Source organism: Ideonella livida (assembly GCF_010499455.1).
GTDB classification, from domain to species: Bacteria; Pseudomonadota; Gammaproteobacteria; order Burkholderiales; family Burkholderiaceae_C; genus Ideonella; species Ideonella livida.
In genome coordinates this window covers 1-40,428 of record NZ_JAAGOH010000038.1, presented here as the reverse complement: position 1 = coordinate 40,428, position 40,428 = coordinate 1, and the positions used below count along the sequence as shown (strand labels likewise).

Genomic DNA, 40,428 nt, shown 5'->3' with positions numbered 1-40,428 from the left:
CGGCAAAGACCAAACCGGCAAAGGCCACCATGGAGCCCAGCGAGAGGTCGAACTCGCCGCCAATCATCAGCAGCGCCGCGCCGATGGCCAGGATGCCGAGCTGGGCGGCAGGGGCCATGAAGTTCATCACCCCGGCGGCAGAGAACATCGATGGATCGGCCACCGACAGGAAAAAAAGGGTCACCAGCGCCAGGCCGCCGATGGCGCCAAGTTCTGGGCGACGGATCAGGGCGGCCATCAGCGAGACGTGTTTCAGACGTTCGTCGACAGGCCGAGCCTGGCCGGTCTCAGGGGTGGACAGGGTTCCGGTCACGGCGTTCATTCCAGGTGCTCATGCGTGAGGTGGGATCGGAGGCGGCCGTGCACAGGGCGCGGCCGCCCAGGTCTCGATCGCCAGGGCGACGATCAGCGGATGCCCTTGGCAGACAGGCCAATGACCTGGGACGCATTGGCCTTGGTCACAAAGCTCGGGCCGGAAGGCACGTTGCCGGCAGGCAACGTGCCGTAGCGGGCCTTGAGGGCCAGCGAGGACACCGGCACATAGCCCTGCAGGTAGGGCTGCTGGTCGACCGCGAACTCGGCCTTGCCTTCGGCCACGGCCTTCAGGAAGTTGGCCGACAGGTCATAGCTGACCACCTTGACCTTGGCGCCCAGGCCCAGGGCCTGCACCGCCGCCACGGCGCGCTCGCCCACCAGCGGTGCGCTCAGGCCCAGCACCACGTCGATGGCCTTGTCGGCACTGAGGGCAGCGCGGATCTTGGACTCGATCTCGGCCGGGTCGGCGCTGGTGGGCATCACCGTCACCGGGCCCCCGAAACCCTCTGTGACACCCTTGCAGCGCTGGTCCAGCGCCGCATTTCCCACCTCCTGGTTCACACACAGCACCTTGGTGCCGCCACGCTTCTTCAGCTCCGCGCCCACGGTGCGGCCGGCCGACAGCTCTTCCTGCCCCACATGGAAGGCGATGCCCAGGCGCTCGGCCGCAGCGATGCCCGAGTTCATCGACACCACCGGAATGCCGGCGGCCACCGCACGCTTGATGGCCGGGCCCAGCGCATCCGGATCGGGGTTGGAGATGACCAGACCGGCAGGCCTCTGGTTGACGGCCGCGTCGATCAGCTTGGCCATGGCCACCATGTCAAACGTTTCCGGCGCGCGATAGTCGACCTTGACGCCGGTGTCCTTGGCGGCCTGCATGGCCCCGTTCTTCACGATGGACCAGAAAGGGTCGGAGGCCTGCCCGTGTGTCACCACCAGGATGACGGGCTGGGCGGCCGACTGCGCCATCACCGGCGCAGCCGCTGACAGCGCCACGGCGACGCCAAGGGCGAACTTCTGAAGGAATCTGAACATGTCTGTCTCCTGTGTGGCGGTCTCGGCCGGCATGCCAGCGGACCCTTCTTGCTGAATTCTGCACCCGGGTGCAGAAGCTGCACAAAAAACTGCACCCGGGTGCAGTGACGTGTTTATACGTGGGTGTCCGTCACCCCGCAGTGGGGGAAACGCGTGAAAACGAATTTCCGATCTTTGCGGCTACCCGCCCACCACCGCCGGCGGCGGCCAGAAAACGGCAGCGACCCAGACGCCCCGGGAGGAGCGGTGAGGCCAGGGGTGAAGGGGCCCAACCGGGGGCGTCAGTCGCCCTCGGAACGGGGCACCACCCCCAGCTTGAGCCCCAACATGCCGAACAGGCGGTTGAAGGTTTGCACCGTGCCCTCGCTGCGCCCGGCCTCGATGTCCTGCAAGGTCCTGAAGGACACGCCCGAGAGCTTGGCCATCTCGGCCGTGGTCAGGCGCATGGTGCGCTTGAGGTGGCGCACCGCCTGCGGCAGCGTCCACTCCGGATGCGCCAGCACATCGGCCACCGCCTGCTGTCGCAGGGCCAGTTGCTCCGCCAGGGGCATGGGGGTGAAGCGCTTGTCCATGGGAAGGGTGGGCGTGGGCCGGTGGAAGTGACAGGCGACCGGCCGCTCAGGCCAGTCGCTCCAGGGCCTCGGCCTGGGCCAGGCAGGCCGGGCGCACCAAGGCCAGCAGCTCCGGGGCCAGGCCCCAGGCCGGGCCGTCCTGCGCCAACTCGCGCAGACGGGGTGCCAGCGCCCGCAGGCCGACCACCAGCGGCTCCCGCGCCAGTACCGGGGGAGCCTGCCGGCCACGGCGGCGCTTGGCGGCGGCCGCCACGTCAGCCGCCAAAGCCATCAGGCGATCGATCACCCGGGACCAGTCGGTGCGGCCATGGTCATTGCCCTCCCACCGGATGCGGCGCGCGATGCCATCGGGATGCAGGACCATGGGCGCAAAGTCAAACAGCGGCGTGAGCGCCACCCGCCCCGCAAAATCCCGCTGCACCGCCGTGTTGCGCGCGTGGTTGTCCTTGTTGAGCAGGGCCAGGTTGGCCACGTCACGGCGCAGGTACTCCAGCATTTCGGTCTGGGGGTCGGTGCAGTGGCGCAGGAGCGCGGCACACACGGCATCGTGGCTGGGCACGGCGTCAAAGCCGGGCAGGCCGGTCAGGGTGGCCACGCTCTCCTGGGCCAGGCGAATGACTTGACCCGCCCGCACCACCCGATCAAAGCGCGGGATGAACAAGGCCCGCTGGCGCAGCACCAAAGGGGCATGCACCCGCAGCCCGAGGTGACGCGCGATGGCCATGTAGGGGGCCTCATGGTGCAGGATGCTGGCCAAGCGGGCATTGGCGCCCCGGCCGAACTTGACGATGTAATGCGCCACCGCCCGCTCATCAGGCAAGGCATGGTCCAGGTACAGCAAGCCATCCTCAGCGCGGGTGAGCAGGATCTTGGGCCACTCGCCCTGCACCCCGGAGGAGCCCGCCACGAACAGGCCATGCGCGGCCAGGTGCTCGGCAAAGTCGTCGCTGCGCTCAGCCACCTCGGCATCGGTGAAGCCGCGCAGTGGTCCCGGTTGCTCGGCGCACCAGGCGGCGGCCTCCTTGACCCGCAGGTGCCCGATGGGGTGGCCCGCCCCGGCCATCAGCAGCCGCCAGTCGGCCCCTTCGCCGGCGTTGGGGTTCAAGCCCAGGCGGCGCAGCATCTCCTGACGGCCAAAGCCCTGCGGCAGCATGTCGATGAGGAAGACCGGCCAATGGGGCACCTGCCAGGCCTCCAGGCCCACCGGCCAGGCCGCGCACAGGGCATGCGCGTCGCGCGCGCCGGTGTGCTCAAAGGCCCACTCCACGCCGTAGCCACCGTAGCAGCGGGCACGCCAGCCCTGCGCCTCGTCGCCCAGACGCTGGATTCGGGCCACGTCGTGCCACTGGCCCTGGTGGTGGAGTTCAAGGGTGCAGGCGGCGCTCATTTGCACGGAATTCTAGGCAAATCATCGCCTTTCAGGCTGGCAATAGATGTGCTTTTTCGTGCAATTGAACGTCTCGTGGCGGGTGGCACATCGGCGGGTCGGACGCCGCCACATACCCCCACCTGCACCGCCTGCCGCCAGAAGCTGACAGCCCTCCCCCAGCGCCCCCGCATGCTGCGGTGGCCGTGGCCTCGGCCGAGGCCTATGCGGCGCGGCCGGCGCAGACGCGCGAAGCGCTCATTGCACGGCCAGTCCGATGTGGCGCTCCAGCGCGGCACTGTCCTCACGCAGGGTGGCGGCGTGGTCCTCATGCACCACCCGGCCACGGTCCAGGAGGAGGGCGCGCAGCAAGTCCTGGCGGTTCAGCGGGGCCAGGCCTTCTTGCCTGTGCTGCGGCGCGGGCGCCTGGAGGTTGAGCACCCCGGGGCGTCCACGATGTCGGACGTGATGTCGGCCGGGATGTCAACGGCACTGCCCGGCGTGGTGCCACCCCGCAGGGTGGTGGACGAGCCCACGCCGCCGCTCTATGCGTGCGCGGCGCACCACGCCTTCTTCAAGCCGCCGCGTGAAGGTTCTGATTTCACCGGCAGCGCTGCGGCTCACGCCTGCTGACCGACCGGCTGTTTGAGGTTGAGGTGGCGCTGATCCAGCTGCGGCGCTGGCTCATCGATCACCCGGCTGCGCGCCGGTCAGCCGCAGACGCGGGTGACGGCGGACCTGGGCTGTTCCACGGCCTCGGCCTTGAGCCGGGCGTTCAAGCAGCGCCTTGGCGCCGCACCGCGTGAGTGGCGGGCGGCCGAGCCCTGAGCAGGGTGTGCCCGCTCAGGGCGCCTAGGCCTGCGGCGCGCCACCGGCGTAGCGGCGCTCCAGAGCGTCCCACTCGGGCTTGCCCACCAGGCGCTGGCGCTCGGCGAAGGGCGTCACCAGGCCGCTGGATTCCAGCACTTCCCCCTGGTCACGCAGGGCGGTGAGCGCCTTCTGCATGCCGGCCACCGCGCCCTGCAGGGCGGCATTGGCATACAGCACCAGGCCATAGCCCAGCGTGGCCAGCTCGGCGGCGTTGACGATGGGGGTGCGCCCACCGATCACCATGTTCATCAGCTGCGGGCGGTCCAGGCGCCGGGGCAGTGCGAGCACCTGCTCGGCGGTGGTGACGGCCTCCACAAAGAGCAGGTCGGCCCCGGCCTCGGCAAAGGCCTGGGCACGCGCCACCGCGGCCTCAAAGCCCTGGGTGGCGGCCGCGTCGGTGCGGGCCAGGATCAGCAGGTCGGGGTCACGGCGGGCATCCACCGCGGCCTTGATCTTGTCCACCGCCTCGTCCAGCGCAATCACCGCCTTGCCGCTGAAGTGGCCGCAGCGCTTGGGCGCCACCTGGTCCTCCAACTGGATGGCGTCGGCCCCGGCCCGCTCCAGCGTGCGCACCGCATGGCGCACGTTCAGCGCGTTGCCAAACCCGGTGTCGGCGTCCACCAGCAGGGGCAGGTCCACCGCCTCGCGGATGCGGGCGGTGTGGTCGGCCATCTCAGCCAAGCCCACGAAGCCCTGGTCGGGCAGGCCCAGCCACATGTTGCTGACGCCGGCGCCGGTGACGTAGACCGCCTCGTAGCCCAGGTCGGCGATGACCCTGGCCGACAGGGCGTTGAAAGCACCGGGGACGATGACGCCGCGGCGGGCTTGGGCCAGGGCCTTCAGGCGCTGGCGGGAGGACAGTGGGGTCATGAGCGCAAGAGCAGGTCAAGGAACAGTCGGAGGGATCAGCCACCCGGGGCAGGCACGTACACCCACCCCGCCATGAGCAGGCGAGCGCTGCGGCTCATCACCGCCTTGCGCACCTGCCAGCAGCCCGCCACCCGTGCGGCGCTGGCGCCCACGCACAAGGTACCGGCCGGATGGCCGAAACACACCCGCTCGCGCCCGGGGCCGCCGCCGGCGGCCTGATGCACCAGGGTGCGGGGCACGGCCGCCGCCACGGCGATGGCCACCGAGGCGGTGCCCATCATGGCGTGGTGCAGGCGGCCCATGGACAGGGCGCGCACCAGCAGGTCCACCTCGTGCGCGGCAATGGGCCGGCCGTTGGAGGCGGTGTAGGCCCGGGGCGGTGCCACCAGGGCGATTTTGGGCGTGTGCTGCCGGCCGGCGGCCTCCTCGGATCGCCGGATCAGGCCCATGCGCAGCGCACCGGCCACGCGGATGGCCTCCAGCCGGGCCAGCAAGGCGGCGTCGGCGTTGACGGTGTCACGGCCTTCGGTGCCGGTGCAGCCCACGTCCTCGGCGCGGATGAACACCGTGGGGATGCCCGCCTGGATGAGCGTGGCCTGCAGCCGGCCCCCCGGCACCACGGCCTCGGGCAACTCCAGCGTGTCCACCACCTGCCCGGTGGGAAACAGGCCTGCGCCGGCCGCACCGTCGCCCGTCCCCTCCCCTTCGGGCGCCGGGTCGAGGAACTCCAGCACGATCTCGGCCGCGGGAAAGGCCACGCCGTCGAGGGTGAAGTCCCCCGCCTCCAGCACCTGCCCGGCCTGTACCGGCACATGGGCCAGCAGGGTCTTGGCGGTGTTGACCTGCCACAGCCGCACAGGGCACACCCCTTCACGCGGCACACGGGCCGGGTCCACCAGGCCGGCCTGCAGCGCAAAGGCACCCGCCGCCGCGCTGAGGTTGCCGCAGTTGCCCGACCAGTCCACCACCGGCCGGTCCACCGCCACCTGGCCGAACAGGTAGTCCACGTCATGGCCCGGCCGGGTGGCGGGCGAGAGGATCACCACCTTGCTGGTGCTGGAGGTGGCGCCCCCCAGGCCATCGATCTGCGTGCCGTAGGGGTCAGGGCTGCCGATGACACGCAGCAGCAGCCGGTCGCGCGCAGGCCCGGGCACCTGGCAGTCGGCCGGCAGGTCCTGCAGGCGGAAGAACACGCCTTTGCTGGTGCCGCCGCGCCACCAGGCGGCGGGGATGCGCAAGGGGCCCGTGCGGGCCTGCGCTGGCAGGGCACCGCCTGCCTCCGGGCCCACCTGTCGGGCCGGGGTCGTCAGAACAGGAAAGACGCTGGACATGGGCGCGCAGTGTGCCTGCTCAGGGCGGGTTGGCGGTGTCGGCCCCGCCGCCGCTGGCCGGCCGGGGCAGGGGCAGCGGCTCAGGTAGGGGTTCAGGCAGGGCGGCAGCAGCGGCCGGCGCACCCGCCGACCGGCCTCCCCACTGGGCCAGCCCCTCGCGCAGGGCCTCGTCGACGGCCCGCAGGAGGGCCGGGACCCGGCTGACCTCCTGGACCTGGCCGTTGAGCCGGAGCACCCCTTCGGCGTACTCGAAGGCCAGGGTCAGGTCCTCCCCCTGGGGCACGGCCCAGCCCTGCTGCAAGGCCGCCTCGCGCTGCCCGGACGGCATCAGGCCGGCGCCCACCTGCAGGCGGCCTTCGGCGCGCAGCTGGGTGGCCAGTGCCGGCTGGCCCCCGGGGGCTTCGGCCAGCGTCACCATCAGGCGGCCAGCCAGCGCGCCTTGCGCGCTCTGCCCGCCCAGGTGTGGCACACCCAGCGACAGGCCACGGGCCAGCAGGCGGGTCAGGGCGGCGGCCGCCGCCCGACCCTCCTGAGGCGAAAGGGCCGGCGCGCCGCAGCCCTGCCCCAGCAAGGGCACCAGGGTGTGCACGCTGGCGGCGTCCAGACCCTGCAAGGCCCACTGCATCTCCAGCCCGCTGAGCTCGACACCGGCCAGCTGCAGCTGGCGCACCGCGGGGGTAATGCTCAGGTCCAGGCGGTCGCCCTGCGCGGTGCTCCGGGTCAGCAAGGACAGGCCCTGAAGTTGTGCCAGGCCGGTCTCCAGCCGGTCCGCGGTCAGCTGCAACTGGCCCAGCCCCCGGTGGCGGTCCGTCAGGTCCACGTCCAGGGCCAGGCCACCCGCAGCCCATGCCGGCCCCCGCCCCCCGGTGAGCAGTTGCGGCAGCGTCCAAGCCAGGCCCAGCGCCGGCCCATCCAGCCGAACCTGCAGCTCGGACGGTGCGGCCTCCAGGGTCAGGCCGGCACGGTTCAGCGTCCAGGCCGGCACGGGCACCCAGGCCTGCAGCGCACCGCCCAGGCCCAACCGGCCTTGGCCGGCCAGGCCATCGACCTCGCCAAACACGGCCCGAAAGGCGGCCACCGTGCGCTCCTGCTGCAAAGCCTTCCAATCCAGGCTGGCCAGACGATGGGGCAGCGGCAGGTGGGAGACGGTGTAGTCCACCCGCATCACCCACGCCGGCGCCGGCGAAGCGACGCAGCCCGGGGCCAGCGTCAGCTCCAACTGCCCCTGTGAGCGCCACAGCCCACGTTCATGGCGGAGCAGCCGCAGCGGCCCCGGCCCCTGGGCTGGCGCCAAAGCCTCCACCGCCGCCTGCACCCGCTGGCCCAGCAGCACTCCCGCCCCCAGCCAGCCGGCGACGGCCACGCCCAGCGTCGCAACCCCGGCCCACACCCCCACCTTGCGCATCTCACCTCCCTGAGCCTGCAATGGATGGGGTGCAGTGTGGCAGGGCGGAGCCGAGCGGCCGCGGGCGCCGGTTGACCGTCAGGCCGGTGGGCCCCTCAGCACCGCCGGCAACTGCTCAGCGACCGCGTCGGAGGACTGCGGGCTCTGCCCGGTGATGAGGCACCCGACGTCGTCCTGCACCACAAAGGGCTGCGAGGGCGCGGCACCCTCGTCGTGGGAGGTCAGGATCACCAGGACGTGCAGGGCCATGGCCCGGAAACGCCCCCCAAGGGCTGGCGGATGTGGTGGATGAAATCCGCACTCTATGCAGGCATACAGCATCGATAAACTGACACCAAATCATCTAATTTATTACTTGGTGGAATAAATTGAGTCGAAGCTTTGAACCTGTGCAGCTGGGCAGCATTGAGCTGTTCTGCAAGGCCGCGGCGTTGGGCAGTTTCACCGCGGCGGCTGAGGCCTTGGGTATCACGCCGGCCGCGGTGAGCCGCTCGGTGGCCCGGCTGGAGTCGCGGTTGGGTGCCCGCCTGTTCACCCGCAGCACCCGGCGAATCCGCCTCACGGCGGAGGGGCAGGCCTACCACCAGCACTGCCAGCAGGCGCTGGACCAGATTGCAGAGGCCGAGCGGGCCATCGCCGGCCGGCAACAGGTGCCGCAAGGCCGCCTGCGTGTCAGCGTGGGCACCGTGTACGCCCAGTACCGGCTCATGGCCCTGTTGCCCGGCTTTCAGGCCCGCTACCCGCAAGTGGCCCTGGAACTGCATGTGGCCAACCACAACGTGGACCTGGTGGCCGATGGCCATGACCTGGCCATCCGGCCGGGGGAACCCGGCGACTCCGCCCTGATCGCCCGAAAGCTGGAGGATGCGACCCTGGGCGTGTTTGGCGCGCCGTCCTATCTTTCCCGGTGTGGCCGGCCTCAGCGACTGGAGGATCTGGCCAGGCATGACCGACTGCTGTTCGTGCGGCCCAGCACCGGACGCCCCATGCCCTGGCTGCTGCGAGACGACCAAGGCCAGGATGTGGACCTGAACCTGGACAGCCCCTGGCAGGTGCATGACGATGTGCAGGCCAGCTTGCTGTGGGCAGCTCATGGCGGTGGCCTGGTGCAGACCTACCACTTTGCGGCCGCCACCTTCGGCGGGGCACTCGAGGAAGTGCTGCCCCAGACCGCGGGACGCAGTCGGCCCTTTTATGTGCTGTATCCGCACCAGCGCCTGCTTTCGGCCCGGGTCAGGGCCTTTGTGGACTACTTGTGTCGGTCAGTGCAAGAGCATCAGACCAGTTTCCAGGCCGGCGAGGGAAGGTCGGTGGGGAGAGAAGGGGAGGGTGTTCTACGGTAGAACACCCCGCCACCGGAGAAGGACTGCCACGGTTGACCCACCTCACACCCGCAGCCGACAACGGCACCTCGCAATCCCCCAGGGAGACCGGCGGCAGGCACGGGGAGCTGGTGTGGCGCTTGAGCTGCGGCGCGGCATGGCAGCCTGCTGCGCCGCCCGATGTCAGGCGGGTGAAGCCAACCGGTTGGCAATCGGGGAAGGGAGGGAAGGAGACCAGCGCGCGGCAATGGAAGCTGCAAAGGCCGGGGCATTCAGGCGGGGTGTTCTACGGTAGAACACCCCGACCGGGACAGCCTCAGCGGCGGGTGCGCAGTTGTCCGTCCACCAACTGCGCCACAAAGGCGCTCAACTGGGACTCTTCGGCCGCACCGAGGGTGCCGGGCTTGAGGCGCAGCAGCAGCCCCCCCCGGTCGTCCCGCTCCATGGACCCCACCACCTGGCCCGCACGCAAGATGTCCGAGCGACCACCAGCATCGGCCACTGGCGCCAGGCCCAGCAAGTTCTGCAACACCTCCTTGGCGACTGGCCGCGTCGTGCGCCGGGACAGGGCTTTGGCGCGTTGCAGCACACCAGCGGCATCGGTTTCCAGTGCGGTCTGCAATTTGGGCGCCCAGCGGTATTGCAATTCCAGAGGCGAGCCAAAGGCAGCCACCACCTCAGCCGGCAGGTTGGCCAGCTGGATGGCCGTGCTGGCATTGCCCACCTGCACGCCCAATGCGGCAGCCAGCTTGCGCAGCGAAGGGAACAACCCCGTGTCCAACGCCCGCTTGTACATCACGCCCTGTTCCCACGGGGACAGGTTGGCACGTTCGCGGTTCTCCCGGTCCATCTCCGCAAACAGCTCGGCGTCGGTCATCGACTGCACCACGGCCGCCACCGGAATGCCCAACTCCAGGCAAGCCCGGTGCCGCCGGTGGCCGAAGGCGATTTCGTACTGCGCCGCATCGCCGGGCGTGCTGCCAAGGATCCGGCGCACCTTGATCGGCTGCACATTGCGTCCGGCCGACGCAATCTCGGCCTTCAGGGAGTCGAACTCTGCCCCCTGAAACGAGGCCTCGTGACGGTTGGCATAACGGCTGGGCTGGATGCGTTTGGGGTCCAGAAACTCGACCACCGCGGCGTCCTCGAACGCTTTGAGCTTTTCCTTGAGCGCGCGGTTCTCGGCCTCCACCCCACGGCCCATGGCCAGCGAGGCGCTGATGGCCCCCACCGCCGTGCGCGGCGCCGCCACCACTGAGGCCCGAGGCGCCGCCGCACTGGGGGCGGCAGGCGCGGCCGCCGCCTCGTCGTCCTCGTCGAAGTTGATGCCCTTGGCTTTGTCGATCAGCTTGCTCATTCGCTTGTCTCCGTCGGCGTGGTTTGGCGCAGCCAGGCGCTGACCATCTGCGCCTCGACTGCATCCACGAACTGGTCATAGGCGTCCACCGCCCGCTTGATGGTGCGCGAAGAGGCAGAGCCAGGCTTCATGTCATAGATCGAGCCGAACTCGGCGCTGGCCGAAGCGGCGGTCGCCGTCTTGGGGATCTCGATGGACAGCACTTTGGCGCCATACGCTGCCGAGATCCACTCCCGCACCACATTCGAGGCGATGTCGCTGGAGTCCACCTTAGACAGCAGCACGTTCACGAAATCGAATTTCTTGTTCCGCCCCCGCGAGCCCAGCTCCTTGGTCAGGTCGTAGAACAGGTCCCAGAACTGCACGCTGGAGGCAAAGTCCAGCGCGTTGGGGGGCAGGGGAGTGATCAAGCCGTCGGCAGCCATCATGGCATTGATGGTCACGTAGCTCAGTGAGGGCGGGGTGTCGATGACGATGGCGTCATAGTGTTGGCGCGCCAAGTCGATGCCGTAATGCAGCACATTCCAGAACTGGAAGCTGCTGCCTTCGTCACGCTGGCGGCCCGGCAGGGCGAACTCAGCGCTGAACAGCAGGCTGGTGGCTGGCACCAGGTCGATGCCATCGAAGTAAGTGCCGCGGATGGCGTACTCGATGCTGTCCTGCTCTCCTAGGCACAGCGGCAGGATGGTGTCCTGCGCCTCCACCTCGGCATCGGGCAGGATCCCGAAGAGGGTGGTCAGGCTGCCCTGCGGGTCGCAGTCGATCACCAGGACCTTGTGGCCGCGGATGCTCAAGCCCTGCGCCAGCGTGAGGGCCGTGGTGGTCTTGGTCACACCGCCCTTGAAATTGGCCACCGCAATGGTGATGGCTTCGGCGCCATCCGGGCGCATGCGGTCGTGGCGCAGCTGGCGCGACCATTGCCGCACCTCAGGCAGCTGGAACTCCCGTCGGGTACCCGAGGCGTTCATCGAGCCCGAGGGCAGGCTGCCGCCCTTGCGGGCCCGGTAATCCACTTGCCGGGTGTCGAGGCCGCAGAGTTGGCCCAACTGCGCCGGCCCGAAACGGGGGGCCTCCTTGGACGAATTGGGAGCGAGCATCGCCCTGCGCACCTTGGCCAACACCTTCTTGGCCCTGTCGGCCTGTTGACCGATGTCCTCCAGGGCCAATTGTTCTCGCCCTTCCACCAGGATTTGTGACACGTAGGCTCCTTGTCAAAGATGGAATTGATTGTAGGTTTTCGCGCTCAATCAGTGTCGAACAACGAATGAAGATTTGCCAAACGATCAAAGCCACACTTGGCGGACGGTGGATGGTTGCAGCCAAGAGGGTTCTGTGGGCATTTCGTATTTCCGGAGGGGATCTCCAGATCGTCCTCAAATCGTTTAGAGACTTTTAGAGAATTCAAGAGATTTACGCCAGACTTTTTATATATATTTCAATGACTTGAATGACTACGGCGTCCGCCGACTGGGGCCTGTGCGTCCGGCAGGCGTGGCTTGGCGTCCGGCTGGTGCGGCTTGGCCGTCCGCCAACTGGGGTGCTGTCCGCCAAAAAGGGTGCGCCCAGGCCTCAAGACCGACGCGGGGGCCTTGGCGGGCCGCCTGGAGGGCCTGTCCGTCAGGTGTGGCCTGGGATGACGCACGGCTTCGCAAGGCGTCCAAACAAACATGGACATCATGGGAGTGCTCTTGGGTGGCCGTGCTGGCGCTCATCCCGCCCGTCCGCCCCTTGCGGTCGGCGCCTGGTGGTGGGTCTGAAGGTGTCCAAGAATCTCCGGACATAGAATGGGCTGTGGCCGATCCCAAACCCCTTCACCGCGCCGGGCCCGAGACGGGCGATCCCACGGCAGCGCCGCACCTGCCAGGTACCTTGCACAAGGCGGTGCAGGCCCTGGCCATTGAACCCTTGACCATGGCGCTTTCGGTCACCGGCCGCAAAGCCTATGACGTGATGATCTGGTTGGCGCAGCGGGGACGGCCGGGCCCGGATGGCGGCTACTCCAGCCCGGTCAGCGCCATCCTCAAGGGCTTTGGCTCCACCACCAAGGCCAGCGAGCGCGTGCAGCGCTACATCGAGCAGATGGTGCAGACCACCGTGGTCTGGCGGCCCCTGGCGCCCAGCGATGCCAACTCCCTGACCCTGGATGGTTTTGAGCTGCCGGGGGGAGACGCCCCGGAACCGGCGCTGCAACAGGAAGCCCGCACCTTCCCCTTGCTGGCAGAGGCCCGGCTTTACAAGCGGGCAGGGGAGTGGTGGGTCACCTGGTACTACCCGCCTTCGATCGCCGAGCAGATCATCGACCCCGATCGATGGGCCCAGATCGAACTCAATTCCATCGCGCGCTTGAGCACCTACACCGCCGTGGCCCTCTACGAGATCTGCGCCCGCTACAAGGACAGCCCAGGCGGCCTGACCTCACGCCATGAACCCGACCACTGGACCCAGGTGCTGCGCGAAGGGGGCGGCCTGAAGGCCCGGGAGTTCCGCAAGTTCAAGAGCGAGCTTCTGTTGCCGGCCCTGCGGGACATCAACGACAAGACCGAGTTGTTGGTGGAGTTGGTGGAGCACCGGCGCGGCGCCGTTCTGGAGACGGTGCAGTTCAAGGTGGCGCGCAAGCCGGCACCTCATACGGCACGGGCCATGCCGGTGGAGCCGGCCGACGTGTCACTGGCCTTGCGCGCGGCCCAGTGGGGCATCCGCGAGGTCGACCTCGACCCCCTGCTGGTGCGCCATGGCGAGGACCGCGTGGCCGAGGCCCTGGATGCCTTGGCGGCCCATGTGGAGAGCCAGCGCAGCGGCCCGGTGCGCAAGCCCGCGGCCTACCTCACCGCCATCCTGGCCAAGAAGCAGGCCCCCGCGGCGGCACCGGCCTCGGCACCCCCGCCTGCACCGGTGGCCACCCAGGTGCAGGCGGCCGCGCCAGCCCCTGAGGTCGAGAGCCTGAAGGAGCGTGAGCGCCAGGTGGAGGTGTGGCGTCAGCAGCGGCTGCGCGAGATCCGCGAGGAATTCGCCCATGAACCCGCGGAGCGTAAGGCGTCCATCCTCAACCAGGTCCGCCAGCAGCACCCCCTGCTGGCCGCCACCCCGGCCGTGCGCCGCCGCCTGGACGCAGGCGAATGGGAGTCGCCGCTGGTCTCACACGCGGTGCTGGATGTGTACGCCACGAGCAAGTACGGCCCGCGCTGGAAGGAACCCGCCGACCTGGACTTGGTGATGGCGAGTGTGCAGGCCCATCGCGGCCGCTGATAAACAAGATATACGCAAATCCGATAGGCATACCTCTATGGTGTTTGGCCTGCTCTTTGCTTAGAACGCTTTGCGTATATTTATAAGAAAGCAGGGGGCTAACGCCGGCTCCAAGGTGCCTGCACACTGCCAACTCGCTCCGCGAGGAACCCGGCCAGCAGCCGCAAGACCAAGGGCGGATGGAGGCGCGAATGCCCGTGCCTGCGCGATGAAACCCGGCCACACATGGCCGCTGGCAGCCCCACCGACCGCAGCGCCATCGCGTACACCCGCGACAACCTGGTGCGGATGGAAGCCGAGCGCCCCCGGTCAGCCCTCGCCGCCACGCCACGCCCGGCCCACCCCGGCGCAGGCCAGGGCATCGCGCTGGCCTGCTGCACCAAGGGCCTCAAAGGCGAGATGAAGTGGTGAGTCGGCGCCCTCGGCTCGAAGACGGATCGCGGCGTACGCCAAAGGGCGCCTTGCCCGGTCTGTCCCCAGATGCTGTGGGTAACTCTGTGGCCTGAGGGGTCTCGGTCTCTGCAAGTATTTGCTGTAAAAGGACTTTCAACAAAGTGCCACATAAAGATGCAAGCACCCTGGCATGCCACCTGAGCACCTGCGTCACCGTCTGCAAGTGCTTGGTGGGCTTGGATTTGTGGCCTGGGGCGTGAAGGAGGGAAGAAAAATTTGCTTAATTCTTATAGGTTGATTATTACGATAATCATGTTAATTTCGAGATAAGCGCCCTCTCACCTCAATCCAACGCCAACCCCGTGGCCCGCACCCACCGACCCCGGCGCTGCCAATGCGCTTCCAGCTTCTTGCGCAGGGTGGAGCCGTCGACCAGGCACGGGGTCAGTTCCAGCTTGCCGGCGGCGGTGGCCAGTTCGGGCCCTGGCGGCCTGGATCAAGGAGGCCCTGCCGCGGATGGACGAGGGACTCACCCGCCCCCACCCGCCTATCCCGCCGCCCGCGCCGGTATGGCCTCACTGAGGTCAGCCCCCAGGCCATCGGCGCCACGCCCTGCGCCAGCCCGGCGGTGCGCAAGCTCAGCTTCACCGGGTCCACCGCGGTGGGCCAGCGCCTGTACGCGCAGTGCGCGGGCAGCGTCAAGAAGCTGTCGCTGGAGCTGGGCGGCAACGCGCCCTTCATCGTCTTTGACGACGCCGACCTGGAGGCCGCGGTGCAGGGCCTGATGCCGTCGAAGTTCCGCAACAGCGGCCAGACCTGCCTGTGCGCCAACCGCATCTATGTGCAGGACGCCCTGCAAAGGGGCGCCACGCTGCGCCTGGGGGGCGCTCCCCTGCGGCAGGGGGACCTGGCGGGGGGACACTTCTTTGCCCCCACGGTGCTGACCAAGGTGCCGGCCGATGTGCGGGTGGCCCGCGAGGAAACCTTCGGGCCGCTGGCCGCGATCGTGCGCTTCCACACCGAGGACGAGGTCATCGCCCTGGCCAACGACTCCCCCTATGGCCTGGCGGCCTACTTCTACAGCCGCGACATCGGCCGGGTGCACCGGGTGAACGAGGCGCTGGAGAGCGGCATGGTGGGCGTCAACACCGGCCTGATCTCCACCGAGGTGGCCAAGTACACCGCCAAGGCGTGTTGAGCAGCGGTGCCGCCCGGGGTCGCGGGGTTGATCCCGCCCGCCCCGGGGCAAGGAGCAAGACTAGGCCGATGCCGGCGCGACTGGCTGTGGGACCGGCGCGGTACGCAGGCCCGCAGCCACCACCAGCACGCCCAGCACGATGGCGCCCAGCGCGATCAGCGGCACGACGTGGATACCGAGGTGCTGGGCCAGCCCGCCGGTCAGGGCTGGCGCCAGCGCCCCCCCGACCACCTCACCCAGCCCCACCACGATGCCGGTGGCCGTGGTCACCAGACGCGTCGGCACGGCGCGATGCGTGATCGGCCCGACGATGATGGCCACCACTCCCGCGTTCATGAACGTGGCCACGAACAGCGTGGCGAACAGGGCCAGCGGCTGCGTCCCCAGGCCCGGCAGGATCCACAGCGCCACCAGCTCCACGGTCATCGCGGCCAGCATGAGCAGCTTGAGATTGCAACGGTCGGACAGGGCGGGCAGGAGCACCATGCCCAGGCAGCTGCCCACGCCGATGCCGGCCAGCACCCCACCCATCTGGGTGAGGTCCAGGCGCAGGTGGTCGGTCAGGTAGTTGGGCATGAAGGCGGACAGCACGATGAGGCCGCTGAGCAGGCAGCACATCGCCAAGGTGCCGGCCACCACATCGCGGTAGCGCAGCACCTCCCACCAGCGGGTCTTGAACACGGCCGAGGCCTCAGGGTCGGGCTGGTGCTCGCGCAGGGTGCGGGCCAGCAGCCAGGCCACGACCAGGCCCGGCAGCGCCAGGACGCCGAACACCCAGTGCCAGCTGGGCATGACCTGCAGCAGGCCCACCGCGACCACCGGCCCCAGCCCCAGGCCCACCAGCGGTGCGGCGGTCTGCTGCAGGCCGATGTTCAGGCCGATGCGGCTGGGTTTGGACGCCTCGATGGTGGCCACGATGGAGGCCGGCACATAGGCCCCTTCGGCCAGGCCCATCAACGCCCGGATGGCCAGCAGGCTGCCCAGCCCCGTGGCCAGGCCGCTGGTGGCCACCAGCAGCGAGAAGACCACCACCGCCGGCACCAGAACGCGCTTGCGACCCACCCGGTCGGAGAGCCGGCCGGTGAAGATGGAGGACAGGCCCCAGGCCAGGGCCAGCACCGCCGAGATCAGGCCCATGTCCTGGTAGTTCAGGCCCAGGTCCCGGGCCATGACGGGGAACAGTGGGTTGATGATGAAGCGGTCCAGCCCCACCAGGCCAAAGCCCAGGGAGAGCAGGCCCACGGCCTTGAGTTCGTAGGCGCGGGACCAGCTGGCCCCCGCGGCGGGTGCGGCTTGTGCGCAAGAGTGATCGGACATGAGCGGGCTCCGGGGGCCAGGCGTTGGAAAAAGAAGCCCGCGCCGGCCCAGGAGACGCCGGCCGGCGCAGGCAAGGCTCCGCCCGCCGACGACCCCTGTCGGCCTGGAGGAAGCAAGGCTCCGCCCGGGAGGCCGGCGCAGGCCCCCAGGACGGGAAGAGGACAGCGGCGCCCGGGCCGGCCGGCTCAGGCCGGGCCGTCGGGCGCCCGGATCGTCAGGCGGAAGCCGACGCGGGACGGCGGCCGCGGCCAGGCCCGCGCGGGGCGGGCGGCTGCAGCGCCGGGCTGGTGGCCAGGACGATCTCGGTCGTCTCCCAGTAGTGACCGTGCAGCAGCTGCTGCACCTTGGCGATGTCACGGGCCATGGCGGCCTCCATCAGCTGGCGGTGCTCGTTGAAGGTGTCGCGCCCCTTGGGCCGGGTGTAGATCTCGGCCAGGTTGCGGTAGCGCTCGCTCTTGTCATAGAGCAGCCCGCAGACACGCAGCATCCAAGGGGAGCCGCAGCCGTCGACCAGGGCCTCATGGAAGGCCCGGTGCGCCACTGCCCAAGGGCCGTGGTGGGCCTCGTTCGTCGGCGCAGGTGTGCGTGACAGCAGGTGGTAGGCACTGAGCAAGCGGGACTCCCACGCCACCCCCCCCTTCTCCAGGGCCTGGCTGAGGGCCAGGCCCTCAATGGCCACCCGGGTGGTGGTCAGGTCCATCAGCTCCTCGCGCGAGACCGCCGCCACGCAGAAGCCGCGCTGCTCCTCCGACTCCACCAGGCCCTCGGGCACCAGACGCGAGAGGGCCTCGCGGATGGCCGTGGGGCCCACCTGGTAGCGCTCGCTCAGGCTCTGGATGCGCAGCCGCTCGCTGGGGCGCAGCGCACCGCCCAGGATGTCGGCGCGCAGCTGCTCGAAGGCCTGGGAGGTCAGGCTCTTGGCGGAGGAGGGGGTGGCCACAGGGTCCATGGGGGCGGCGAAGGAGTGAGGGGATCGGCGCCGTGTCCGGGGAGCCCGGTCGACGGCAGCTGGGGCGAATGATGCCCTGATCCGGGGCTTCAAGTCCATAAGACCAAGCATCATGGATTTCCCTACGTTTTATCGATAAAAACGCCTTTAATCTGAAAAAAGCGATCGGATCGACAGATCGCCCCATCCACCGGCGCCTCACGGCCCCAGCAGGAGACTCCATGCCCACCCCTTTGTCTGCGCCCCCCTCGGCGCCGCCCGACGCCGGGATGCCCCGGTCCGCACCGCCGCGCAGCGGTGCCCCCGCTCACCGGCCGGCCCTGCCGCCGCTGCTGCTTGCCCTGTTGGCGGCCCCCTGGGCCGGCGGGGCCATGGCGACCGAGATCACCACCGGCGAGCCCCGGCTCCAGCTGCGCTGGGACAACACCGTCAAGGCCAGCCTCGCCAGCCGGCTGAAGGCCGCCGACCCGGCCCTGCTGGCCAGCGCCAACCACGACGACGGCAACCGCAACTTCGGCAAGGGCCTGATCTCGCAACGCGTGGACTGGCTCAGCGAGGCCGACCTCACCTGGGACAAGCGCCTGGGGGCCCGCCTGAGTGCCGCGGCCTGGCATGACCGCGCTTACCTGAGCCGCAACGACAACCCGGGCTTTGCGGGCGGGGCCTTCCCGAACCAGACCTCGGCCAGTGCGAACCAGTTCACCGAGGCGACCCGTACGGTGCATGGCCGGCATGCCGAGGTGCTGGACGCCTTCGCCTTTGCCCGCTTCGAGTTGGGCGAGGCCAATGGCAGCGTGCGCGCCGGGCACCATGCGCTGGTCTGGGGCGAGAGCCTGTTCTTTGGCACCAACGCCGTGGCCGGTGGCCAGATGCCGGTGGACGTGGTCAAGCTGGTGTCGGTGCCCGGCACCCCCTTCAAGGAGGCCATCCGCCCGGTGCCCATGCTCTCGGGCCAGGTGCAGCTGGATGCCCACCTGACCCTGGGCGCCTATGTGCAGACGGGCTGGCAGGCCAGCCGCACCGCCGCGGTGGGCAGCTATTTCTCCAATGCCGACCCGGCGGTGGACGGGGGTGAACGCCTCCTGACCGGGCCGTCCTCGGCGGCGGTGCGCGATGCGGACCAACGCCCCCGCGACGGCGGGCAGTGGGGTCTGCAGATGCGCCTGCGCGGCGACGAGACCGACTACGGCGTGTACCTGCTCAACTTCCACGCCAAGACGCCGCAGCTGGTGCCGCGCCTGAGCCTGCTCACCCCGCCGGCCGTGCCTGAACCCACTGCCGTGCCCACCGGCTATGCCATGGCCTACCAGCAGGACATCAAGGTGCTGGGCCTGAGCGCCAGCCGCACCTTTGGCGACTTCAACGTGGCGCTGGAGGCCTCGGTCCGCCACAACCAGGACCTGGCCAGCACACAGGGGGCCGACGCCTCGGCCTTTGCGCCGGTGGCGCCCACCGACAACCAAGACCACCCCGGCTATGCCGTGGGCCGCACCGCCCACCTGAACGTTTCCACCCTGGCCACCCTGCCCGAGACCGCCCTGTGGCGCGAGGCCAGCCTGGTGGCCGAGCTGGCCTGGAACCGCCTGCTCAGCGTCAGCCGCAACGCTGCAGCCTTGGACCCCAACGGCACCCGCGACGGCGTCGCCCTGCGCCTGCAGCTGGAACCCACCTACCGCGGCGTGCTGCCCGGCATGGACCTGGGCGTGCCGCTGGGCCTGGGCTGGGCGCCCAAGGGCTCGCGCCCCTTGGCCATGAGCAGCCCCAATGCCTGGATTCCCGAGGGCGGCGGTGATGTGTCCATCGGCCTGAACGGCAGCTACCACGACAGCCTGCGCTTCTCGCTCTCACTCACCCACTACCTGGGCACGGCCGCTCCCTTCAATGACGCCGCCAACGCCTACAGCTGGCAGCAGACGCTCAAGGACCGGGACTTCGTGTCCGCCTCGGTGCGCTACGCCTTCTGAACCCTGGAGAACCCATGACCCCCCGACGCCCCCTGGCCCCCTGGGCCACCACTGCTCTGGCCGCTGCTTTGTGCGCCACCCTGGCCGGCCCCTGGACCCCTGCGCACGCCGCTGTCAGCGCGGATGAAGCCGCGCAACTGCGCACCCAGCTCACCCCCATGGGGGCCGAGCGCGCGGCCAATGCCGACGGCAGCATTCCGGCCTGGACCGGCCAGCCCACGGCCGGCGCCGGCCTGGGCGCCGACGGCCGCCGTGCCGACCCCTTTGCCGCCGAGAAACCGCTGCTCAGCATCACCGCCAAGAACCAGGCCGCCCACGCCGCCCGCCTGAGCGAAGGTGTCAAGGCCCTGCTGCAGAAGTACCCCAACACCTTCCGCCTGGACGTCTACCGCACCCACCGTACCGCCATCGCCCCGCAGTGGGTGTACGACAACACCTTGCGCAACGCCACCGGCGCCAGCCTGGTGGAAGGCGGCGCCGGCCTGCAACCCAAGGGCGCCTACGGCGGCGTGCCCTTCCCCATCCCCAAGACTGGGGAGGAGGTGATGTGGAACCACAAGCTGGCCTGGCGTGGCGCGTCCTGGTACTGGGAGTTCTTTGGCTACCAGCTTTCGGCCGATGGCCGCTGGGTGCTGGCCGGTGACACCGCCAATGACACCCAGATGCCCTACTACAACCAGAACGGCGCCGACAAGTTCAATGGGGAGTACTGGCTGGTGCGCTCGCTGACCCGGGGCCCCTCGCTCCGCGCGGGCGAGGCCATCGTGGGGCGCTTGCACCTGGAAGAGTCCAAAAGCGCCTCATGGGTGTACCTCACCGGCCAACGGCGTGTGCGCAAGCTGCCCAACAACTGCTGCGACACGCCCACCCCCTTCTCCGCCGGCATCACCACCTTTGACGAAGTGGAGGTCTACCAGGGTCGCAGCGACCGCTTTGACTGGAAGCTGGTGGGCAAGAAGGAGCTGTACGTGCCCTACAACGGCAACCGGCTGATGACGCCCGCCAAGGCCGAAGAGGTGCTGGGCGCCCGCCACCTCAACCCCGACCATGTGCGCTGGGAGCTGCACCGCGTCTGGGTGGTGGAGGCCACGCTCAAGCCCGGCCAGCGCCACACCACCCCCAAGAGCCGCTATTACGTGGATGAGGACAGCTGGCAAGCCCTGCTGGCCGAGCGCTACGACGCCAACGGCCAACTGGCCCGTGTGCCCTTTGGCATACCGGCGGTGATGGGTGACGTGCCGGCCACCGCGGTCGTGACCTGGGGCGTGTATGACCTGACCTCCGGGGCCTCGTACATCAACGGCCTGGTCAACGAACGCCGCGCCGCCTACCGGCCCATGCCCGCCTACAAGGACGTGACCTTCACGCCCGACGCCATGGCCGGCGAAGGCGTGCGCTGATGCCGCGCCGCCCGCCACGCCCCGCCAGGTTGCCCCCGATGACCACGCCCCCCTTCCACGCCCCTGGCCGCCGCGCCTGGCTGCGTGCCCTGCCCGCCTGGGCCCTGGCGCCCGCCCTGGGCGCGGGTGCCCTGTGCACGGAGGCCCGCGCCACCACGGCCGCGGCGGCGCCCGACCGCTTTGCAGCCCTCGATCGTCCCGCCCTGCGCTTGCGCCAGCCGACACGTGCCGGCCTGCTGGCCGCCGCCCTGGCCGGCCCGCGCTGGGTGGCCGTGGGCGAGCGCGGGCTGGTGCTGCTCAGCGATGACCAGGGCGCACAGTGGCGCCAGGCCGTGGTGCCCGTGAGCGTTGGCCTTACCGCCGTGGCCTTTGCCGATGGCCAACGCGGCTGGGCCGTGGGGCATGGCGGCGCGGTGCTGGCCACCCAAGACGGCGGTGAGCGCTGGCACCGCGTGGCCGAGGGCCGCCGCCTGGCTACAGCGCTGCTGGAGGGTGCCCAGGCCATGGCCGGCAGCGCCACGGCGTCAGCCACCCAGCGCCACGCCCAGTTGCTGGTGGACGATGGCCCAGACAAGCCGCTGCTGGAGGTGCAGTGGCTGCCCGACCCACCGGGCGGGTCCGGCACCCTGCTGGTGCTGGGCGCCTATGGCCTGGCGCTGGCCTCCCGCGACGGGGGCGCCCAGTGGCAGCCCCTGGGCCAGGCCGGGGGCGGCCTGGACAACCCCAAGGGCCTGCACCTCTACAGCGCCGCCGTGCGCGGCCGCGAATGGCTGCTGGTCGGTGAGCAGGGCCTGCTGCTGCATTCGGCCGATGGAGGTGCGGGCTTTGCCCGCGTGGCCTCGCCCTACGCCGGCTCGTGGTTCAGCGCCTTGGCCTTGCGCGATGGCCGCTGGCTGCTGGCCGGCCTGCGGGGCCAGGTGTGGCTGGGCGCGCCCGCCCAAGGCTGGCAGCCCGTGGCCGGCCTGCCGCCGGCCAGCGTGCTGCAGGCCGTGGCCCGCCCGGGGGGTGGCGTGTGGCTGCTCAATCAGGCCGGCCAGCTCTGGCAACTGCACGCCGGGGCGGCGCCCAGCGCCGTGCCGCTGCCCGCGCTGCCGCCCCTGGCCAGCCTGCTGCCGCTGACTGAGACGCGTGTGCTCGCCCTGAGCGCCGTCGGCCCCCATGTGATCGAACTGCCCGACACGCCATGAGCCCTGACCTGATCTCCCCCACGCCGCCCCGGGACCCGGACGCCGGCTTTGACCCCCGCTCGGGCTCGCTGGTCGAGCGCGCGCTGTTCAACCACCGCGCCGCGGTGCTGCTGCTGTGCCTGCTGGCCACGCTGCTGCTGGGCTGGCAGGCCACGCGGCTGCAGCTCTCGGCCAGCTTTGAGAAAACCATCCCGGCCAGCCATCCCTTCATCCAGAACTTTCTGGCGCACCAGGCCGAGTTGCACGGCCTGGGCAATGCGGTGCGCATCGCCGTGGCCAATCCCCAGGGCAACATTTACGACGCCGCTTACCTGGAGACGCTGCGCCAGCTCAACGACGCGGTCTTCCTGCTGCCGGGCGTGGACCGCATGCAGATGAAAAGCCTGTGGACCCCCAGCACCCGCTGGACCGGCGTGACCGAAGACGGGCTGGAAGGCGGCCCGGTCATCCCCGAAGGCTATGCCGGCCGGCCCGAAGACCTGCAGCAGCTGGCCGCCAACGTGGCGCGCTCGGGTGAGGTGGGTCAGCTGGTGGCGCTGGACGGCCGCTCCAGCGTCATCTATGTGCCCTTGCTGGCGCATGACGCCCAGGGCCAGCCGCTGGACTACGGCCGCCTGGCCGCCCAGCTGGAGGCGCTGCGCACCCAGTTCGAGGCGCGTGGCGTGACGGTGCACATCACCGGCTTCGCCAAGATCGTGGGCGAGCTGATGGACGGCGTGCGCGCCGTGGCCGGTTTCTTTGGCCTGGCGGTGCTGATTGCGGCGGCCATGGTGTACGGCTACACCCGCTGCGTCCGCTCCACCGCCCTGGTGGTGCTGTGCTCGCTGGTGGCGGTGGTGTGGCAGCTGGGGCTGCTGCCGGCGCTGGGCATGGCGCTGGACCCGTACTCGCTGCTGGTGCCGTTTCTGATCTTCGCCATCGGCATGAGCCACGGGGCGCAGAAGATGAACGGCATCATGCAAGACATCGGCCGGGGCACCGACCGGCTGGTGGCTGCGCGCCTGACCTTTCGCCGCCTGTTCTTGGCCGGGCTGACCGCGCTGCTGGCCGATGCGGTGGGCTTTGCCGTGCTGCTGGTGATCGACATCCAGGTCATCCGCGAGCTGGCCCTGGCCGCCAGCCTGGGCGTGGGCGTGCTGATCTTCACCAACCTGATCCTGCTGCCTGTTCTGCTGAGCTACACCGGTGTCAACGCCCAGGCGGCCCAGCGCAGCTTGCAAGCTGAGCGCGCCGACCAGCGGGGTGACGCCCGCCACCCGCTGTGGGCCGCGCTGGACCGCTTCACCCAGCCGCGTGCCGCCACGGCGGCCTTGGTCCTGGCCGGCCTGGCCTTGGCCGGCGGCGTGGGCTTGAGCCAGCGCCTGGCCATTGGCGACCTGGACCCCGGTGCCGCCGAGCTGCGCCCGGGCAGCCGCTACAACCGCGACGTGGCTTTCCTCAACGGGGCCTACGGCGCCTCCAGCGACGTGCTGGCGGTGATGGTGCAGACCCCCGACGGCCAGTGCACCCAGCTGGCCACCGTCCAGCGGGTGGACCAACTGGAGTGGCAGCTGCGCCAGGTGGAGGGCGTGGAAAGCACCCAGACCCTGGCCCTGCTCAACCGCCGCGTGGCCGTGGGCCTGAACGAGGGCCACCCCAAGTGGGGCGAGCTGCTGCCCAGCCAGGACATGGTCAACACCATCACCGCCGGGGCGCCACGCGGCCTCTACAACGACGCCTGCAGCCTGCTCACCGTCTACGTGTACCTGAGCGACCACAAGGCCCAGACGCTGCAACGGGTGGTGGCCCATGTGCAGGCCTTTGCGGCCGAGCACGACACTGCCGAGGTGAAGTTCTTGCTGGCCGCTGGCTCGGCCGGCATTGAGGCCGCCACCAACATCGTGGTGCAGCAGGCCTGGCGCACCATGCTCTGGCTGGTGTACGGCGCGGTGGCGCTGCTGTGCTTCATCACCTTCCGCTCGTGGCGGGCGGTGCTGGTGGCGCTGCTGCCGCTGGTGCTCACCAGCTTTCTGGCCGAGGCGCTGATGGTGGCGCTGGGCCTGGGCGTGAAGGTGGCCACGCTGCCCGTCATCGCCCTGGGCGTGGGCATTGGCGTGGACTATGCGCTCTACATCCTGTCCATCCTGCTGGCGCGGCTCAAAGAGGGGGCCAGCCTGTCCGAGGCCTACTACCGCGCCCTGCTGTTCACCGGCAAGGTGGTGATGCTCACCGGCGTCACCCTGGCGCTGGGGGTCGTCACCTGGGTGGCCAGCCCCATCAAGTTCCAGGCCGACATGGGCCTGCTGCTGGCCTTCATGTTCCTGCTCAACATGGTGGGCGCGCTGGTGCTCATCCCGGCGGGGGCCCATCTGCTGCTGCGGCCCAAACCGCGCCAGGCCGAGCGGTCCATGCGCTTTCAGAGGTGGCTGTGATGGCCCGCACCGCACGCCTGGGGCCGCTCAGCCTGGTGCTGGCCCTGCTCTGCGCCCCCGTCGCGGCGGCCGAACGGGTGCTGGTGGGCGCTTCCCTGCCCCTGTCGGGCCCGCTGGCCGGCCACGGCCAGGCCTGGCTGCGCGGCCTGCAACTGGGTTTGGGCTTGGGCCCAGGGTCGGAAGGCACTGAGCGCACCCTGACCCTGCAGGCCCTGGACGACCGGGCCGACCCCGCCCAGATGGCGCGCAACGCCCAGAGCTTGGCCGAGGCCGGCGCCGTGGCGCTCACCGGCTTTGGCACCGGGGCTGAGACTGTGCTGCCCGTGCTCACCGCCCAGGGCCTGCCCCTGGTGGGCGTGGCCAGTGGGTCTGAAGCCCTGCGCGAGCCGGTGCACCCCTGGGTATTCCACCTGCGAGCCGGCGTGCAGGACGAGGCCGGTGCCATGGTCATCCACCTGGACCTGGTGGGCCTGACCGACGTGGCCACCGTCAGCCAGGCCGACGTCCTGGGCCAGGCGGGCCGCCACGGCATGCGCAGTGAACTGGCACGCTACGCCATTCGCCCGGTGGCGCAGGTGGAGCTGCCTGTGCAAGCCGATGCGGCCGCGGTGCAGGCCGCCGTGGCCCAGGCCTGCACCCCCCAGCCCCAGGCCCTGGTGCTGATGCTGGAGCCGGTGCGGGCGCTGGCCGCCCTGCAGCAGGCCCGCCAGCTGGGTTGCGGTCGCCTGCGGTATGTGTTCAACGAGGTGGGCATGCGCCTGCTGGCCCAGCCGGAGGGCGCCCAGGCGCTCAAAGGCGTGGTGGTGCCGCAGTTGCTGCCGCACCCGTCGCAATTGGGTTCACCGCTGGTGGCGGCGTTCCAGCGCGCGGCGGGCCCGGCCGGCGTGGCGCCCAGCTATGCGGCGCTGGAGGGCTACCTGCACGGCCGCGTGCTGGTCGAGGCGCTGGCCCGCTGCGGCCGAGAGGTCAGCCGCCGCTGCGTGGCCCACACGTTGGAAAGCCGGCCCCTGGAGGTGGGCGGCTATCGCCTGAGCTTCAGCCCCCACGACCACCGGGGCAGTCACTGGGTGGACATGACCATCGTCACGGCCGATGGCCGCCTGCGTCGTTGATCCCCGCCTGCGCTTCACCCTGGATCCCCCCGTCCGAAAGGAAACCCATGAGCCCCATTCTTGACATCGCCTTCGTGCGTTACCAAGTCACCGACCTGGACCTGCAGGAGGCCTTTCTGCTGGACTTTGGCCTGCACCGCAGTGCGCGCAGCGCCGATGCGCTGTACATGCGTGCCGCCGGCCCGGCGCACCATGCCCACATCTCGCACCTGGGGCCGCACAACGCCACCCTGGGCCTGGGCTTTGTGGCGCGCAGCGCCCAGGCCCTGGCCGCGCTGGCCGCCCGCGTGGGCCGCCCGGTGGAAGACAACCCCGAGCCCGGCGGCGGCCAGCGTGTGCGCTTCGCCGACCCGGCGGGCTTTCAGATCGACGTGATCCACGGCCAGGCCCAGCTGCCGGTGCTGCCCACACGGGCGCCACTGGCCTTCAACCCGGCCAGCGGCCGCCAGCGCTTTGGCACCCCGGTGCGCCTGAAGCCCGCGCCGGCCGCCGTGACCCGCCTGGGCCACGCCGCGCTGCTGGTGGCCAACTTCCCGGCCATGCTGAAGTTCTACACCGAGGTGCTGGGCTTCAAGCCCTCAGACACCTACCACGCCGGCCCGACCGAGAACGTGATCGCCGCCTTCATGCACTGCGGCCTGGGCGACACCTGGACCGACCACCACACCGTGGCGCTGATCGCCGCGCAAGACGGCATCAACCGCTTTGACCACACCGCCTTTGAGGTGCTGGACCTGGACGACCTGGTGCAAGGCGGCGAGCACCTCAAGGCCCGGGGCCACCGCCACAGCTGGGGCATTGGCCGCCACATCCAGGGCAGCCAGTTGTTTGACTACTGGCGCGACCCCTTCGGCCACAAGATCGAGCACTGGACCGATGGCGACCTGGTCAACGACAGCACCCCCGTGGGCCACGCCCCGGTCAGCGCCGAGGAACTGCGCCAGTGGGCGCCCGAGCTGACGCCTGAATTCTTCGCCTGACCGCTGACCGACCGGCCGGCGAACTTCCTGTCCCCCTTCCTCATCTTCGGAACACACCATGAAACTGGCCCGCTACACCTTGAACGCCCGCACCGGCGTGGGCATCGTCTCCGGTGACCGCATCATCGATCTGGCCACCGCCCTGCCCGAGGCCCCCACGTCCATCCGCGCCATCCTGGCCGCCGGCCCGCAGTGGCTGGACCGCATCCAGGCCGCCCTGCCCACCGCCCCGGTGTCGCATGCGCTGGCCGATGTGAAGCTGGAAGCCCCCCTGCCCGAGGCGCAAAAGTTCATGGCCATTGGCATGAACTACCACGACCACGCCGAAGAGGCCGCCCGTGCCGGCGTGCCCGTGCCCAAGCACCAGCTGTGGTTCAACAAGCAGGTGAGCTGCATCACCGGCCCCTTCGACCCGATTTACCAGCCGCGCGTGTCCGACAAGATGGACTACGAGGCCGAGATGGGCGTGGTCATTGGCCAGCGCTGCCGCTACGTCAGCGAGGCCGATGCGCACCAGGTGGTGGCCGGCTACTTCGTCTGCAACGACGTGACCGCGCGCGACTGGCAGTTCAAGAGCCCCACCTTCACCTTGGGCAAGAGTTTTGACAGCCACGGCCCCATCGGCCCGTGGATCACCACCGCCGACGAGGTGGCCGACCCACACAACCTGCAGATGCAGCTGTGGGTCAACGGCGAGCTGCGCCAGCAGGCCAACACCGGCGGCATGATCTACAGCATCTGGCAGCAGATCCACGAATTGAGCCAGGTGATGACGCTGGAGCCGGGCGACCTGATCGCCACCGGCACCTGCGCCAACGTGGGCATCGCGCTGGGCAAGTTCTTGCAGCCGGGCGACGTGGTCAAGGTGGCCATTGAGGGCCTGGGCCACATCGAGAACCGGGTGGAGGCCGAGCCGGCCATCGCCTGATCCGTGCGGTTGGAGACCCCCATGAAACGCGCACTGCTTCGCACCATCCTCTTTGCACTGGGGCCCATGCTCCAGCGTTCGGCCCGGCGCCACCCGGGCCTGGGCGCCTTTCTGCGCCGCCACGACGCGGTGGTGCAGATCCAGCTCAAGGACGGCACGCTGGGCCGGCATTTCCACCTCCAGGGGGGCCAGGTGCGGGCCCATGCCGGCCTGCATCCGGCGCCCGATGTGCGCATGGTGTTCAAGGACGTGGACACCGCCCTGGCCATGATGAACCCCAAGGCCGACATGGGCGAGGTGGTGCACGCCGCCAAAGCCTTCAAGGTGATGGTGCTGGGGCCCGATGTGCTGTGCGTGTGGTTCATGCAGGCGCTCAACCGCATGCAGAGCAGCGGCCTGCAGATGGGCACGCCCCAGCCCGATGGCTGCACCCGCTACACCATGCTCACCAACGGCGGGCCGCTGTTTGTGCATGTGCGCCAGGGGCGCATCGTGCGGCTCACGCCCATCGAGCTGGGCGCCGACGATGCCGCCAGCTGGCAGATCACGGCCCGGGGACGGGTGTTTCGCCCGCGCCGCCTGGCCACGGTGGCCTCACACGCGCTGGCGATGAAGTCGGCGGTGTATTCGGACCAGCGCATCCTCTACCCGATGAAGCGCGTGGACTTTGACCCGGCCGGCGAGCGCCACCCCGCCAACCGGGGCAAGAGCGGCTACGTGCGCATCAGCTGGGACGAGGCGCTGGACATGGTGAGCCAGGAAATCCTGCGCCAGCGCCGTGTGCACGGCCCGGGTGCGATGACCATCACCCACGGCTCGCACCACCAATGGGGCAATGTGGGCTACTACCTCTCCAGCCTGCTGCGCTTTGGCAACTTGGTGGGCTTCACCCGCGTGGCGGCCAACCCCGACAGCTGGGAAGGCTGGTACTGGGGCGCCATGCACCACTGGGGCCAGTCGCAGCGCGTGGGCATTGCCGGCAACTACGGCACGGTGGAAGACTGCCTGCAAAACGCCGAGCTGATGGTGTTTTGGAGCAGCGACCCCGAAAGCACCCGTGGCGCCTACAGCGCCCACGAGGGCACGCAGCGCCGCCAGTGGGCGCGGGAGCTGGGCATCGAGTTTGTGCACATCGACCCGCACTTCAACCCCACCGCGCAGTGGCTGGGGGGGCGCTGGGTGCCCATCCGCCCTGGCACCGATGCGGCGCTGGCCCAGGCCATCATGCAGGTGTGGGTGGCCGAAGACCTGTACGACAAAGCCTATGTGGCCGCGCACACCACCGGCTTTGAGGCCTGGCGCGCCCACCTGATGGGCGAAGACGACGGCTGCCCCAAAACCCCCGAATGGCAAGAAGCCGAAACCGGCGTGCCCGCCAAAGACGTGCGTGCCCTGGCGCGGCTGATGGCGCGCAAAAAGCTGTACCTGGCCGCCGGCGCCAACGGCGGTGGCTTTGGCGGTGCCGGGCGCGGCGCCACCGGCGCGCAATGGGCGCGCTGCATGGTGATGCTGATGGCCATGCGCGGCCTGGGCCAGCCGGGCGTGAACATGGGCAACCTCGACTCCGGCACGCCGCTGGACCACGAGTTCTACTTCCCCGGCTATGCCGACGGCGGCATCTCCGGCGAGCTGAACTGGAACGGCAACGCGGTGCACAACTACCAGAAGATGCCGCACGTCATCACCGTCAACCCGGTGCGGCAGCTGGTGCCCAAGCAGCACTTCCCCGAGGCCATCACCCAGGGCCACGCCAGCGGCTACCTGTGGGACGGCCTGGCCACCGAGCTGCAGTTCGCCCCCTTCCAGTACCCCATGCCGGGCTACTCGCCGATCCACATGATCTACAAGTACGGCGGCTCGTGGTTCTCCACGCTCACCGAGTCGGCGCGCATGGAGGCGGCCTACCGGCACGAGAGCATCGAGTTCGTGGTCAACCAGTCGATCTGGATGGAGGGTGAGACCCAGTTCGCCGACCTGATCCTGCCGGCCTGCACCCAGTTCGAGCGCTTTGACATTGGCGAGTGGTGCTCGGGCGGTGGCTACCTGCCGCACGGCTTCAACAACGTCAACCACCGCGTCATCGCCTTGCAGCACCAGTGCATCGAGCCGCTGGGCGAGTCCAAGTCCGACTACGAGATCTTCAGCCTGATCTTGCAGCGCCTGGGCCTGGGCGCCATGTTCACCGAAGGCTGCAGCGAGCTGGACTGGTGCAAGCGGGTGTTCGACTCGTCGGACGTGGCCAAGCGCATCAGCTGGGCCGAGTTCTGCAAAAAGGGCTACTACGTGGTGCCGGCCGAGGCCGAGGGCCTGCGCCCGGCGGTGCAGTGGCGCTGGTTTGCCGAGGGCCGCCCCAAGGACATTGCCGAGGCCATGCCGCTGCCGTCGCAGTGGTCGGGCCCCATGGGCCAGGGCCTGCAAACCCCGTCGGGCCAGCTCGAATTCATGCCCGAAACCCTGCAACGCCACGACCCGCACAACCCCGAGCGCCCGGTGCTCAACCGCTACATCCCCTCGTGGGAAGGGCGGCGCAGCGCGGTGGCCGAGCGCTTCCCGCTGCAGCTGGTGGCCACGCACTCGCGCTACAGCTTCCACACCAATGTGGACGGCAAGGGCGGCTTTCTGGAAGACATCGAGGACCACCGCGTGCGCATCGAAGGCCACCCGTACTGGGTGCTGCGCCTGCACCCCGAGGACGCGGCCGCGCGGGGCATCCGCCACCACAGCCTGGTCAAGGTGTTCAACGACCGGGGCGCGGTGATCTGCGCCGCCGACGTGAGCCCGCTGATGGCCCCGGGGGTGGTGAAGTCCTGGGAGTCCAGCGCCCAGTACCAGCCGGTCGAGGTCAACGGTGAACGTCTGGACGTGGGCGGCAGCCTGAACGTGCTGACCTCCTCACGCCCGGCCATCTCCGGCACCCACAGCATGGCGCCCAACGCCTGCATGGTGCAGGTGGCGGCTTGGGTGGGCGAGGCACCCCACCACTGCCTGCACCACCTGAACCACTTGCACCACCCGGCCACGGGCGCCACCCCCGCCCCCCTTCAGGAGGTTTGACCCATGACTGCCAATCCGACATGGCACCTCATCATCGACGTGGCCGAGTGCAACCACTGCCACAACTGCGTGCTGGCCGCCAAAGATGAACTGGTGGGCAACGACTTTCCCGGCTACTCCGCGCCGCATGCGGCCCATGGGCCGGGCGTGATCCGCATCGAGCGCACGGTGCGTGGCCACGGCCACTGGGTGGACGCCGCCCACCTGCCGCGCCTGTGTCAGCACTGCGCCAATGCACCCTGCGTGGCGGCGGGCCAAGGCGCGGTGCGCCAGCGGCCTGACGGCATCGTGATCTTCGACCCCGTGGCCGCCAAAGGTCGGCGTGACCTGGTGGACGCCTGCCCGCATGGCGCCGTGGTGTGGAACGAAGCCGCGCAGCTGCCGCAGACCTGGTTCTTCGACGCCCACCTGCTGGACCAGGGCCAGGCCGCGCCGCGCTGCGTGGCCGTGTGCCCCACCCAGGCCATCCAGGCGCTGAAGGTCAGCGATGCGGACATGGCCCAGCGCGCCCAGGCCGAGGGCCTGCGCCGCCTGCAGCCCGAGCACGGCACCCAGGGCCGGGTGTTCTACCGCCACCTGCACCGGGTGGACCGCCTGCGCCTCGCCGGCAGCGCCATCGCCAACGTGCAGGGACGCCCCGAATGCCTGGAAGGCGCCGAGGTGCGGCTGGTGCGCGATGGCCAGGTGCTGGCCCAGACCCGCAGCAACGCCTTTGGCGACTTCGCGTTTGACGACCTGCCCCCCGGCGCCGGCCGCCTGAGCGTGCACCTGAGCCACCCCCAGGCCGGCCAGGCCGTGGTGGCCACCGCGCTGGCCCAGACCCCCGTGGTGCTGGGCGATGTGCTGCTGAGCTAGCACGCCCCTGCCGGGGTGCCGGCCAACGTGCCCCCGTGCCGGCCCCTGCTTTCACACCACCGCCGCATGGCGCCCTGTTGGGGCTGGCCAGGGGCGGTGCCACGTCCCCCTGTCTTTTTGCCTCTTCCCTTTGCCTCTTCCCACCGGAGCCTCACCATGCAAGAGCACGTCATCATCACCTGCGCCCTCACGGGGGCCGGCCCCCGCTCGGCCAACCCGGCCCAGCCCATCACCCCGCGCCAGATCGCCGATTCCGGCCTGGCCGCCGCCGACGCCGGCGCCGCCATCTTGCATGTGCATGTGCGCGACCCGCAGACCGGCGAGTTCTCGGGCGAGCTGGGCCTGTACGAAGAAGCCGTGGGCCTGATCCGCGAGCGCAACCCCGAGGTCATCCTCAACCTCACCACCGGCCTGGGCTCGGGCTTTTACCCCCAAGACCCGATGCTGCCGGTGGAAGCAGGGCCGGGCACCCACATCTGGACGCCCGAGAAGCGCGTCGAGCATGTGCTCAAGCTCAAGCCCGAGATCTGCACCCTGGACCTGGTGACCGCCCAGGTGTTTGGCGGCATCGTCATCAGCACCGAGGCCGTGCTCACCCGCATGGCCACGCTGGTGCGTGCAGCCGGCGTCAAGCCCGAGATCGAGCTGTTTGACAGCGGCGACGCCGTGCTGGCCAAGCACCTGATCCAGAAAGGCGTGCTGGACGGCCCGGGCCTCTACTCCTTTGTCATGGGCCTGAACTTCACCATGCCGGCCGACACCGAGACCATGACCTACCTCCGCAACCTGCTGCCCGCTGGTGCGCAGTTCCAGGGCTTTGGCATCGGCCGCAACCAGTTCCCGATGGCCATGCAGTCGCTGCTGCTGGGCGGGCATGTGCGCGTGGGCATGGAAGACAACGTCTACGAGCGCAAAGGCGTGTTCTTCAAGAGCAATGCCGAGCAGGTGGAGAAGGCGCGGCGCCTGATCGATGCGCTGGGCGCCGGTGTGGCATCGCCGGCACAGGCGCGGCGGCTGCTGGGCTTGGCCTGAGCGGCGTTGCAGGGGCTGTGCAGCGCCCGCCTCAGCCGCCAGCCGGGGCGGGTGCCCCGTCGCCCACCACGCAGTTGCGCTGGCGCTTGGCCCGGTAAAGGCGCTCGTCCGCCTGGGCAATGAGGGACTCCAGAGCGGTTTCGCTGGGCAGTTCGGGCAGGGTGGCAACGCCGATGCTGATGGTCACGCGCGGCAGGCCCTCGGGCACCGGCTCCTCGGCCAGGCGCTGGCGCACGCGCTGCGCGGCCTCGGCGGCGCGGGCGGCCGGGCAGGCCGGCAGCAAGGCCACAAACTCCTCGCCGCCCCATCGGCCCAGCACATCGGTCTGGCGCAGGCTTTCACGCAGGCGCTGCGCGGTGGTGCGCAACACCTCGTCGCCCACCTTGTGGCCCAGGGTGTCGTTGACCTGCTTGAAGTGGTCCAGGTCCATCAGCAGCACGGCTGCGCCGCGCTGGTGGGGCTCGGCCCGCCCCTGCAGCTGGATCAGGCCCTGCGCCGCCTGCAGAAAGCCGCGCCGGTTGCGCAGCTCGGTCAGGGGATCGGTCACACTGAGCTGCTCCAGCCGGCGGGTGAGCTGCTCAATGACGAGCATCAAGAAGGCCAGATTGACGGTCACGGCCAGCACCATCTCCACCGCCAGCACGGGCAGCGGGCGCACCGGCAGCTCCAAGGTGAGCAGGCGCTCGGGCTGCGACAGGTGCTGCAGCAGGCCAGGAATCAGCAGCACCACCAGCAGGCCCATGCCGGCCGTCATCACCGCCGCGCCACGGAACACGCGCAGCCAAGGCCAGCACATGACGATGCGGTGAACGGTCCAACCCAGGGTGAAGACCATGACGGCCACCGTGGCCAGGGTTGGTTTGCCCCACACACCGGCCACCAGCAGATGCGCCGTGGCCACCAGCAGGGCATGGCGCACGGTGGCCACCCGGGTGTCCACACCCAGCAGCCGGGCTACCGCCGCGCTGTGCAGCCCTGCGCCCAGCACGATGAGGGACAGGCTGGGGCTGATCACCCATGGCACCGTGGCCGCCGGGACCATGTCCCTGCCCAGTGACACGGTAAGGGCCACGCCTTGGGCCAGGGCCAGGCAGACATTGCCCGCGGACCAGGTGTAGAGGGCGCCGCGGTCTCGCGCCAGCGAGGTGGGCAGCAGCAGCAGGCCCAGGGTGGTCAGCAGCGTGACCACCAGCGCGGCAAACAGCGTGGCGTTCTCGTCGATGAGTTGCATGGGGCTGGGCACCTGGACAGGCCGATTCTCCGCTTATCGGCACCGGGCGCCAGGAGCTTAGCGCCCACTTTCGCCCGATCCGACGATCCCCCGGCGGACGGACCGGTCCCAGACTGGCTCCAGGGGCTGGCGCGGCGCGGGAGCGCCTGCATATTCCGAGGACAGCGCCTGCGCATCGCGCCGTCGGACGACGAAGGAGTGGTGGAGATCGTGTCGACCGCGTGGGCGGATCGCTCAACACGTTTGACGACCGCACGGTGGCCGAGCTGGCCGAGGCCGTGGCGATGATCCGGCGCCACTACACTGGCGTATGCATACGCTGGCCGAGTCCCTGCAGGACACGGCCGCCTCACCGACTGAACACGCCTTCAAGCGCCTCTTCTTCCCGTGCTCCACAGCCACCAACTCATCGCCGCCCTGCAGCAACTGGGCGTGCCTGAATGCCCCACGCGCAACGCCCGGCCCGGACACCGCAGCAAGGCCCGCGGCTTCCAGTCGCCCACCATGGCGTATCCCGTCTACGTCAAGGTGGCCGACAAACCCCAGCCCGTGCACAAGCAGCCGCTGGTGATGCACACCGGCCTGGCCACCACCCTGCGCCCGATACTGCAGCGCATGGACGGCCTGCACCTGGCCGAACCCGGACACACCGTGGCCAGCTCCGGCTACTGCGCCTTTGCCAGCCGCGCCGACGCCGGCCGCTCCCCCCGCGGCACCCCCCTGGACGTGGAAAGCACCGCCGCCCTGGCCCAGCTGCTGCGCCTGCTGGGCCATGTCGACCCCAGCCCGGCACCGGCCACCGCACCCGCCCCACCGGCTGCAGCGCCCCGCCGGGCGCCGGATCCCGAGGTGGTGGCCTGAGCAGGCCGGCACCACGCAAGACGGGCAGGGTGTAGAGAATGGACCACTGGTCGGGGTGGAGGGTGCCGCTCAACCGGGGGCATCGGCTCTCGGCAGGGTGCGGCTCTCGGTCTCCAGTTGAAAGGCCAGGGCCACGAACAGGGCCTGCGCCAGGGTCATGGCATTGGTCAGCGCCCGAAAGCCGTGGGTGGAGGCCTCAGGCACGCACAGGCTGATGGTGGCCTCCCGGGCCAGCGGACCGTCGGCTGCGTCGGTGAGGGCCACCACCGGCACGCCCAGGGTGCGGGCCACGCGGGCGGCATGCAGGGTCTCGGGCGCGTAGGGCGCAAAGCTGATGGCCAGCAGCGCGTCGCCGCCGCGCAGGCCGCGCAGCTGGCCTTCGTGCATGCCGCCGCCAAAGTCCACCCACTGCACCGGCTTGCTCAGGCTCTGCAGGCCATAGGCCAGAAACCCGGCCACCGGATAGGCACGCCGGGCCCCCACCACCCACAGGCAGTGGGCCCCGCCGAGGCAGGTGATGGCGGCCTCCAGGTCCTCGGCGCGGATCTCGCGCTGCAGCAGCTTGACGCCGGCGCAGGCACCGTCGATCACCTCAAAGGCCAGCTCCGTGCCCTGGCGCACCCGGCTGGGCTGCTGCTGGAGCAGCGGCCGCATACGCTCGCGGTAGTCGGTACGCTGGCCCAGGTGGTGGCGCTGGAAATCCTCGCCAAAGGCCTGCTTGAGCTCCTGGAAACCGTGGAAGCCGAAGTGCTTGGCAAATCGCACCACGGCCGAGGGCTGGGTGCCGCAGCGCTCGGCAACGTCCTGGATGCGCTCCAACACCAGGTAGTCGGCATGCTGCAGCACATAGTGGCCAATGGTCTTGAGCTGGCGGCTAAGCCGGGGAAGTTCCTCGCGGATGCGCTGCAGCAGCGGCATGGCGTCGCGCGCGTCCTTGCCCAGGGACATGTCCTCCAGGCGAGGACGGCCGGCGGCGGCACGCGACTGGGCGCGGACGGGCACGGTCGGCCGGGTGAGCGGTGCGCAAGCTTGCATCGGGTCGGTTTCGCAACAGGTAGACGTGCCAGCAGGCACGGACGGCACGGGCCGGCCCCACGGCGCGCTCAGGTCGAGCCGCGCACGACCAGCCGGCCAGTCAGGGTCAGGGAGGCCGGCTCGCGCCGGCCCAGCAGCATGTCCACCAGGGCGGCCACCATGGCGGACATGGGCTGCTCGTACGTGGTGAGGTCGAACATGGACATGCCGGCCAGGCCCACGCCGTCATAGCCGGCAATCGCCAGGTCCTGGGGCACCCGCAGGCCAAACTCGCGTTGCGCCACGTCGAGCGCCCCCAGGGCCAGTACGTCGTTCTCGCACATCAGCACGTCGATGCGCTCATGGGCCGGCGTGCGGGCCATGTACTGGCGCAAGCACGCCTCGGCGGAGGGAAAGTCATAAGCCCCGGCGGCCAGCTCCGGCACCTGCGCCACCCCCCGCGCACGCCAGTTCTCGGCAAAGCAGCGCTGGCGGCCCAGGCCGGTGGACAAGGCCTTAGCGCCAGACATGAAGCCCGGGCGCCGGTAGCCCCGCGCGGCCAGGTGATCGACGATCTCGCGCATGGAGACCTCAGGGTCGCAGGCCACGGACGGGATCTCGGCGATGGTGCTTTAACGGGCCAGCACGAACAGCGGCGGGCTGCCGGGCTGGATGGCGGTGGCCAGCGTCTCGTCGCGAAAGCCCGTGCCCAGCAGCACCACCGCATCCACCTGGCGCTGGTCCGCGTTGAGGAAGGCGTGCGCATGATCGAAGTGCTGGCCGATGTGCACCAGCATCGCCACCAGATCCTCGGCCTGGAGTGCCGCGGTCAGCGCCTCCAGCGCCGCCAGCTTGTGCGGGTTGCCAAAGTCGTCGACCAGCACTGCGATCTGGTGCGTGGTCTTGGTGCTCAGGCTGCGCGCCAACAGATTGGGCCGGTAGCCCAGCCGCTCGGCCACCGCCATCACATGCTCGCGGCTCTTGTCCGAGATGTAGGAGCCGGGCGCGAAGGCGCGGGTGACGGTCCAACGGGAGACCCCGGCTTCGAGGGCAACATCGGCGGCGGTGGCTTTGCGGGACATGGATCGGCAGTGGAGCGGTGGGACGGGCCCGGACGCGGCGGGACTCAGCCCTGGGTGACGTCGGACAGGCGGACCGCCCGATTCTGCTGGATCGAGGCGATGCAGCCCAAGGCCACGGCCAGCGCGGCGCGGGCGTCGGCACCGCCGGGGCCAGCATGCGGGCGGCCCTGCAACACGCTGTCGGTGAAGTGCTGGATCTGCGCGGTGTAGGCGTCGGGAAAGTGCAGCGTGTCCATGCGGAAGGTCGACGCGGACACGCCCTGGGCATCGAAGACCCGCAGGCTGGAGGTGCGCACATCGCCCATCGTCACCATACCGGCCGAGCCGAAGACCTCGCCACGGATGTCGTAGCCGTAGAGGGCGCTGAAGTTGGCTTCGGCCACGGCGATGGCGCCGTTGTCGAAGCGGATCGTCACCACCGCGGTGTCGATGTGGCCGGCGGCCTTGGCGTCGGGGCGCACCAGGGCGTCGGCGATGGCCGTCACCTCGACCGGGCGGGCGCCGGGGTTCAGCCACAGCAGGGTGTCGAAGTCGTGGATCAGGGTCTCGTAGAAGATGGTCCACAGCGGCACCTTGGCCGGGTCGCCGCCCCAGGGGCCGGGGTCACGCGTCAGCGAGCGCAGTAGCTGCGGCGTGCCGATGCGCCCGGCGTCGATGGCGGCGCGACCGTCGGCGAAGGCGCGGTCCCAGCGGCGATTGAAGCCGACCTGCAGTTGCACGCCGTTGGCGCGGGCCGCGGCGATCACGCGGTCGGCCTCGGCCAGCGTCAGCGCCATCGGCTTCTCGCAGAACACGTGCTTGCCGGCCTCGGCCGCCGCCTCGGCCAGCGGCGTGTGGAAGCGCGCGGGCGTGGCGATCAGCACGGCGTGGACGTCCGGGTCGCGCCAGAGCGCGGCCGGGTCGGTGTGGGCGGTCTCGCAGCCCAGGCGGTCGGCCAGGCGGCGCGCGGCGCCGGGGGCCGGATCAGCGACGGCGATCAGCTTGGCGTTGGGGATGCGGCGGGCAATGCTCTCAGCATGGAAGGAGCCGATGCGACCGGCGCCGATCAGCGCGATGTTGAGGGTCTTGTGGGTGGACATGGTGGTCAAGGTGAAGTGAAGAGGGGGTGGGCACGGGCGGCGTGACCCGGCCGGGCCTTGGGTAGGAGGCCGGTTCTGGGGGGTCAGACGGTGAAGGCGTCGCGGAAGCGGCGCAGGGCCAGCTCGCTGTCACTGGAGGCGAAGGCCTCCAGCCCCACCGTGCCGTACCAGCCCATGGCGGTGAGGGCGCGGGCGATGGCCGGGTAGTGGATCTCGCCGGTGCCGGGCTCGCAGCGGCCGGGCACGTCGGCCACCTGGATCTCGGCGATCCAGGGCAGGCAGCGCTTGCACAGCTCGATCAGGTTGCCCTCGCCGATCTGCGCGTGGTAGAGGTCGAGGTTCAGGCCCAGGTGGCGCGGGCGGTCGATCGAGGAGACGAGTGCCAGCGTGTCCTCGGCGCGGCCGAAGGGCGTGCCCGGATGGTCCAGCGGCAGGTTCAGGTTCTCTAGCATGAAGGTCACGCCGTGGCGCTCGCCCAGGTCGGCGATGCGCTGCAGCGTGTCGCGGGCCTTCAGCCACATGGCGCCGGTGACGGTCTCGCTCGGGTGCACCGGCAGGCCGCGGCCGTCGAGTCCGGTGCCGTGCAGGTTCAGGCGCGGCACGCCCAGGTCCTTGGCCACGGGGATGGACTGCGCGGCGGTCTTCAGCAGCTCGTCGGCGCCGGCGGCGTCGGCCAGCGTGCCGCTCACGTAGCCCGTCATCGACGAGAAGATGGCGCCGGTGGCGGCCAGGGCGCCAATGTCGTGCTTCGTCCAGTCCCAGATCTCGACCTGGTAGCCGAGGGCGTGGATGCGCCGGACGCGCTCGACCGGCGGCAGGTCGCGAAAGACCATCTCGGAGGACACGGCCAGGGTGAAGTGGCCCACGGAGGAAGAGGTGGCGGTCATGACGGTGGAGGGGACAGGGGGTGGGAAGGGGCAGGCCAGCCGGCACTGCCCGGGCAGGAAGGGGCGCTCAGATGGTTCCGCCAAGCTCCGTCCCGACGTCGGCCAGCTCTTTGCCGCCCGCCATCAGGTTTTGCAGCGCGTCCATCGAGATCTCGCCCTTGGCATGGGTGCCGAGCGTGCGGCCGCGGTTGAGCACGGTGAAGCGCTGGCCCACCGCATACGCGTGGCGCACGTTGTGGGTGATGAAGATGACGCCCAGGCCGCGCTCGCGCACCTGGCGGATGTACTTCAGCACCATCGAGGTCTGGGCTACGCCCAGCGCCGAGGTGGGCTCGTCCAGAATCAGCACCTTGGCGCCGAAGTGCACCGCCCGGGCGATGGCCACGCACTGGCGCTCGCCGCCCGAGAGCGTGCCCACGGCCTGCTGCGGATCGCGCACGTCGATGCCGATGCGGAGCATCTCCTCGTGGGTGATGCGGTCGGCCAGCGCCATGTCAAAGCGCTTGAACAGGCCCCAGCCGGTCTCGGGCTCGCGCCCCATGAAGAAGTTGCGCGTGACCGACATCAGCGGAATCATGGCCAGGTCCTGGTAGACCGTGGCGATGCCGGCGTCCAGCGCATCGCGCGGGCTGGCAAAGCGCACCGGCCGGCCCTCGACCAGCAGCTGGCCTCCGGTGGGCTGGTGCACGCCGGCCAGCGTGCCGATCAGCGTGGACTTGCCGGCGCCGTTGTCGCCCAGCAGGCACAGCACCTCACCGGCATGCACCTTCATCGAGACGCCGCCCAGGGCGATCACCGAGCCGAAATGCTTGGTGACGTCGCGGACTTCGATCAGCGGGGTGGAGGCAGAAACGGTCATGTCAGCGCTCCCCGGTCACGCGCTTGCGCACGATGTTGTTGAAGATGACCGCCACCAGCAGCATGCCGCCGAGGAAGACGAGGTAGAAGTCCTGGTCGATGCCGGTGTAGGTCAGGCCGATCAGCACCATGCCGAAGAGGATCGAACCAAAGAAGGCGCCGATGGCCGAGCCGTAGCCGCCAGTCAGCAGGCAGCCGCCGATGACCGCGGCGATGATGGCCTCGAACTCTTTCTGGAAGCCGCGGCGGGCGTCGGTGGAGCCGGCGTCGAGCACCGTCAGCACCGCCACCAGCGCCGCACAGGCCGCGGTGGTGATGAACAGCGCGATCTTCACGCGCGCCACCGGCACGCCGGACTTGCGGGCCCCGCGCGGGTCGCCGCCCGCGGCGAAGATCCAGTTGCCATGCTTGGTGCGCAGCAGCACCCAGGTGGCCAGCGCCGTCAGCGCGATGAACCACAGGATCTCGACGGGAATGCCGATCACCGAGGGCTGGCCGTTGTCGAAGCGGGCGATCCAGCCGCGCTCGGCCAGCCAGCTGAACAGGCCAGTGAAGGTGTGGCCCATGAACAGCGGCGCCAGCACGCTGCCCTCGACCGCCTCCTTGACGCCGCGTAGCTGCGTTGCACCGCCGCTGGCCCACTTCAGGCCCACCAGGGTCAGCCCGCGCAGGATGAACAGGAAGGCCAGCGTGACGATGAACGAAGGCAGTCCGGTGCGCAGGGTGATCTGCGCGTTGAGCAGGCCGATCAGGCCGGCCACCGCAAAGGTGATCAGCAAGGCCACCGGCAGCGGCACCTGCCACACCACCAGACAGCCGGCAAAGACCAAACCGGCAAAGGCCACCATGGAGCCCAGCGAGAGGTCGAACTCGCCGCCAATCATCAGCAGCGCCGCGCCGATGGCCAGGATGCCGAGCTGGGCGGCAGGGGCCATGAAGTTCAT

Annotated in this window: 34 protein-coding genes and 2 pseudogenes; 15 read left to right on the top strand and 21 right to left on the bottom strand. The window is 69.9% G+C overall.

The genetic code is table 11. The features are described from left to right. The 9 genes and pseudogenes from G3A44_RS20295 to G3A44_RS20255 form a co-directional block, all read right to left on the bottom strand. Positions 1 to 322, bottom strand: a pseudogene (locus G3A44_RS20295) (ABC transporter permease); the annotation flags it as partial. A gap of 83 nt (positions 323 to 405) precedes the next feature. After that, positions 406 to 1,353: a sugar ABC transporter substrate-binding protein gene (locus G3A44_RS20290; RefSeq protein WP_163459576.1), complete on the bottom strand. Its 948-nt coding sequence runs from the start codon at positions 1,351 to 1,353 to the stop codon at positions 406 to 408. A 281-nt stretch (positions 1,354 to 1,634) separates the two neighbouring features. Continuing rightward, positions 1,635 to 1,925, bottom strand: a complete 291-nt coding sequence (locus tag G3A44_RS20285; RefSeq protein ID WP_163459575.1) for a helix-turn-helix domain-containing protein — start codon at positions 1,923 to 1,925, stop codon at positions 1,635 to 1,637. A gap of 46 nt (positions 1,926 to 1,971) precedes the next feature. Continuing rightward, positions 1,972 to 3,312 (bottom strand): type II toxin-antitoxin system HipA family toxin, encoded by a 1,341-nt coding sequence (locus G3A44_RS20280; RefSeq protein ID WP_163459574.1) that lies wholly within the window; start codon positions 3,310 to 3,312, stop codon positions 1,972 to 1,974. A 237-nt stretch (positions 3,313 to 3,549) separates the two neighbouring features. Then, positions 3,550 to 3,732 carry a hypothetical protein gene (locus tag G3A44_RS20275; protein ID WP_163459573.1) on the bottom strand — a complete coding sequence of 61 codons (183 nt, stop codon included), beginning with the start codon at positions 3,730 to 3,732 and terminating at the stop codon, positions 3,550 to 3,552. A 411-nt stretch (positions 3,733 to 4,143) separates the two neighbouring features. Then, on the bottom strand, positions 4,144 to 5,022 hold the full coding sequence (locus G3A44_RS20270; RefSeq protein ID WP_163459580.1) for an isocitrate lyase/PEP mutase family protein: 879 nt from the start codon (positions 5,020 to 5,022) through the stop codon (positions 4,144 to 4,146). A gap of 44 nt (positions 5,023 to 5,066) precedes the next feature. Further along, positions 5,067 to 6,362, bottom strand: coding sequence for a 2-methylaconitate cis-trans isomerase PrpF (prpF, locus tag G3A44_RS20265; RefSeq protein ID WP_163459572.1), 1,296 nt, complete (start codon positions 6,360 to 6,362; stop codon positions 5,067 to 5,069). A gap of 19 nt (positions 6,363 to 6,381) precedes the next feature. After that, positions 6,382 to 7,767, bottom strand: coding sequence for a DUF945 family protein (locus tag G3A44_RS20260; protein WP_163459571.1), 1,386 nt, complete (start codon positions 7,765 to 7,767; stop codon positions 6,382 to 6,384). Between the two features lie 78 nt (positions 7,768 to 7,845). Then, positions 7,846 to 8,016: a hypothetical protein gene (locus G3A44_RS20255; protein WP_163459570.1), complete on the bottom strand. Its 171-nt coding sequence runs from the start codon at positions 8,014 to 8,016 to the stop codon at positions 7,846 to 7,848. 119 nt (positions 8,017 to 8,135) lie between these two features. On the opposite strand from G3A44_RS20255, the gene G3A44_RS20250 reads away from it, so the two are divergent. After that, positions 8,136 to 9,110 (top strand): LysR family transcriptional regulator, encoded by a 975-nt coding sequence (locus G3A44_RS20250; protein ID WP_203561502.1) that lies wholly within the window; start codon positions 8,136 to 8,138, stop codon positions 9,108 to 9,110. 295 nt (positions 9,111 to 9,405) lie between these two features. Here G3A44_RS20250 and G3A44_RS20245 read toward each other — a convergent pair whose 3' ends face one another. Continuing rightward, complete coding sequence (locus tag G3A44_RS20245; protein WP_163459569.1) at positions 9,406 to 10,446, bottom strand: ParB/RepB/Spo0J family partition protein; 1,041 nt, start codon at positions 10,444 to 10,446, stop codon at positions 9,406 to 9,408. After that, positions 10,443 to 11,645, bottom strand: a complete 1,203-nt coding sequence (locus tag G3A44_RS20240) for a ParA family protein (protein WP_310734424.1) — start codon at positions 11,643 to 11,645, stop codon at positions 10,443 to 10,445. The genes G3A44_RS20245 and G3A44_RS20240 overlap by 4 nt, the downstream gene beginning before the upstream one ends. Positions 11,646 to 12,237: 592 nt before the next feature. Between G3A44_RS20240 and G3A44_RS20235 the strand changes: the two genes are divergently transcribed. The 3 genes and pseudogenes from G3A44_RS20235 to G3A44_RS20225 form a co-directional block, all read left to right on the top strand. Continuing rightward, positions 12,238 to 13,692: a replication initiation protein gene (locus G3A44_RS20235; protein WP_163459568.1), complete on the top strand. Its 1,455-nt coding sequence runs from the start codon at positions 12,238 to 12,240 to the stop codon at positions 13,690 to 13,692. 225 nt (positions 13,693 to 13,917) lie between these two features. Next, positions 13,918 to 14,103 carry a hypothetical protein gene (locus G3A44_RS20230; protein ID WP_163459567.1) on the top strand — a complete coding sequence of 62 codons (186 nt, stop codon included), beginning with the start codon at positions 13,918 to 13,920 and terminating at the stop codon, positions 14,101 to 14,103. A gap of 571 nt (positions 14,104 to 14,674) precedes the next feature. After that, positions 14,675 to 15,265, top strand: a pseudogene (locus G3A44_RS20225) (aldehyde dehydrogenase family protein); the annotation flags it as partial. Positions 15,266 to 15,343: 78 nt separating this feature from the next. Here G3A44_RS20225 and G3A44_RS20220 read toward each other — a convergent pair. Both G3A44_RS20220 and G3A44_RS20215 read right to left on the bottom strand, forming a co-directional pair. Further along, positions 15,344 to 16,600, bottom strand: a complete 1,257-nt coding sequence (locus G3A44_RS20220; protein WP_163459565.1) for an MFS transporter — start codon at positions 16,598 to 16,600, stop codon at positions 15,344 to 15,346. Positions 16,601 to 16,814: 214 nt separating this feature from the next. Then, positions 16,815 to 17,549: a GntR family transcriptional regulator gene (locus tag G3A44_RS20215; protein ID WP_163459564.1), complete on the bottom strand. Its 735-nt coding sequence runs from the start codon at positions 17,547 to 17,549 to the stop codon at positions 16,815 to 16,817. Between the two features lie 221 nt (positions 17,550 to 17,770). Here G3A44_RS20215 and G3A44_RS20210 point away from each other — a divergent pair, with 221 nt between their 5' ends. The 10 genes from G3A44_RS20210 to G3A44_RS20165 all read left to right on the top strand — a co-directional run bounded on the left by G3A44_RS20210 (position 17,771) and on the right by G3A44_RS20165 (position 32,472). Continuing rightward, on the top strand, positions 17,771 to 19,513 hold the full coding sequence (locus G3A44_RS20210; protein ID WP_239061998.1) for a DUF1302 domain-containing protein: 1,743 nt from the start codon (positions 17,771 to 17,773) through the stop codon (positions 19,511 to 19,513). Positions 19,514 to 19,527: 14 nt separating this feature from the next. Further along, positions 19,528 to 20,913 (top strand): DUF1329 domain-containing protein, encoded by a 1,386-nt coding sequence (locus G3A44_RS20205; protein WP_163459563.1) that lies wholly within the window; start codon positions 19,528 to 19,530, stop codon positions 20,911 to 20,913. Positions 20,914 to 20,951: 38 nt separating this feature from the next. Continuing rightward, positions 20,952 to 22,100, top strand: coding sequence for a WD40/YVTN/BNR-like repeat-containing protein (locus G3A44_RS20200; protein WP_163459562.1), 1,149 nt, complete (start codon positions 20,952 to 20,954; stop codon positions 22,098 to 22,100). After that, positions 22,097 to 24,511: an efflux RND transporter permease subunit gene (locus tag G3A44_RS20195; RefSeq protein ID WP_163459561.1), complete on the top strand. Its 2,415-nt coding sequence runs from the start codon at positions 22,097 to 22,099 to the stop codon at positions 24,509 to 24,511. Before G3A44_RS20200 ends, G3A44_RS20195 begins: the two co-directional genes overlap by 4 nt. Then, on the top strand, positions 24,511 to 25,623 hold the full coding sequence (locus G3A44_RS20190; RefSeq protein ID WP_163459560.1) for an ABC transporter substrate-binding protein: 1,113 nt from the start codon (positions 24,511 to 24,513) through the stop codon (positions 25,621 to 25,623). Before G3A44_RS20195 ends, G3A44_RS20190 begins: the two co-directional genes overlap by 1 nt. A 47-nt stretch (positions 25,624 to 25,670) precedes the next feature. After that, entirely contained in the window at positions 25,671 to 26,603 is a 933-nt protein-coding gene (locus G3A44_RS20185) for a VOC family protein (protein WP_163459559.1), read from the top strand. Between the two features lie 58 nt (positions 26,604 to 26,661). Further along, positions 26,662 to 27,531: a fumarylacetoacetate hydrolase family protein gene (locus G3A44_RS20180; RefSeq protein ID WP_163459558.1), complete on the top strand. Its 870-nt coding sequence runs from the start codon at positions 26,662 to 26,664 to the stop codon at positions 27,529 to 27,531. Between the two features lie 21 nt (positions 27,532 to 27,552). Next, on the top strand, positions 27,553 to 30,585 hold the full coding sequence (locus G3A44_RS20175; protein WP_163459557.1) for a molybdopterin-dependent oxidoreductase: 3,033 nt from the start codon (positions 27,553 to 27,555) through the stop codon (positions 30,583 to 30,585). Between the two features lie 3 nt (positions 30,586 to 30,588). Next, positions 30,589 to 31,440, top strand: a complete 852-nt coding sequence (locus tag G3A44_RS20170) for a 4Fe-4S dicluster domain-containing protein (RefSeq protein ID WP_163459556.1) — start codon at positions 30,589 to 30,591, stop codon at positions 31,438 to 31,440. 156 nt (positions 31,441 to 31,596) lie between these two features. Continuing rightward, positions 31,597 to 32,472, top strand: coding sequence for a beta-keto acid cleavage family enzyme (locus G3A44_RS20165; RefSeq protein ID WP_163459555.1), 876 nt, complete (start codon positions 31,597 to 31,599; stop codon positions 32,470 to 32,472). 31 nt (positions 32,473 to 32,503) lie between these two features. On the opposite strand, the gene G3A44_RS20160 is transcribed toward G3A44_RS20165, so the two are convergent. Further along, positions 32,504 to 33,703, bottom strand: a complete 1,200-nt coding sequence (locus G3A44_RS20160; RefSeq protein ID WP_163459554.1) for a GGDEF domain-containing protein — start codon at positions 33,701 to 33,703, stop codon at positions 32,504 to 32,506. A 387-nt stretch (positions 33,704 to 34,090) separates the two neighbouring features. Here G3A44_RS20160 and G3A44_RS20155 point away from each other — a divergent pair, with 387 nt between their 5' ends. Then, positions 34,091 to 34,564: a hypothetical protein gene (locus G3A44_RS20155; RefSeq protein ID WP_163459553.1), complete on the top strand. Its 474-nt coding sequence runs from the start codon at positions 34,091 to 34,093 to the stop codon at positions 34,562 to 34,564. Positions 34,565 to 34,633: 69 nt separating this feature from the next. Here the strand turns inward: G3A44_RS20155 and G3A44_RS20150 are convergent, their stop codons facing one another. The 7 genes from G3A44_RS20150 to G3A44_RS20125 all read right to left on the bottom strand — a co-directional run. After that, positions 34,634 to 35,599, bottom strand: a complete 966-nt coding sequence (locus G3A44_RS20150; RefSeq protein ID WP_163459552.1) for a MurR/RpiR family transcriptional regulator — start codon at positions 35,597 to 35,599, stop codon at positions 34,634 to 34,636. A 68-nt stretch (positions 35,600 to 35,667) separates the two neighbouring features. Continuing rightward, positions 35,668 to 36,186 carry a substrate-binding domain-containing protein gene (locus G3A44_RS23335; protein WP_203561501.1) on the bottom strand — a complete coding sequence of 173 codons (519 nt, stop codon included), beginning with the start codon at positions 36,184 to 36,186 and terminating at the stop codon, positions 35,668 to 35,670. 24 nt (positions 36,187 to 36,210) lie between these two features. Next, positions 36,211 to 36,660, bottom strand: coding sequence for a LacI family DNA-binding transcriptional regulator (locus G3A44_RS23330; RefSeq protein ID WP_203561500.1), 450 nt, complete (start codon positions 36,658 to 36,660; stop codon positions 36,211 to 36,213). 44 nt (positions 36,661 to 36,704) lie between these two features. Beyond that, complete coding sequence (locus G3A44_RS20140) at positions 36,705 to 37,739, bottom strand: Gfo/Idh/MocA family oxidoreductase (protein WP_163459551.1); 1,035 nt, start codon at positions 37,737 to 37,739, stop codon at positions 36,705 to 36,707. 83 nt (positions 37,740 to 37,822) lie between these two features. Beyond that, positions 37,823 to 38,626, bottom strand: a complete 804-nt coding sequence (locus G3A44_RS20135) for a TIM barrel protein (RefSeq protein WP_163459550.1) — start codon at positions 38,624 to 38,626, stop codon at positions 37,823 to 37,825. Positions 38,627 to 38,693: 67 nt separating this feature from the next. After that, positions 38,694 to 39,485 (bottom strand): ATP-binding cassette domain-containing protein, encoded by a 792-nt coding sequence (locus tag G3A44_RS20130; RefSeq protein WP_163459549.1) that lies wholly within the window; start codon positions 39,483 to 39,485, stop codon positions 38,694 to 38,696. Position 39,486: 1 nt separating this feature from the next. Beyond that, a partial coding sequence (locus G3A44_RS20125) for an ABC transporter permease (RefSeq protein WP_163459548.1) occupies positions 39,487 to 40,428 on the bottom strand: 942 nt, incomplete at its 5' end.

Coding starts and splice junctions, on each gene's coding strand:
- G3A44_RS20290 (WP_163459576.1), bottom strand. CDS start 1,353: ATGTTCAGATTCCTTCAGAAGTTCGCCCTTGGCGTCGCCGTGGCGCTG.
- G3A44_RS20285 (WP_163459575.1), bottom strand. CDS start 1,925: ATGGACAAGCGCTTCACCCCCATGCCCCTGGCGGAGCAACTGGCCCTG.
- G3A44_RS20280 (WP_163459574.1), bottom strand. CDS start 3,312: ATGAGCGCCGCCTGCACCCTTGAACTCCACCACCAGGGCCAGTGGCAC.
- prpF (WP_163459572.1), bottom strand. CDS start 6,362: ATGTCCAGCGTCTTTCCTGTTCTGACGACCCCGGCCCGACAGGTGGGC.
- G3A44_RS20260 (WP_163459571.1), bottom strand. CDS start 7,767: ATGCGCAAGGTGGGGGTGTGGGCCGGGGTTGCGACGCTGGGCGTGGCC.
- G3A44_RS20255 (WP_163459570.1), bottom strand. CDS start 8,016: ATGGCCCTGCACGTCCTGGTGATCCTGACCTCCCACGACGAGGGTGCC.
- G3A44_RS20245 (WP_163459569.1), bottom strand. CDS start 10,446: ATGAGCAAGCTGATCGACAAAGCCAAGGGCATCAACTTCGACGAGGAC.
- G3A44_RS20230 (WP_163459567.1), top strand. CDS start 13,918: ATGGCCGCTGGCAGCCCCACCGACCGCAGCGCCATCGCGTACACCCGC.
- G3A44_RS20220 (WP_163459565.1), bottom strand. CDS start 16,600: ATGTCCGATCACTCTTGCGCACAAGCCGCACCCGCCGCGGGGGCCAGC.
- G3A44_RS20215 (WP_163459564.1), bottom strand. CDS start 17,549: ATGGACCCTGTGGCCACCCCCTCCTCCGCCAAGAGCCTGACCTCCCAG.
- G3A44_RS20210 (WP_239061998.1), top strand. CDS start 17,771: ATGCCCACCCCTTTGTCTGCGCCCCCCTCGGCGCCGCCCGACGCCGGG.
- G3A44_RS20205 (WP_163459563.1), top strand. CDS start 19,528: ATGACCCCCCGACGCCCCCTGGCCCCCTGGGCCACCACTGCTCTGGCC.
- G3A44_RS20200 (WP_163459562.1), top strand. CDS start 20,952: ATGACCACGCCCCCCTTCCACGCCCCTGGCCGCCGCGCCTGGCTGCGT.
- G3A44_RS20195 (WP_163459561.1), top strand. CDS start 22,097: ATGAGCCCTGACCTGATCTCCCCCACGCCGCCCCGGGACCCGGACGCC.
- G3A44_RS20190 (WP_163459560.1), top strand. CDS start 24,511: ATGGCCCGCACCGCACGCCTGGGGCCGCTCAGCCTGGTGCTGGCCCTG.
- G3A44_RS20185 (WP_163459559.1), top strand. CDS start 25,671: ATGAGCCCCATTCTTGACATCGCCTTCGTGCGTTACCAAGTCACCGAC.
- G3A44_RS20180 (WP_163459558.1), top strand. CDS start 26,662: ATGAAACTGGCCCGCTACACCTTGAACGCCCGCACCGGCGTGGGCATC.
- G3A44_RS20175 (WP_163459557.1), top strand. CDS start 27,553: ATGAAACGCGCACTGCTTCGCACCATCCTCTTTGCACTGGGGCCCATG.
- G3A44_RS20170 (WP_163459556.1), top strand. CDS start 30,589: ATGACTGCCAATCCGACATGGCACCTCATCATCGACGTGGCCGAGTGC.
- G3A44_RS20165 (WP_163459555.1), top strand. CDS start 31,597: ATGCAAGAGCACGTCATCATCACCTGCGCCCTCACGGGGGCCGGCCCC.
- G3A44_RS20160 (WP_163459554.1), bottom strand. CDS start 33,703: ATGCAACTCATCGACGAGAACGCCACGCTGTTTGCCGCGCTGGTGGTC.
- G3A44_RS20150 (WP_163459552.1), bottom strand. CDS start 35,599: ATGCAAGCTTGCGCACCGCTCACCCGGCCGACCGTGCCCGTCCGCGCC.
- G3A44_RS23330 (WP_203561500.1), bottom strand. CDS start 36,660: ATGTCCCGCAAAGCCACCGCCGCCGATGTTGCCCTCGAAGCCGGGGTC.
- G3A44_RS20140 (WP_163459551.1), bottom strand. CDS start 37,739: ATGTCCACCCACAAGACCCTCAACATCGCGCTGATCGGCGCCGGTCGC.
- G3A44_RS20135 (WP_163459550.1), bottom strand. CDS start 38,626: ATGACCGCCACCTCTTCCTCCGTGGGCCACTTCACCCTGGCCGTGTCC.
- G3A44_RS20130 (WP_163459549.1), bottom strand. CDS start 39,485: ATGACCGTTTCTGCCTCCACCCCGCTGATCGAAGTCCGCGACGTCACC.